Below are 57,301 nucleotides of genomic sequence, written 5' to 3' on the forward strand. Positions count from 1 at the left end.
TTATCCGCCATAGCTCAGTTGGTAGTAGCGCATGACTGTTAATCATGATGTCGTAGGTTCGAGTCCTACTGGCGGAGTATAAATCGAAACGTTCAACTGAGCGTTTTTTTATTTATAAATATAGTGGACTGTTGAAATTTCAAATTTTAATTTTTAAATCTGTAATTACCTCTTTATTTTATTTTTAGTTCGTTTAGCTTTAAATTCTTCTTTTATAGAATTTGAAGCTTTTTTAGTTCCTTTTTTTGTTAGACTAGTGTTACTAATAAGAAAGGGAATTTTTATATGCTTCAGAAATTTTATGATCGAGCATTCGTCTTTTTGAAACTAGTTGAACAAGAATATGCCTCTTTAGGCCAGAGTTGTTCAGAGTGGGAATCACTTCATCTCCGTTTTTTACTATATTACTTAATCCGATTTAAAATTAAAAGTGATAGGGACTTTTCTCTATATCACTTTAGAACAGCTTATCGTCTATATCTAGATAAATTACTGCAAGGTGGTACAACTCTCATCCAATAGGAAGTATCTATATCATAATTACGAACGATTGTTGTAGATATATTTTAAAAAATATAGAATTAGCTTATAATCAAAGGTTTTTATATTTAGAAATGAAAGAATTTCCAAATCTTTTCTACTGTTTCTTCTTGATAAAATAGTGTTTTTTTCTTATAATAAATTGTAAGATATAATTGCAGGTGAAATTCCTGCCATGTATATGAGAAAGGACGAGCTACTAGTAGCTCAGACGAATTTTATTATGACTTCAGTTGTTGTTGTAGGTACCCAGTGGGGTGATGAAGGTAAAGGGAAAATTACAGATTTTCTTTCAGCTAATGCAGAGGTAATTGCTCGTTATCAAGGTGGTGATAATGCTGGTCACACGATTGTGATTGATGGTAAGAAATTTAAGTTGCACTTGATTCCATCTGGAATTTTCTTTCCTGAAAAAATCTCTGTTATTGGGAATGGGATGGTTGTAAACCCTAAATCTCTAGTAAAAGAGTTGACTTATCTTCATGAAGAAGGTGTGACAACAGATAATTTGCGCATTTCGGATCGTGCGCATGTCATTTTACCATATCACATTGAATTAGACCGTTTGCAAGAGGAAGCTAAGGGCGACAATAAAATTGGTACTACAATCAAGGGAATCGGTCCAGCCTATATGGATAAAGCTGCTCGTGTTGGAATTCGTATTGCAGATCTTTTGGATAAAGAAATTTTTCGTGAGCGTTTGGAACGCAATCTTACGGAGAAGAATCGTCTGTTTGAAAAATTATATGACAGTACTCCTATTTCAATTGATGATATTTTTGAAGAGTACTACGAGTATGGCCAACAAATCAAGCAGTATGTGACAGATACATCTGTTATCTTGAACGATGCGCTTGATAATGGCAAACGTGTACTGTTTGAAGGTGCGCAAGGTGTCATGTTGGACATTGATCAAGGGACTTATCCATTTGTTACTTCTTCAAACCCTGTCGCTGGTGGTGTGACGATTGGGTCTGGTGTTGGTCCAAGTAAGATTGACAAGGTTGTAGGTGTCTGTAAAGCCTACACAAGTCGTGTAGGAGATGGACCGTTCCCAACTGAATTATTTGATGAAGTGGGAGATCGCATCCGTGAAGTAGGTCATGAATATGGTACAACAACTGGTCGTCCACGTCGTGTGGGTTGGTTTGACTCAGTTGTGATGCGTCACAGCCGCCGTGTATCTGGGATTACCAATCTTTCATTGAACTCTATAGATGTTTTGAGTGGTTTGGATACTGTGAAAATCTGTGTCGCCTATGATCTTGATGGTCAACGTATTGATTACTATCCTGCTAGTCTTGAGCAGTTGAAACGTTGTAAGCCAATCTACGAGGAATTGCCAGGTTGGTCAGAAGACATCACTGGAGTCCGTAATTTGGAAGACCTTCCTGAGAATGCACGCAACTATGTTCGTCGTGTAAGCGAGTTGGTTGGTGTTCGTATCTCAACTTTCTCAGTAGGACCTGGTCGTGAACAAACTAATATTTTAGAAAGTGTTTGGTCATAGGAGATTTTTAAGATTAGTTTAAGACAGGTTGGGTATACTATAGACAGTTACAGGAAGACCTCCTAACTTGTTGTAACAAATATCCTAAACTTTTCTTTTTCATAATAATCTCCCTATTAAGTCATCGAATTCGGTGGCTTTTTTTGTGTTGAGAATCATGATATAATAATAAAATCGACAAGTAGGAAAAGAGAAAAACGATGAATTATACAGTTGAAGAAAAAGAAGCCTTTATGAGAGAGGCTTTGAGAGAGGCTGAGATTGCCTTAGAACACGATGAAATTCCAATTGGCTGTGTGATTGTCAAGGATGGAGAAATCATTGGTAGGGGGCATAATGCGCGCGAGGAGTTGCAACAGGCGGTTATGCATGCAGAAATCATGGCCATAGAGAATGCTAATCTGAGTGAAGAGAGCTGGCGTTTACTAGATTGCACCCTTTTTGTGACCATAGAGCCCTGTGTGATGTGTAGTGGGGCAATCGGGCTTGCCCGTATTCCAAACGTAGTCTACGGGGCTAAGAATCAGAAATTTGGTGCAGCTGGAAGTTTGTACGATATTTTGACAGATGAGCGTCTCAATCATCGTGTAGAGGTTGAAACGGGAGTTTTGGAGAGTGAGTGTGCAGCGATTATGCAGGATTTTTTCCGAAATCGACGTAAAAAATAATTTCTCTTTAAAAATAGAGGGGAATGTGGTATAATAAATAGTGGAGCAACAGTTCTGCGTGAAGCGGGTCAGGGGAGGAATCCAGCAGCCCTAAGCGATGTGAATTGTGTGCTCTTTTTTCGTGCTTTTTTCGAATAAATAAGATAAAATAGCCTAGAATAAATGATAATAGAAAAGAGAAAAATATGAAAATTCGTGGTTTTGAATTGGTTTCGAGTTTTACAGATGAAAATTTATTGCCCAAGCGTGAGACAGCGCATGCAGCTGGCTACGACTTAAAGGTTGCGGTGCGTACGGTTATCGCTCCAGGAGAGATTGTTCTCGTCCCAACGGGTGTTAAGGCTTATATGCAGCCGACTGAGGTGCTCTATCTTTATGACCGTTCATCAAATCCTCGTAAAAAAGGTTTGGTCTTGATCAACTCTGTTGGCGTTATTGATGGAGACTATTATGGTAATCCTGGGAATGAGGGGCATATCTTTGCTCAGATGAAGAATATCACAGATCAAGAAGTTGTTCTTGAAGTTGGAGAACGTGTAGTTCAGGCTGTCTTTGCACCATTTTTAATCGCGGATGGAGATGAAGCAGCTGGCGTGCGGACTGGTGGATTTGGATCGACTGGACACTAAGATGAAGATTATCTTTGTACGTCACGGGGAACCAGATTATAGTATGCTTGATAAACTTGAAAATTCGCAACTATATAGTGGTTTTGGTCGTGATTTAGCACCATTGACAGGAAAAGGTCGCAGTCTGGCAAAAGAAGTTGCTAAAACTACATGTTTTGGAAAGGCAGAGATTATTATTTCATCGTCTGTGACGAGGGCTTTAGAAACAGCCCATTATATAGCAGTTGAAACAGGATTGGACTTATTTGTGGAGCCGTTTTTTCATGAGTGGCGTCCAGACTTAGATGGCACTAACTCTGATTTAACTAGTGTATTGGTAGCTCATGAATATTATCTAAAACATCAAAGAGGTTTATCTGAAGATTCTCCTTATCGCTATGAAACAGATCTAGAGATGCGTCATCGTTTTTTAAAAGCTTTGGAAAAATATAAAAATTATAAAACTATTATCATTGTAACTCACGGAATGCTCATGCGCCAATTTGTACCAGACGAGAAGATTGATTTTTGCCAAGTGATCGAGTGTGAGATAGAGATATAGAAAGAAGTAAAATGAAATGAGCTATAGAGATTTTCAAGCTTTTACCGCTGAGAATTGTCAAGGGTATAAGAAAGTCTATAATATCAGTATTGGAGGATTTCTTTACTTAGCTTTTCTTCCGGAAGCCTATTATAAAATTCTTTGTATTTCTTCAGAATATATGTCAATAATTGACTGTGAAAATGATCAGGTAACTCCTGTAGATGGGGATTATGATGAGACGGAATTAGTAGCCATGTATGAGGGCTGTGATTCTCCCATTTCTATTGCGGGACAATATGGTGGAAGTCTCCCTTTGGACAATGGGGAAGATATCCGAGTGACAATGGAAAAAGATCAATCTGGGAAGTATCCGATTTTAACCATTTTTTGGGAAAAGGATAAAGAAACTAGGGGACAAATTTATAAAGGTTATTTACCGTATATTTTTGGTTTTAGTCCGGATGGAGAGTATTATGCTTATGCAGATGATGGCGGATTGACTGTTTTAAAGAAAGATAGTTGATAGCGTGAAAAACAAGAAATTTTAAAATGAGAGGATTAGAATTATCGCAAAGAAAAAAGCGACATTTGTATGTCAAAATTGTGGGTATAATTCCCCAAAATATCTAGGGCGCTGTCCAAACTGTGGAGCTTGGTCTTCTTTTGTAGAAGAGGTTGAGGTTGCCGAGGTTAAGAATGCACGAGTGTCCTTGACAGGTGAAAAAACCAAGCCTATGAAACTGGCTGAGGTGACTTCCATCAATGTCAATCGAACCAAGACGGAGATGGAGGAATTCAACCGTGTGCTTGGAGGCGGAGTGGTACCAGGGAGTCTCGTCCTTATCGGTGGGGATCCAGGAATCGGGAAATCAACCCTTCTCCTACAAGTTTCAACGCAGCTGTCTCAAGTGGGTACGGTTCTCTATGTCAGTGGGGAGGAGTCTGCCCAGCAGATTAAGTTACGGGCAGAGCGCTTGGGTGATATTGATAGTGAGTTTTATCTCTATGCAGAGACCAATATGCAGAGTGTTCGATCTGAGGTGGAGCGCATCCAACCAGATTTTCTCATCATCGACTCTATCCAGACGATTATGTCTCCTGAGATTTCAGGGGTGCAGGGGTCTGTGTCTCAGGTGCGTGAGGTGACCGCTGAGCTTATGCAGCTGGCTAAGACCAATAACATTGCCATCTTTATCGTAGGGCATGTGACCAAGGAAGGGACCTTGGCGGGTCCGCGTATGTTGGAGCATATGGTAGATACAGTGCTTTACTTTGAAGGGGAACGTCACCATACCTTTCGTATCTTGAGAGCAGTCAAAAACCGTTTTGGTTCCACTAATGAGATTGGCATCTTTGAGATGCAGTCGGGTGGATTGGTTGAGGTGCTCAATCCGAGTCAAGTTTTCCTAGAGGAGCGTTTGGATGGGGCTACTGGCTCGTCAATCGTTGTGACCATGGAAGGGACCCGTCCGATTTTGGCGGAGGTTCAGGCTTTGGTAACACCAACCATGTTTGGAAATGCTAAACGTACGACGACTGGACTTGATTTCAATCGTGCAAGTCTGATTATGGCTGTTTTGGAAAAACGAGCAGGGCTTCTCTTGCAAAACCAGGATGCCTATCTCAAATCTGCTGGTGGTGTAAAATTGGATGAGCCTGCCATTGACTTGGCTGTTGCAGTGGCTATTGCCTCTAGTTACAAGGACAAGCCTACCAATCCTCAGGAATGTTTTGTGGGTGAACTGGGCTTGACCGGAGAAATTCGGCGCGTGAATCGCATCGAACAACGCATCAATGAAGCGGAAAAATTGGGCTTTACCAAGATTTATGTACCCAAGAATTCCTTGACAGGAATCACTCCACCCAAGGAAATTGAAGTCATTGGTGTGACGACTATTCAGGAAGTTTTGAAAAAGGTCTTTGCATAATCCGTGACAAATCCTCTTAAAAATGATAAGATAGGAGAAATATTTGATTATCAAATTTTTGAGGAGGGAATCGTGTCGTATTTTGAACAGTTTATGCAAGCCAATCAGGCTTATGTTGCCCTACATGGGCAGTTAAATCTGCCACTTAAACCCAAAACCAGAGTAGCTATCGTGACCTGTATGGACTCACGTCTACACGTTGCGCAAGCTCTAGGTTTGGCCCTTGGGGATGCTCATATCTTGCGGAATGCGGGTGGTCGAGTAACTGAGGACATGATTCGTTCACTGGTGATTTCCCAGCAACAAATGGGGACAAGAGAAATCGTGGTGCTTCACCATACAGACTGTGGAGCTCAAACCTTTCAAAATGAAAGTTTTCATGAACATTTGAAACACGAGCTCGGAGTTGATGTGTCTGGTCAAGACTTTTTACCATTTCAGGATGTGGAAGAGAGCGTGAGAGAGGATATGCAATTGCTTCGAGAATCTCCACTGATTCCTGATGATGTGGTTATTTCAGGTGCTGTCTATGATGTGGATACAGGAAGTATGAGAGAAGTATACTAACTTTGTCTCGAAAAAATCTCATCCTAGCATAAAATCGATTGTTAAAATGTAGAATTTTTAGTTTTAATATAGCTAATATAAAATAGCAAAAAACAAGGGTATAAATGTTTACTCTTGTTTTATTTTTGATTGAAAAATAAAGGAAAAAGCGCTACAATGGTAGATGGAAAATGTTGTGTAAAAACAAGTGATACATAAATACCGGAGGAAATCATGTCTTTTTCTGATTTAAAGCTGTTTGCCCTTTCTTCTAATAGAGAATTGGCAGAGCGTGTGGCGCAAGAAATTGGGATAGAGTTGGGGAAATCGACTGTTCGCCAATTTTCAGATGGGGAGATTCAGGTCAACATTGAAGAATCAATCCGTGGAAAACACGTCTTTATCCTACAATCAACGAGTTCACCTGTAAATGATAATTTACTTGAAATTTTAATTATGGTGGATGCATTGAAGCGTGCTAGTGCAGAATCTGTCAATGTTGTTATGCCCTACTATGGCTATGCACGTCAGGATAGAAAAGCGCGCGCGCGTGAGCCAATCACAGCAAAACTCGTTGCAAACATGCTAGAAGTTGCTGGGGTAGATCGTTTGTTGACGATTGATTTGCACGCTGCACAGATTCAGGGATTCTTTGATATTCCTGTAGATCACTTGATGGGTGCTCCATTGATTGCGGACTATTTTGAACGTCGTGGCATGGTCGGCTCTGACTACGTGGTTGTCAGCCCAGACCATGGTGGAGTGACTCGTGCTCGTAAATTGGCAGAGTTTTTGAAAACTCCGATTGCGATTATTGACAAACGCCGTAGTGTAGACAAGATGAATACCAGTGAAGTGATGAACATCATTGGTAAGGTAGAAGGTAAGACTTGTATCTTGATTGACGATATGATCGATACAGCTGGAACTATTTGTCATGCGGCAGATGCTCTTGCTGAAGCAGGTGCTGTTGAAGTATATGCAAGCTGTACGCACCCAGTACTTTCTGGTCCTGCTATGGATAATATCCAAAAATCAGCTATTAAAAAATTGGTTGTTTTGGATACGATCTACCTACCAGAAGAGCGTTTGATTGATAAGATTGAACAAATTTCGATTGCTCATCTTCTGGGCGATGCTATTATCCGTATTCACGAAAAACGTCCTCTTTCTCCCCTATTTTGTATTGAGAAAAAGATTTAATCTTTCACTTGAAGTAGACAGAACTCCTAGCAGGCTTCTTTTCTTGCTAGGAGATTTTTATAGTCAAAATCTGCAAGCCTTTTCAAAATATGCTATACTGAGAAAAAAGGAGGATTTCTATGAGTCAAGAATTTATCAATCCAAGTGTTGGTGTGATTCGTCAGTATCTGGAGACCAGTAAAACGTTAGCGGTAGTGGGCTTGTCTGACCGTGAGGAAACAACTAGTAATCGAGTGACCAAGGAAATGCAAGCTCGAGGCTATAAAATCATTCCAGTTAATCCCAAGGCTGCAGGTGGGGAAATCTTGGGAGAAAAGGCTTATGCGAGTCTAGCTGAGATTCCTTTTCCTGTAGATATCGTCAATGTATATCGTCGCAGTGAATTTTTACCTGATGTAGCACGAGACTTTCTCAAGGCGGATGCCAAGATTTTTTGGGCACAACTGGGACTTGAAAATCTAGAAGCGGAAGAAATCTTGCGTGCTGGAGGATGCGATGACATCGTGATGAATCGCTGTATTAAGAGGGAACATACTCGCTTAATTCTTGAACAATAAAAAGGTAGCCAGTAGGCTACCTTTTTGTATTATAAAGTACCAATCAATGCTTGCATGCCAAGACTGGTGAGGATGATGGCAATCCAGCAAAGGGCTCCAAGAAGAATGGATTTACCGCTGGATTTGACCATAGCTACTAGATTGGTTTTGAGACCGATAGCACTCATGGCCATGATAATGAGGAATTTGGAGAGTTGTTTGAGAGGGGTGAAGAAGCTACTAGACACACCGAGAGAGGTGAGAAGAGTCGTTAGGAGAGAGGCTAAGATGAAATAAAGGATAAAAAGTGGGAAGACTTTTTTTAGTTGGAAATCTTGGCTGTTTTTTTGTTGGCGGCTTTGCCAGTAGGAGAGAAAGAGCGTAATAGGAATGATTGCTAAGGTGCGCGTGAGTTTCACAATAGTTGCAGACTCAAGGGTATTGGTATGGTAAAGGCTGTCCCAGGAGCTGGCGGTAGCCGTTACAGAAGAAGTATCATTGACCGCAGTTCCTGCAAAGAGGGCGAAGCCATCATTGGATAAGTGAAGCCAGGTTCCTAGAGTTGGAAAGATAAGTGCTGCTAAGACATTGAAGAAAAAGATAACGGAGATGGCTTGGGCAACTTCTTTTTCCTTAGCATGGATAACGGGTGCTGTCGCAGCAATGGCAGAGCCACCGCAGATAGAAGAACCCACTCCAATCAAGGTAGCTAGTTTTGTGTCTAGCGCAAAGAAACGCTGGAAGAGGTAGGCAACGATTAAGGAAATCGAAATGGTGGAAAGGATGACAGGGAGTGAAGATTGTCCAACTGCGAAGACTTGCGAGATATTGAGACCAAAACCGAGTAAGATAACGGCATACTGGAGCAATTTTTTGGAACTAAAGGTCAAACCTGCGTCTAGTTGTTTGTAGGGTGAGAGCCAGGGGTGGAGGAGCATTCCTGCAAAAATTGCAAAGACAGGTGCACCCACGACCGGGAAAAATCCTCCCAGGAACCAAGATACGATAGAAATGAGAAGGCAGGCCAAGATTCCTGCTCCATTTTTTGATAAAAATGACATATAAACCTCCGAAAATAAGCACTTATTATTATAGTCCTGTCGAGAAGAAAAGTAAAACAGAAAGTGAAAAATGCGGATTTCAGATGGATTTTGCGGTCAGGAAGCTTTTGTAGTATAATAGTACTATGTTCTGTAAGCAAGGGGGATATCTATGGACTTAACCAAACGCTTTAATAAACAGTTAGACAAGATTCAAGTTTCCTTGATTCGCCAGTTTGACCAGGCAATTTCAGAGATTCCTGGGGTCTTGCGTTTGACCTTGGGGGAACCTGATTTTACAACGCCAGATCATATCAAGGAGGCAGCCAAGCGGGCGATTGACCAGAACCAATCCTACTATACAGGGATGAGCGGTTTACTGACCTTGCGCCAGGCTGCTAGCGACTTTGTAAAAGAAAAATACCAGCTAGATTATAATCCTGAAAATGAAATTTTAGTTACAATTGGGGCGACAGAGGCTTTATCTGCTACTTTGACGGCTATTTTGGAAGAGGGGGACAAGGTGCTCTTGCCAGCTCCTGCCTATCCAGGATATGAGCCGATTGTCAATCTAGTTGGGGCAGAGATTGTGGAGATTGATACAACTGAAAATGGTTTTGTTTTGACCCCTGAGATGTTGGAAAAGGCCATTTTGGAGCAAGGGGACAAGCTCAAAGCAGTTATTCTCAACTATCCAGCCAATCCGACAGGAATTACCTATAGTCGGGAGCAGTTGGAAGCCTTGGCAGACGTTTTACGCAAGTATGAGATTTTTGTTGTCTGTGATGAGGTTTACTCAGAATTAACCTATACAGGGGAAGCTCATGTGTCTCTGGGAACTATGCTGAGAGACCAGGCTATTATTATTAATGGCTTATCTAAATCGCATGCTATGACTGGTTGGCGTTTAGGCTTTATCTTTGCTCCTGCAGCTTTCACAGCTCAGTTAATCAAGAGTCACCAGTACTTGGTAACTGCCGCAAACACTATGGCTCAGCATGCTGCGGTGGAGGCTTTGACCGCTGGTAAAAACGACGCAGAGCCTATGAAGAAGGAATACATCCAGCGTCGTGATTATATCATCAAAAAGATGACTGCTCTTGGTTTTGAAATTATCAAACCAGACGGTGCCTTCTATATCTTTGCTAAGATTCCAGCGGGCTACAATCAAGACTCCTTTGCTTTTCTGAAGGATTTTGCCTATAAGAAGGCCGTTGCCTTTATCCCTGGTGCAGCCTTTGGACGTTACGGAGAAGGCTATGTGCGTCTGTCTTATGCAGCCAGCATGGAAACGATCAGAGAGGCCATGAAACGACTTGAGGAGTACATGAGAGAAGCATGATTCAGTCTATCACGAGTCAAGGCTTGGTGCTCTACAATCGTAACTTTCGTGAGGATGACAAGCTAGTCAAGATTTTTACCGAGCAGGCGGGCAAGCGCATGTTTTTCGTCAAACACGCTGGCCAGTCCAAACTAGCTCCGGTTATTCAGCCCTTGGTGTTGGCACGATTTCTCTTGCGAATCAATGATGACGGGCTTAGCTACATCGAGGACTATCACGAGGTGATGACCTTTCCAAAGATTAATAGCGATCTCTTTATCATGGCCTATGCAACTTATGTGGCGGCCCTTGCAGATGCTAGTTTGCAGGATAATCAGCAGGATGCTCCCTTGTTTGCTTTCTTGAAGAAGACTCTGGAGTTGATGGAAGCGGGCATAGATTATCAGGTTTTGACCAATATTTTTGAAATTCAAATCTTGACTCGATTTGGGATTAGTCTCAATTTTAATGAGTGTGTCTTTTGCCATCGGGTGGGTCAGGCTTTTGACTTTTCTTTCAAATATGGAGCCTGTCTCTGTCCAGAGCATTATCATGAAGATGAGAGACGTTGTCATCTCAATCCCAATATCCCTTATCTGCTCAATCAATTTCAAGCCATTGATTTTGATACCTTGGAGACTATTTCGCTTAAGGCAGAAATCAAGCAGGGCTTGCGCAAGTTTATGGATCAACTCTACGAAGAGTATGTTGGGATTCACCTAAAATCAAAGAAATTTATTGATTCCCTGGCAGACTGGGGACAATTACTAAAAGAGGAAGACAAATGAAAAAAATCGCAGTAGATGCTATGGGGGGCGATTACGCACCTCAAGCCATCGTTGAGGGTGTCAACCAAGCCCTTGCTGACTTTTCAGATATTGAGGTTCAACTCTATGGAGATGAAAGTAAGATCAAGCAATATCTAACAGCGACAGAGCGTGTCAGCATTATCCATACGGATGAGAAAATCAACTCAGACGATGAGCCGACGAAAGCTATCCGTAAGAAGAAAAATGCCAGCATGGTATTGGCAGCTAAGGCTGTTAAAGAGGGAGAAGCAGACGCTGTCCTCTCTGCTGGTAACACAGGTGCCTTGTTGGCTGCAGGATTCTTTATTGTGGGTCGTATCAAAAATATCGATCGTCCAGGACTCATGTCGACCTTGCCGACCATCGATGGAAAAGGCTTTGACATGCTAGACCTTGGTGCCAATGCGGAAAATACAGCCCATCATCTGCACCAATACGCTGTCCTAGGTTCCTTCTATGCGAAAAATGTTCGTGGGATTTCGAAACCACGTGTTGGTTTGCTCAACAATGGGACAGAAAGCAGCAAGGGAGATCCGCTTCGAAAGGAAACATACGACTTGTTAGTAGCTGATGAAAGTTTGAACTTTGTCGGAAATGTGGAAGCGCGTGATCTGATGAATGGCGTTGCGGATGTTGTCGTAACAGATGGTTTCACGGGAAACGCTGTTCTCAAATCCATCGAAGGTACAGCTTTGGGAATCATGGGTTTACTTAAAAATGCTATTACGGGTGGTGGCCTTCGAGCGAAGCTAGGTGCTCTACTTCTTAAGGATAGTCTTAAGGGGTTGAAGACACAGCTCAACTATTCAGATGTTGGAGGAGCAGTCTTGTTTGGTGTCAAGGCGCCAGTTGTAAAAACTCATGGCTCAAGTGATGCCAATGCTGTGTACAGTACGATTCGTCAGATTCGTACCATGCTAGAAACAGACGTAGTTGCTCAGACTGCGCGTGAATTTTCAGGAGAATAAAAAAGATGACAGAAAAAGAAATTTTTGACCGTATTGTAACCATTATCCAAGAGCGACAGGGAGAAGACTTTGCCGTAACAGAGGCCTTAAGTTTGAAAGACGATCTAGATGCGGACTCAGTGGATTTGATGGAGTTTGTCTTGACACTAGAAGATGAATTTGGTATCGAAATCACTGATGAGGAAATCGATCAACTTCAAAGCGTAGCGGATGTAGTAGCGATTATTAAAGATAAAAAATAGCCAAAAGCAACATGCAAGTCATGTTGTTTTTTATTTGCGGAAAAAAGAGAAACTTTTAGTAGAAATTGCGAATAAAGAGATGAGAAAGAAAAAGGAGGAATGTTTATGTATGTGACCGGTTTTTATCCATGGTTCATTAAGTGGTTTTTAAAATAAATATGAATAAATTGTTCATTTTCGAATTGTTTTTCGAATAGATAGGTAAGGAAAAGGGAAGGAGACTATGTGATGTATTTACCAATCTTATTGCCATGGTTAATCAAATGGTATTTAAAATAAATGAAATTTACTTGTTCATTTTAAATTACTTCTCGAATAGATAAGTGAGAAGAAAAGGAAGGAGAGAAGAAAATGATTTCAGTAATTTACCCAATCTGGCTATTTAAGTGGCTTAGAGGTTAAAGATTAGATATATAGAAAAATATAGAGGAGAAGAAAGATGACAAACTTTGACAACATGGAACAGAACTTTGTAGCTCTTACAGAAGAAGAGTTGACGGATGTGAATGGGGGAGCATGGCCGATTGTAGCTTGGGTGATTGCTAATCCTGTGACAGCAGCTAAAATTGCTGGTGGAATTACTGCAGCAGGAATTGCAGGTTATAATTATGTGACGGGTAGATGGTAATAGAAGGAGGAGATGATATGGAAAAATCTATTTTAAAATTTGAAACAATGACTGATACGGACTTGCAGGAAATTCAAGGGGGAGCCTTTCCCCTTCTTATCCCTGTGGCAGTTGGTTTTGTAAAAGGTTTTGTATATACAGGTGGAGCTATTTTAACAACTCGAGCACTCTTTTCAGGTAAATAGGAGTCTGCTATGAAAAAAATCTTATTAGGATTTGCTGAGGGGTATTTTGTCGTATCGATTATTCTTTATATCGCAACGTATTTGATTATGAAAAATCCGATCAATACTCTGTTTTATCCAGAGATCTATCCGATTCTGCTTGGTCTGTTTTATGTAGAATACAAGCAAAAAACAACAGAAAGTAAGATTGAGAATTGATGGAATGTCAGATTGGAGTTGGAGATGAAAGTCGTTCAATTACTACAAAAAGCTTGGCCAGAGTTTATTGTATTGTTTAGCTCTATAACTTATCTAATGATTAGAATTGTGGCTGATGTAAACAAAATAAATTTACCTACGTGGTTTGAATGTTTTGATATACCTACGATTTCATTATTTTTGATGACATTTATCTCACTTTATAGAAGTAAAGAGAATATCATTTCAGAATAGTTTATTTCTGGGCCTTCATTTTTTAACGGTTACTTTAAACAGGCAGAACTTTTGTTCTGCTTTTTACATTTAAATGATAGTTTATGCTTTTTAAAGTGCGTTTTAGGCGTAAAAATAGTTTATTTAGGAATATTTTCCTGTTTTTATCCTTATTTGGTTAAAATAATATTACAAAGTTTTTAAGAGATTGTTAGAAAAAAGGAGATGGATATGAAATTTGGGAAAAGGCACTATCGTCCCCAGGTGGATCAGATGGATTGTGGCGTGGCTTCCTTGGCTATGGTATTTGGCTACTACGGTAGTTATTACTCCTTGGCTCATCTACGAGAGTTAGCCAAGACGACCATGGATGGGACGACCGCTTTGGGACTTGTAAAGGTGGCAGAGGAGATTGGGTTTGAGACGCGGGCTATCAAGGCGGATATGACGCTCTTTGATCTGCCAGATTTGACCTTTCCTTTTGTGGCTCATGTGCTCAAGGAAGGAAAGTTGCTCCACTACTATGTGGTGATAGATCAGGATAAAAAGCACATTCATATCGCTGATCCGGATCCTGGTGTCAAGCTGACCAAGATTTCCCGTGAGCGTTTTGCGCAAGAGTGGACAGGGGTCAGTCTCTTTATGGCGCCATCTCCGGGCTATAAACCTCATAAGGAGAAGAAACAGGGTCTCCTATCCTTCTTGCCGATTTTATTCAAACAGCGTGGCTTAGTTACCAATATCGTCCTAGCGACACTCTTGGTAACCTTGATCAATATCGTGGGCTCCTACTATCTTCAGTCCATCATTGATAGTTACGTGCCAGATCAGATGCGCTCGACGCTGGGTATTATCTCTATTGGGCTGGTCATCGTCTATATCCTCCAGCAGATTTTGTCCTACGCGCAGGAATATCTCCTACTAATCCTTGGGCAGCGCTTGTCCATCGATGTGATTTTGTCCTACATCAAGCATGTTTTTCACCTGCCGATGTCCTTTTTCGCGACACGCAGGACAGGAGAAATCGTATCTCGTTTTACAGATGCCAACAGTATCATCGATGCGTTGGCGTCGACCATTCTGTCGATTTTCCTAGATGTGTCGACGATTTTGATTATCTCGCTGGTCTTGTTTTCACAAAATATGACACTCTTTTTCATTAGTCTGCTTGCGCTTCCCATCTATACAGTGATTATCTTTGCCTTTATGAAGCCTTTTGAAAAGATGAATCGGGATACCATGGAAGCTAATGCGGTTCTGTCTTCTTCTATCATCGAGGACATCAACGGTATTGAGACCATTAAGTCTTTGACCAGTGAAAGTTCACGCTATCAAAAGATTGATAAGGAATTTGTGGCTTATCTGAAAAAATCCTTTACCTACAGTCGGGCAGAAAGCCAGCAAAAGGCTCTGAAAAAAGTTGCCCAGCTCCTGCTCAATGTTGCCGTTCTCTGGCTGGGAGCTATTCTTGTCATGGATGGGAAAATGAGTTTGGGTCAGCTGATTACTTATAACACCCTGCTTGTTTACTTTACCAATCCTTTGGAAAATATCATTAACCTACAAACCAAACTTCAGACAGCGCAGGTTGCCAATAATCGCTTAAATGAGGTTTATCTAGTAGCTTCGGAGTTTGAGGAGAAGAAAACGGTAGAAGATTTGAGCATGATGAAAGGGGATATGACCTTTAAACAGGTTCACTACAAGTATAGCTATGGTCGTGACGTCTTGTCGGATATCAATTTAACCATTCCGCAAGGGTCTAAGATGGCTTTTGTGGGGATTTCGGGGTCAGGAAAGACCACCTTGGCCAAGATGATGGTTAATTTTTACGACCCAAGTCAAGGGGAGATTAGTCTGGGTGGTGTCAATCTCAATCAGATTGATAAAAAAGCTCTGCGACAGTTTATCAACTATCTGCCTCAACAGCCCTATGTCTTTAACGGGACGATTTTGGAGAATCTGCTCCTTGGAGCCAAGGAGGGGACGACTCAGGAGGATATCTTACGGGCAGTTGAATTGGCAGAGATTCGGGAGGATATTGAGCGCATGCCACTGAATTACCAGACAGAATTAACTTCGGATGGGGCAGGGATCTCAGGTGGTCAACGTCAGAGAATTGCTCTGGCGCGTGCTCTCTTGACAGATGCGCCGGTCTTGATCTTGGACGAGGCGACCAGCAGTCTGGATATTTTGACAGAGAAGCGGATTGTTGATAATCTCATGGCTTTGGACAAGACCTTGATTTTCATTGCTCACCGTTTGACCATTGCAGAGCGGACAGAGAAGGTTGTTGTCTTGGATCAGGGCAAGATTGTTGAAGAAGGTACCCATGCAGACTTGCTTGCACAGGATGGCTTTTATGCCCATTTGGTGAATAGCTAGAAAGAGGAGAAGATGAAACCAGAATTTTTAGAAAGTGCGGAGTTTTATAATCGTCGTTATCATAATTTTTCCAGTCAGGTGATTTTACCTATGTCACTTCTGCTCATGTTTTTACTGGGATTTGCAGTTTTTGCAGAGAAGGAGATTAGTTTGTCTACCAGAGCAACTGTCGAACCTAGTCGGATCATTGCCAATATCCAGTCGACTAGCAATCAACGCATTGTGGCCAATTATCTGGAAGAAAACAAGTTGGTCAAGCAAGGAGATCTGCTCGTTCAGTACCAGCAAGGGGCGGAGGCTGTCCAGGTTGAGGCATATGCCAGTCAATTGGAGATGCTAAAGGATCAAAAAAAGCAGTTGGGATATTTGCAATCCAGTTTGAAAGAGGGGAGTGATCAATTCCTAGAGGCGGATAAGTTTGGTTACCAGGAGATGTTTCGAGATTATCTCAGCCAAGCAAATGGTCTAAGAAGCAATGTTTCTCAGCAAAATGCCAGCATCTCCTCGCAGAATGCGGCAGCAAGTCAGAGCCAGGCCGAGATTGGCAATCTTATCAGCCAAACACAAGATAAAATTCGAGATTACAAAACAGCAAAGTCAGCGATTGAAACCGGAGCTCAACTGGATAGTCAGAATCCAGCCTACTCTTTTTACCAGACCTATAAAAATCAAAGTGAAGAAGATCCGCAAGCTAAATCGCAAGTTATTGCGCAAGTGGATGCACAAATTGCCCAGCTAGAGTCTAGTCTAGCTACGTATCGTATACAGTATGCGGGTTCTGGAGCTCAACAGGCCCACGCAACGGGACTGGATAGTCAACTGGAATCGCTCAAGTCTCAGCACTTAGTCAAAGTTGGCCAGGAATTAACTCTTCTAGATCAGAAAATTTTGGAGGCGGAATCGGGTAAGAAGGTACAGGGAGGTCTCCTAGATAAAGGGAAGATTACAGCAAGTGAGGATGGGGTGCTTCACCTCAATCCTGAGACTAGTGAATCTACGATGGTCGCAGAAGGAACCCTGCTAGCCCAACTCTACCCATCCTTGGAAAAAGAAGGAAAAACTAAACTCACAGCCTATCTCAGTTCAAAAGATGTTGCTAGAGTCAAGATTGGGGACTCTGTCCGTTATACTACGACTAATGATGCGAAGAATCAAATTTTCCTGGATTCTACGATTACAAGTATTGATGCGACAGCTACAAAGACCGAACAAGGAAATTTCTTTAAAATCGAGGCGGAGACCCATCTGACTTCTGAACAGGCTGCAACACTTCGTTATGGTTTAGAAGGCCGCCTGCAGATGATTACGGGAAAGAAAAGCTATCTCCGTTATTTTTGGGATCAATTTTTGAATAAAGGGTAATATTCGTGTTTTTCAGAGGATAAATGATTTTAAAACTGTAAGAAGAGTTCATCTTGCAGTTTTTCTTTACGCTTGAAACAGGAAAACGTTATTTATTCGTAAAAAATCTTGAATTTTTCATGCTTTTGTGGTAGAATGTGCTCAAGTAAAACGAAAGGCGAACTTTAAAATGTCAAAACAACTGATCTATTCGGGAAAAGCCAAGGATATCTATACAACTGAGGATGAAAATCTCATTATTTCAACTTACAAGGACCAGGCGACTGCCTTCAACGGTGTCAAGAAGGAGCAGATTGCAGGCAAGGGAGTGTTAAATAATCAGATTTCATCTTTTATTTTTGAGAAATTAAATGCGGCTGGTGTAGCGACTCACTTTGTGGAGAAACTTTCAGACACGGAACAACTCAATAAAAAGGTGGAAATCATTCCTTTGGAAGTCGTGCTTCGCAACTATACAGCTGGTTCTTTTTCAAAACGTTTTGGTGTGGATGAGGGCATCGCCTTGGAGGTCCCAATTGTCGAATTTTACTATAAAAATGATGATTTGGATGATCCCTTTATCAATGACGAGCATGTGAAATTCCTTAAAATTGCGGATGACCAGCAGATTGCTTACTTGAAGGAAGAAACCCGTCGTATCAATGAGCTCTTGAAAGCTTGGTTTGCTGAGATTGGTCTTAAGTTAATCGATTTTAAACTGGAATTTGGTTTTGATAAGGATGGCAAGATTATCTTGGCAGACGAATTTTCACCAGATAACTGCCGTTTGTGGGATGCAGATGGCAATCACATGGACAAGGATGTTTTCCGTAGAGGACTAGGTGAATTGACTGACGTCTACGAGATTGTTTGGGAGAAATTGCAGGCTTTGAAATAAACTGTTATAAACGGAAAACCTTCGTCTTTCAGATGTAAGGACTCAGGCTGAAAAGGTCCCCCAGACCTTTTCACTCCGTCGTGGCTTAGGAGAATTAACCGACGTTTATGAGATTGTCTGGGAAAAGTTGCAGGGTTTGAAATAATCTGTTTGCAAGACTCTCAAGGTCGTTGGGAACATTGCAAGAGCTGAAATAAAGGAATAAGAATTGATGGATAAACGTATTTTTGTTGAGAAAAAAGCTGATTTTCAGGTTAAATCAGAGAGTTTGGTAAGGGAGCTCCAGCACAACTTGGGATTGTCAAGCTTGAAAAGTATTCGCATTGTGCAAGTTTATGATGTCTTTGATTTGGCAGAGGACTTGTTTGCACCTGCAGAGAAGCACATCTTCTCTGAGCAGGTGACGGATCATGTCTTGGACGAAGCGGCCGTGCAAGCGGATCTTGCCAACTATGCTTTCTTTGCCATTGAAAGCCTGCCTGGTCAATTTGACCAGCGTGCAGCTTCTTCACAGGAAGCCTTGCTTTTACTAGGAAGTTCAAGTGATGTAACAGTCAACACAGCCCAGCTTTACTTGGTCAATAAGGATATTGATGCGACTGAGTTGGAAGCAGTCAAGAACTATTTGCTCAACCCAGTTGATTCTCGTTTCAAGGACATCACGACAGGAATTGCCAAGCAGGAATTTTCAGAGTCAGACAAGACTATTCCAAAATTGACTTTCTTTGAAAGCTATACGGCAGAAGACTTTGCCCGCTACAAGGCAGAGCAAGGGATGGCCATGGAAGTGGACGATTTGCTCTTTATCCAAGACTATTTCAGGTCAATCGGGCGCGTGCCAACTGAGACAGAGCTCAAGGTTTTGGACACTTATTGGTCTGACCACTGTCGTCACACGACTTTTGAGACCGAGTTGAAACAGATTGATTTCTCAGCTTCTAAATTCCAAAAGCAATTGCAAGCGACTTATGACAAGTATATTGCTATGCGTGAGGAACTAGGTCGATCTGAAAAGCCACAAACCTTGATGGATATGGCGACTATTTTTGGTCGTTATGAGCGTGCTAATGGTCGTTTGGACGATATGGAAGTGTCTGACGAAATCAATGCCTGCTCGGTCGAAATCGAGGTGGACGTTGATGGTGTCAAGGAACCTTGGCTCCTCATGTTCAAAAACGAAACCCACAACCACCCAACGGAAATTGAACCATTTGGTGGGGCTGCTACCTGTATCGGTGGTGCCATTCGTGACCCGTTGTCAGGGCGTTCCTACGTTTACCAAGCTATGCGTATTTCAGGTGCTGGTGACATTACAGCGCCGATTTCAGAAACGCGCGCTGGGAAATTGCCACAACAAGTCATTTCGAAAACAGCGGCTCATGGTTATTCTTCGTATGGTAACCAAATTGGTCTGGCAACGACTTACGTTCGTGAATACTTCCACCCAGGTTTTGTAGCCAAACGCATGGAGTTAGGTGCTGTTGTTGGTGCGGCTCCTAAGGGCAATGTTGTTCGTGAAAAACCGGAAGCCGGTGACGTGATTATCTTGCTAGGGGGCAAGACTGGTCGTGATGGTGTCGGTGGTGCAACGGGATCTTCTAAGGTTCAAACAGTTGAGTCTGTAGAGACTGCCGGTGCTGAGGTTCAAAAAGGGAATGCCATCGAAGAGCGCAAGATCCAACGCCTTTTCCGTAATGGCGATGTCACTCGTCTCATCAAGAAGTCCAATGACTTTGGAGCAGGTGGTGTCTGTGTGGCTATCGGTGAATTGGCAGATGGTCTTGAAATTGACCTTAACAAGGTTCCTCTTAAATACCAAGGTTTGAACGGTACAGAAATTGCCATTTCTGAATCTCAAGAACGGATGGCAGTTGTGGTGCGTCCTCAAGACGTAGCTGCCTTCGTTGCGGAATGTAATAAAGAAAATATTGATGCTGTTGTTGTGGCAACAGTGACTGAAAAACCAAATCTTGTCATGCACTGGAATGGTGAAACGATTGTCGACTTGGAACGCCGTTTCCTTGATACAAACGGTGTGCGTGTAGTCGTTGATGCCAAGGTTGTGGACAAGGATGTCAAACTCCCAGAAGAACGCACAACAAGTGCTGACACACTTGAAGCAGATACCCTTGCGGTTCTGTCTGATCTCAACCATGCGAGTCAAAAAGGTTTACAAACTATCTTTGACTGCTCGGTCGGTCGTTCAACGGTCAATCACCCACTTGGTGGTCGCTACCAACTCACACCAACTGAGGCATCTGTGCAGAAATTGCCAGTTCAACACGGTGTGACTCACACTGCGTCTGTCATGGCGCAAGGATTCAATCCATACGTGGCAGAATGGTCTCCATATCATGGCGCTGTCTATGCGGTTATCGAAGCGACTGCTCGTCTGGTTGCTGCTGGTGCAAACTGGTCTAAGGCTCGCTTCTCTTACCAAGAGTATTTCGAGCGGATGGACAAACAAGCTGAGCGTTTCGGTCAGCCAGTAGCAGCTCTCCTAGGCTCTATCGAAGCACAAATCCAGCTTGGTTTGCCATCTATCGGTGGTAAGGACTCCATGTCTGGTACTTTTGAAGAATTGACTGTACCGCCAACCTTGGTTGCCTTTGGAGTGACAACAGCAGATAGCCGTAAGGTGCTCTCTCCTGAGTTCAAGACTGCTGGTGAAAATATCTACTACATCCCAGGTCAAGCTCTTTCTGCAGAGATTGATTTTGACTTGATTAAGTCTAATTTTGCCAAGTTTGAAGGCATTCAAAAGGCTCACAAAGTGACATCTGCATCAGCTGTTAAATATGGCGGTGTCCTTGAAAGCTTGGCTCTTGCTACTTTTGGGAACCATATTGGTGCAGAGGTGACCTTGCCTGAACTTGAAACAGCTTTGACAGCTCAATTGGGTGGATTTGTCTTCACATCTCCTGAAGAAATCACTGGAGTAGAGAAAATAGGTCAAACAAAAGCAGACTTTACACTCCTTGTCAACGGTGTGAAGCTAGATGGACACAAACTTGACAGTGCTTTCCAAGGGAAACTGGAAGAAGTTTACCCAACAGAATTTGCCCAATCTAAAGAATTGGAAGAAGTGCCAGCTGTCGCTTCTGACGCAGTCATCAAAGCCAAAGAAACCATTGAAAAACCTGTTGTTTACATCCCAGTCTTCCCAGGAACCAACTCAGAATATGACTCAGCTAAAGCCTTCGAAAAAGAAGGGGCAGAGGTTAACTTGGTGCCATTCGTGACCTTGAATGAAGAAGCCATTGTCAAGTCAGTTGAAACTATGGTTGACAATATCGGCAAGGCAAACATTCTCTTCTTTGCAGGCGGATTCTCCGCTGCAGACGAGCCAGATGGATCAGCTAAGTTTATTGTCAATATCCTTCTTAATGAAAAAGTGCGTGCGGCCATTGATAGCTTTATTGCTCGTGGTGGCTTGATTATCGGTATCTGTAATGGATTCCAGGCCTTGGTCAAATCAGGTCTTCTTCCATATGGAAACTTTGAAGATGCCAGCAGCACGAGTCCAACCCTCTTCTACAATGATGCCAACCAGCACGTGGCCAAGATGGTGGAAACTCGGATTGCCAATACCAACTCACCATGGTTGGCTGGAGTACAAGTGGGCGATATCCATGCCATTCCAGTATCGCACGGTGAAGGGAAATTTGTCGTGACGGCTGAGGAATTTGCAGAGCTCCGTGCCAATGGTCAAATCTTTAGCCAATACGTTGACTTTGACGGCAAACCAAGTATGGATTCTAAGTACAATCCGAATGGTTCGGTAAATGCTATCGAAGGGATTACCAGCAAGAACGGCCAAATCATCGGTAAAATGGGCCACTCAGAACGTTATGAAGACGGTCTCTTCCAAAATATTTCAGGGAATAAAGACCAGCACCTGTTTGCGTCGGCTGTTAAATACTTTACTGGGAAATAAGACTTGCAGATTTTCTAATAGATAGTATCCGTAATGTAAAAGTTATGTAGACTTAGCTTGTGATGATTGCAAATAGTTTGTTTTGCGAGTGAAACGAGTTTCTACAGTATCATTCCGCAGTAGTGCAGTTAGCTAGTATTTGAGACTTTGGCTCAAATACTAGCTAGAAAATTTCTTGATAGACTTTCTGTTTTTTCGTCGGCATTCATGACGACAATGAAAAAATTCGAAAGTCATCACAGAAAGTTGAGAGCGTTCCTACTACTAAAGGAATGATACACAAATAAAAATTAGGTATATAAAATGACATACGAAGTAAAATCTCTTAATGAAGAATGTGGTGTTTTCGGTATCTGGGGGCATCCAGATGCTGCTAAATTGACCTATTTTGGTCTCCACAGTCTTCAGCACCGTGGTCAGGAGGGGGCAGGGATCCTCTCCAATGATCAGGGTCAATTGAAGCGTCATCGTGATATGGGGCTTTTATCAGAAGTGTTCAGAAACCCAGCTAATTTGGATAAACTAACTGGAACGAGCGCGATTGGGCATGTGCGTTACGCGACTGCTGGCGAAGCTTCTGTTGATAACATTCAGCCCTTCCTCTTTCGCTTTCATGATATGCAGTTTGGACTTGCTCACAACGGAAACTTGACTAATGCCGAATCGCTCAAAAAAGAATTGGAACAAAGAGGAGCTATTTTCAGTTCAACTTCGGACTCGGAAATCTTGGCCCACCTCATTCGTCGGAGTCACAATCCTAGTCTAATGGGTAAAATCAAGGAAGCGCTCAGTCTTGTCAAAGGTGGCTTTGCTTATATCTTGCTGTTTGAGGACAAGTTGATTGCTGCGCTTGATCCGAATGGTTTCCGTCCGCTTTCTATCGGGAAAATGGCCAACGGAGCGGTGGTTGTTTCTTCTGAAACTTGTGCCTTTGAAGTCATCGGTGCCGAGTGGATTCGTGATGTAAAACCAGGAGAGATTGTAATCGTGGATGACAATGGCATCCAGTACGATAGTTATACGAATGATACCCAGCTGGCGATTTGCTCTATGGAGTATATCTATTTTGCTCGCCCTGACTCTAACATCCATGGGGTCAATGTCCATACAGCTCGCAAACGTATGGGGGCCCAATTAGCGCGTGAGTTCAAGCATGAGGCAGATATTGTGGTCGGTGTGCCAAATTCATCACTCAGCGCAGCTATGGGATTTGCAGAAGAATCAGGCCTGCCAAATGAAATGGGTCTCATTAAGAATCAATACACCCAACGCACCTTTATCCAACCGACTCAAGAATTGCGGGAGCAAGGGGTGCGGATGAAACTATCTGCTGTTTCGGGCGTTGTCAAAGGTAAACGTGTGGTCATGATTGATGATTCCATTGTTCGTGGGACAACCTCTCGTCGCATCGTTCAGCTCTTGAAAGAAGCGGGGGCTTCTGAGGTTCACGTTGCTATTGGCAGTCCAGCGCTAGCTTATCCATGTTTTTACGGGATTGATATCCAGACGCGTCAGGAGCTGATTGCGGCCAATCATACGGTCGAAGAAACCTGCCAAATCATTGGTGCGGATAGCCTGACCTATCTTTCGATTGATGGCTTGATTAATTCTATCGGGATTGAAACAGATGCGCCGAACGGTGGTCTTTGTGTCGCTTACTTTGACGGCGACTACCCAACACCTCTCTACGACTATGAGGAAGACTATCGTAGAAGTTTGGAAGAAAAGACCAGTTTCTACAAATAGACGGATAAAGACTCTCCATTAAAGAAAAGGAATGAATAAAATGACGAATAAAAATGCTTATGCGCAGTCTGGTGTGGATGTTGAAGCGGGTTATGAAGTTGTTGAGCGGATCAAAAAGCATGTGGCTCGTACGGAGCGTGCAGGTGTTATGGGAGCTCTTGGTGGTTTTGGTGGCATGTTTGACCTCTCAAAAACAGGTATCAAAGAGCCCGTCTTGATTTCAGGAACTGATGGTGTCGGAACCAAGCTCATGCTGGCTATCAAATACGATAAGCATGATACCATCGGTCAGGACTGTGTGGCCATGTGTGTTAATGACATCATCGCTGCAGGTGCGGAACCTCTTTACTTCCTTGACTACGTAGCGACTGGCAAGAATGAACCAGCTAAACTAGAACAAGTGGTTGCTGGTGTGGCAGAAGGTTGTGTGCAGGCAGGCGCCGCCCTCATTGGCGGGGAAACGGCTGAAATGCCTGGTATGTATGGTGAAGATGACTACGATCTGGCTGGTTTTGCAGTCGGTGTGGCTGAAAAATCTCAAATCATAGATGGTTCAAAAGTAGCTGAAGGTGATGTCCTTCTCGGACTTGCTTCGAGCGGGATTCACTCAAATGGTTACTCACTCGTGCGTCGTGTCTTTGCCGACTATACAGGTGAGGAAGTCTTGCCAGAATTGGAAGGCAAGAAACTCAAGGAAGTCCTACTTGAGCCGACTCGTATCTATGTCAAGGCTGTCTTGCCACTCATCAAGGAAGAGTTGGTCAACGGTATTGCCCACATCACAGGTGGTGGTTTTATCGAGAATGTTCCTCGTATGTTTGCGGCTGACTTGTCTGCTGAAATTGAGGAAAGTAAAGTTCCAGTGCTTCCGATTTTCAAAGCTCTTGAAAAATACGGTGAAATCAAGCATGAAGAAATGTTTGAAATCTTCAATATGGGTGTGGGACTCATGCTTGCAGTTAGCCCTGAAAATGTAGATCGCGTCAAGGAATTGTTGGATGAACCAGTCTATGAAATTGGTCGCATCGTTAAGAAAGAAAACGAAAGTGTCATCATCAAATGAAAAAAATAGCGGTTTTTGCCTCTGGTAATGGCTCAAATTTTCAGGTGATTGCTGAAGAGTTTCCGGTGGAGTTTGTCTTTTCAGACCATCGTGACGCCTATGTGCTAGAGCGGGCAGAAAAGATTGGTGTCCTATCCTACGCTTTTGAACTCAAGGAGTTTGAGAACAAGGCAGACTATGAAGCAGCTCTTGTCGAACTCTTGGATGAGCACCAGATTGACTTGGTTTGTTTGGCGGGTTATATGAAAATTGTCGGCCCAACCTTATTGTCGGCTTATGAAGGTCGGATCATTAACATTCATCCAGCCTACCTACCAGAATTTCCAGGCGCTCATGGGATTGAGGACGCTTGGAAAGCTGATGTCGCTGAGAGCGGCGTGACCATTCACTGGGTGGACTCAGGTGTGGACACAGGCAAGGTCATCAAACAAGTCCGTGTTCCACGTCTAGCTGATGATACCATCGAAAGCTTTGAAGCTCGTATTCATGAGGCAGAGTACAAGTTGTATCCAGAAGTTATTAGAGAATTGTTGGATAAGTAAATGAAAGGAAATAACATGACTAAACGCGCCTTAATCAGCGTCTCAGACAAAGCGGGCATTGTTGAATTTGCCCAAGAACTCAAAAAACTTGGTTGGGATATCATCTCGACAGGTGGGACCAAGGTTGTCCTTGACAATGCTGGGGTGGAGACCATTGCTATTGACGATGTGACTGGTTTTCCAGAAATGATGGACGGTCGTGTCAAGACCCTTCACCCAAATATTCATGGTGGGCTCTTGGCTCGTCGTGACTTGGACAGCCATCTTCAAGCAGCTAAGGACAATAATATCGAATTGATTGACCTCGTTGTAGTAAATCTTTACCCATTCAAGGAAACCATCCTCAAACCAGACGTGACATACGCGGATGCGGTTGAAAACATCGATATCGGTGGGCCATCTATGCTTCGTTCAGCAGCTAAAAACCATGCCAGCGTGACGGTTGTGGTAGACCCTGTTGACTATGCTGTGATTTTGGACGAATTGGCAGCAAATGGTGAAACGACTTATGAAACTCGTCAACGTTTGGCAGCCAAGGTTTTCCGTCACACTGCGGCTTATGATGCTTTGATTGCGGAATACTTCACAGCTCAAGTGGGCGAAGCAAAACCAGAAAAACTCACTTTGACCTATGACCTCAAGCAAGCCATGCGCTATGGGGAAAATCCTCAACAGGACGCCGACTTCTACCAAAAAGCTTTGCCGACTGACTACTCGATTGCTTCAGCAAAACAGCTCAACGGTAAGGAATTGTCATTCAACAATATTCGTGACGCTGATGCGGCGATTCGTATCATTCGTGATTTCAAAGACCGTCCAACCGTTGTGGCTCTCAAACACATGAACCCATGTGGAATTGGTCAAGCTGATGACATCGAAATTGCTTGGGATTATGCTTATGAGTCTGACCCAGTGTCTATCTTTGGTGGAATTGTCGTCCTTAACCGTGAGGTGGATGCTGCGACAGCTGAGAAGATGCATGGCGTCTTCCTTGAAATCATCATCGCACCGAGCTATACGGATGAAGCGCTAGCCATTTTGACCAACAAAAAGAAAAACTTGCGTATCCTTGCCTTGCCATTTGATGCTCAAGATGCCAGTGAAGTGGAAGCAGAATACACAGGTGTTGTTGGTGGACTCCTCGTGCAAAACCAAGACGTAGTGAAAGAAAGCCCAGCTGACTGGCAAGTGGTGACCAAGCGCCAACCAACTGAGACAGAAGCGACAGCTCTTGAGTTTGCTTGGAAGGCAATCAAGTATGTGAAATCAAACGGTATCATCGTGACCAACGACCACATGACACTTGGTGTTGGCCCGGGTCAGACTAACCGTGTAGCTTCAGTCCGTATTGCCATTGACCAAGCTAAAGACCGCCTTGATGGCGCTGTGCTTGCTTCGGATGCCTTCTTCCCATTCGCGGATAACGTGGAAGAAATCGCTAAAGCAGGTATCAAAGCCATCATCCAACCAGGTGGATCTGTCCGTGACCAAGAATCTATCGAAGCAGCGGATAAATACGGCTTGACTATGGTCTTCACAGGAGTAAGACATTTTAGACATTGATGGGTATTTAAAAATTAGCTCATTATCAACTATGATGAATGATTTATCGCTAGCAATGAGAGAAGACGTAAGTGTTCTTCTCTTTTTGTATGTCTAAAACAATAAGCATTTTAGTGTTAGAAATTATTAAAATGATTTGTCAGAGCTGTTCATGACTAATCTCGAAAAACTCAGTTTCTCACTTAACTATTTTTCATACGTTTTATGGTGTTTAAGGTTGTTGTGACTAGCTCGTTAACAGGCATTGTGTGGTAATCTGTTTTTAACCATTCATCAAAAATATTGTAGAGACCTCCAACGATGAATCTACTATCATAGGTGATTTGTCTTTGATTACTATTTGTGACATGCCAAGGTGCCATGACAGTGGTATAAGCAGCAGAAAGCTTATCATAAGACCTTTGCAAGATAAGCACGAGCAAGTTTGCGTCTTGCAAAATTTTTAATGGCTCAGTGTACTGGCTCCAATACTGAAAGAAAAGGTTCACTAAATCTTCAAAATTAGTCAGTTTTGCTGTTTGAAGTTCGATAATATAGTCTTGAATTAAGCGGTCTAAATAGTTCGTAAGAACTTCCTCTTTTGAATGGTAATAACGATAAAACGTTCGTCTAGCAATTTGAGCATGTTCGCTGAGTTCAGCAATGCTGATATTTTGGAGAGACTTCTTAGTTGCTAATAAATCGAACAAGGCTTCTTCCAGCCATTGCCGCATTTGATATTCCATGATATTTTTCCTTTCCTGTCACACTTTTGATCAAACTGTGCCAATTTCTCTTAACCTCTTGTTTTTGTAACAGTTTATCTTTATACTAAAAGTGTTGCGCGTGATATATGATTATCATTTATTCTTAACATTGTACAATTGTTAGTTGTTATTAAGGAGGTAAAGATATGAGCATTCTTTTTAATGTTTGGATGCTACCTATTTTATTTATTTTACACGATTTTGAAGAAATGATTTTTATGCCCTTGTGGAAAACACGGCATCATCAAAAATTAGAAACTTTTAAGAAACCGTTCTTTGGTTCCGTTACGCAAGGCTCCGCTTTTGCAGTAGGTGTGTTAGAAGAGTTTGTTATTTTGCTGTTTATTTCTGGACTTTGCCAATTGACTCACAACAACCTACTCTATTTATCTTTTGTAATAGCGTATACAGCTCATTTCATAATCCATTATATCATGTGCCTGCAATTTAGGGGCTATGTTCCTGGAGTCGTCACGGTAACCCTAGAATTGCCGATGGTTCTAATGATTATTTCTCACTATTGGCCTTATGATGTTTCTTTGTTATCAGTCGTTGTCTATCTTTTATTGGCCATGGTAATAGCTTTTACGAATCTTAAAATCATGCATCTTATCATGCCAAAAATTCAAACACATCTCGAAAAATACGCGAAATGAAAAACGATTAAATGAGAGCTACTTTTTAACCTTTCTGATATAACTGGTTAATGAGCAGCCAAGAGTCTATCGAAGTGGCTGACAAATATGGCTTGACCATGGTCTTCACAGGCGTGAGACATTTTAGACATTAAAAACGTAAAGGGAAGAAAACAGTTTCTTTCCTTTTTTTGCTTAAAAAACGGAATATAACAAGATTAAAACGAACGTTTATGATATAATATTAGTAAATAATTCGCAAAAGAGGTTGAGAGATGAAGCTGTTAGTTGTCGGTTCGGGTGGTCGTGAACATGCGATTGCTAAGAAGTTGCTTGAATCAAAAGACGTTGAAAAAGTCTTTGTAGCTCCTGGAAATGATGGAATGACCTTGGATGGGTTGGATTTAGTAAACATTGGAATTTCCGAACATTCCAAACTAATTGAATTTGCCAAGGAGAATGATATTGCTTGGTCTTTTATCGGTCCGGATGATGCTCTTGCCGCTGGGATCGTGGATGATTTTAGCCAAGCTGGGCTCAAGGCTTTTGGTCCGACGAGATTGGCAGCGGAGTTGGAGTGGTCAAAGGATTTTGCTAAGGAAATTATGGTCAAATACGACGTTCCGACAGCAGCCTATGGCACATTTTCTGACTTTGAGGCAGCTAAGGCCTATATCGAAAAGCAGGGGGCTCCTATCGTGGTCAAGGCGGATGGTTTGGCCCTTGGGAAAGGTGTCGTTGTTGCGGAGACGGTTGAGCAAGCGGTCGAAGCTGCTCATGAGATGCTTTTGGACAATAAATTTGGTGACTCGGGTGCGCGTGTGGTTATCGAGGAATTCCTTGACGGAGAAGAGTTCTCTCTCTTTGCCTTTGTCAATGGGGACAAGTTCTACATCATGCCAACGGCTCAGGACCATAAACGTGCTTACGATGGCGACAAGGGCCCTAACACGGGAGGTATGGGAGCTTATGCGCCAGTTCCTCACGTGCTACAGAGCGCGGTTGATGCGGCGGTTGACACCATTGTCAAGCCAGTTCTTGAAGGGATGATTCAGGAAAGTCGTCCGTATCTTGGTGTCCTTTACGCAGGGCTTATCCTGACAGCAGATGGACCTAAAGTTATCGAGTTCAATGCTCGGTTCGGAGATCCCGAAACTCAGATTATCTTGCCTCGTTTGACCTCTGACTTTGCACAAAATATCACGGATATTCTCAATGGCAAGGAGCCAAACATCACGTGGACGGACAAGGGTGTGACTCTGGGTGTGGTTGTCGCATCCAAGGGCTACCCGCTAGACTATGAAAAGGGTGTGGAATTGCCAGCTAAAACCGAAGGCGACATCATCACCTACTATGCAGGGGCTAAGTTTGCGGAAAATAGCAGAGCACTGCTATCAAACGGCGGACGTGTCTATATGCTCGTCACCACAGCCGATACCGTCAAAGAAGCCCAAGAAACCATCTATCAAGAACTCTCCCAACAAAAAACAGAAGGCCTCTTTTACCGAACAGATATCGGAAGCAAGGCTATGAAGTAAAAGTATAAAAATAACGCGACGAAGTCGCCAAATACGTTAATGGTCGCCGTGGTGAAAAGACCAGAACATTCACTGTTCTGGTCGGGGGAAACTTTGAGACCTTAGGCTCAAAGTTTAGGAATGAAACCGAAGGTTTGCTTCCGTCCCCACCACCTAAGACCATTATCAAAAAAGAAAAGGAAAAATTATGACTAAACCAATTATTTCCATCATCATGGGCTCTAAATCTGACTGGGCAACCATGCAAAAAACAGCTGAAGTCTTAGACCGCTTTGGTGTAGCCTATGAAAAGAAAGTCGTCTCTGCCCATCGCACGCCTGACCTCATGTTTCAGCATGCAGAAGAAGCCCGCAGTCGCGGCATAAAGGTCATCATCGCCGGTGCTGGTGGTGCCGCGCATTTGCCAGGTATGGTAGCAGCCAAAACGACTCTACCTGTTATCGGTGTGCCCGTCAAATCACGTGCGCTCAGCGGTCTGGACTCCCTCTATTCGATTGTGCAGATGCCGGGCGGTGTGCCTGTGGCAACTATGGCAATCGGTGAAGCGGGAGCGACAAACGCTGCCCTGACTGCCCTTCGGATCTTGGCCATTGAGGACCAAGACCTAGCAGCAGCGCTAGCAGATTTTGCAGAAGAGCAAGGAAAAATCGCAGAGGAGTCTACAAATGAGCTCATCTAAAACAATCGGAATTATCGGTGGCGGTCAGCTGGGTCAGATGATGGCCATTTCTGCTATCTACATGGGGCACAAGGTCATCGCGCTGGATCCAGCGGCGGATTGTCCAGCCTCTCGCGTGGCAGAGCTTATCGTGGCGCCTTATAACGATGTGGATGCCCTGCGTCAGCTGGCTGAGCGTTGCGATGTCCTGACCTATGAGTTTGAAAATGTCGATGCGGACGGTTTGGATGCCGTTATCAAGGATGGTCAGCTCCCTCAAGGGACGGACCTGCTCCGCATTTCTCAAAATCGGATCCTTGAAAAGGACTTTTTGTCAAACAAGGCTCAAGTCACCGTAGCACCATACAAGGTCGTGACTTCAAGCCAAGACTTGGCAGATATTGACCTGTTGAAAATCTATGTCCTCAAGACTGCGACTGGTGGCTACGACGGGCATGGACAAAAGGTCATTCGTTCAGAAGCAGACTTGGAAGAAGCCTGTGTACTAGCCGATTCAGCAGACTGTGTCTTGGAAGAATTTGTCAACTTTGATCTTGAAATTTCTGTCATCGTATCAGGGAATGGCAAGGAAGTTACGGTTTTCCCAGTTCAGGAAAATATTCACCGAAACAACATTCTTTCAAAAACCATTGTGCCTGCCCGCATTTCTGAAAGTTTAGCTGAGAAAGCCAAAGCTATGGCCGTGAGAATCGCTGAGCAACTGAACTTGTCTGGAACTCTCTGCGTGGAAATGTTTGCGACGGCTAATAACATCATCGTCAATGAGATTGCTCCACGCCCACACAACTCAGGACACTACTCAATCGAAGCCTGTGACTTCTCCCAGTTTGATACTCATATCTTGGGTGTTCTGGGAGCACCATTGCCAGCTATCAAATTGTATGCGCCAGCCGTCATGCTCAACGTACTCGGCCAACACGTTGAGGTCGCTGAAAAATATGTCACAGAAAATCCAAGCGCCCACCTTCATATGTATGGTAAAATAGAAGCGAAGCACAATCGTAAGATGGGACATGTGACTTTGTTTAGTGATGTGCCGGATGAGGTGGAGGAGTTTGGAGAAGGGATTAATTTTTAGGTGAGAATAGCAATTTTAGGTCTTGGGGTTATCGGGACCATTTATGCCTATGCTTTTCAAAAAGCAGGTCATCGGGTAGAGCACGTGCTGAGAGAAAGTAAGAAAAGTACAGCACCAAACGTTTTGACAGTTGATTTGCTAGATGGCCGTTATGTTTCCAAAGGTGAAAATAAACAGGATACCTATGCGGTTCATGTGGCGGAAGCTCATGCGGAATATGATTTTATTTTTATCAGTGTGCGTCATGGTTTTGTAAAAGAAGCCGTGGAAACTTTGCGAGAAAATCAGATTAAAGGAACTCTCGTTTTCTTCTGTAATTTCTGGAATACGCGAGAGGAAGTAGAGAAATGGGCAGGGGAGTATAACTATATTCTCGCATTTCCTACAGCTGGTGGTCATATGAATAAGGATCATTTAGATGGCGTCTTGTTCGACCATTTAATGTTAGAAGGGGAGAAAAAAGCACACATCCCCAATTATGCTGATTTGACGGATTTGCTGACTTCAGCAGATTTGAAGTGGGAGGTTCCCCATGATATGGTCGAGTGGATTTGGATTCACATGGCGATTAATGCGGGTGTCACCTCGACAGCTGCACGATCGGGAAATCTAGAAAATCCAGAAAAATTGGCTTTGAACTTGATGAACAGTTCTTCGGAATTATCATTAGCCATCAAGGCCATTCGAGAGGCTTTGAAAGTCGTAGAAGCGCGTGGTGTGAATTTGAAGCTTTACAAAGCAGAACTCTTGCCTTATAAAATTCCCGCTTGGATTGCAGGAAAGGCCATGAAAGCCATGTTTGCGAAAAATGAGTTGACTCGAAAAATCATGACCTTGCATAATGATAAACAGGACATCTTTTATTGTTGCCAAAGTGTTTATCAGACTGGTCTGGAGTTGGGTGTTGAGATGCCTATTCTAGAAGCAAATATGAAGGGGATTTCTGTTTAGAGTATTCTGGTTGTACAATGGTTTTATTAAACAAGATAAGGCTGTGGAGCAGTCGTCTAGGCCTTGTATGCTAGTGGGAATCACGAAAAGGTGAAAGACAAGTATGAAGAGCTAGTAGCACAATATCCTGAAAACTACTTAGCCATCTATGATCTACCGTTAGATACGGATTTGAATACACTAGATTACTATCCATCAGTGTGGATTGGAAAAGAGGAGTTTGAGGAATTTTAAGTGGGAGATACAAAATGGGAGAGTTAGCTTTAAAGAACGATAAACTCATTGAAGAAGAGAAAAATAGTAGTCAACTTGATATTAGACTTTTTCAAAATAAAAGTAAGATGTTTGAAAAAGTTGGAAATTACTTTACTACCATCGTTAACTCCTATAATGAAGTAAAACAGAATATTGATCCTAAAGGAATATATGTTGTTAAATTTACTCAAGAACAGCTAGATAAATTTAATAGGGGAGATATTGATTTTCAAAAAACGGCAGATATGAAGTCTTTATTGCCAAATTTTGTATCAAAAGGGACTAATAATAATATTGTTTCAATGGCTAGACTTGAAAAAATTGTATTAGACAACCCAGAAGCTTTACAAAATGTTGTGTCAAATGTAAATCGGTTGGTTGAGGCTCAAAAAGTAAGTGAACTGGAGTTATTGCTGTCAGAAGTAAAACAGATTTCTTTAGATATTAAACAAGGTCAAAAAGATGATAGGCGGTCCAAAATATTGGGGGCAGAAAGTACAATAGAGCAAGCATTATTAATGAGTGATGAAAATCCTCAAAAAGAGCATCTCTTATTGAATGCAATTAATCAGTTAAATGAAGGACGAGCATCTATTATAAAAGAATTTGAAGGAGTTGTGGCTAAAAATTTATCCATACCAAAAACTAATTTATTTTTATTTCTAAAATCAATCGTTGATGATAAATTTAATGAGGATGTTTCAAATAGCTTTGTAGAATTAAATGACCAATTTTCATATATTGTAAAGGCAAGTGATTTACTAGCTAAAATATACACAGTGACAGGTAACAATGGCTTGATTGACACTGTTTATGCACCTGTTAAGAATTTGATTGAAAATAACCATGAGTATATATCAAAACTGGTAGAATTACAGGAAATAAGTGCTGAGGAGCAAAGACGGTTAAAATGGTGTATTGAGCCAAATGATTTTATTGGGAAGATTGGAGCAACTGAATTGTCGGATGATTATATTATTACAATTGAATTTTCAGGTCAGGAATTATTAAAGGGAGTAAAAAATGGATAGAAACCAAGTACATAAGATTGGAAAAATTATGAATAAGCCTGTTAAATTTGTAAAGGAAAATGCAGGGGAAATGGCAACAGTGCTTACTGCAGTTGTTTCAGTAGTTGCATTAATTGACGGCAAAAAAAATAGATTTACTGTCATACATAGAATTAAATTTGGATAAAAGACTACGTTTTAAATTGAAAGGTAGGAGAATAATTTTAACATGTTAGAAAATCTAAAAGACTTAAAAAAAGATATGGTAGCAAAGAAATGGACCATCTGTAGTTTTATCTTTGTCTATAAAAGAGTAGAGTATATCGTCCTTGTAAAAAGATTTGTTGGTAAGGAGCAAAGGATAGAAAAGTACTCTTTAATAAAGCTACACTTTATAGAGGCTGCTGACCTACATAATGAGTTAGAAGTTGAGGCGAACAGTCAGAGATTGCTTGTGGATGCTAAAACTTTAAGAGAATTTTTTGGAATTGAGTATGGTGATAACTTAGGTGATATATTACAGCAATTCACAAATCAATTAGGTAAATCAATACCTGCAAATGTTCCTGAACAAAGAACAGCTGCTGAACAAGCAGCCTTAGTAAATTCTCTAAGTCGGAGTGAAGCAGAGGATCCAAATAAAATTTATTGTTATGGCGTTAAAAGAAATCCAAACGGGGGACAACGAAGTGAGTTTAATTCAGATAAAACCAAATTGTTGCGACCAGATTTGTTTAGATATTTTGAAAATGACACTAGTATCAGTTTCTGCTATAGTGATGATATCGATAAAGAAAATAAGGATTCTGAAATTTTAAGAAAATTTGGTGAGACTAAATAGACATAGTTTTGTATTGACTGGTATTTTGTGATAAACATAGTAGAAAACAACAATTATATTTTTGAAACTAACTATGATTACCTGATTATTCAACATTTAGAAAGTTATCTTGCAACTCTGGATTTGAAATTTAGTTATGAGATTCCGAAGGAATCTGCTGACGTCCGTCCCACTTAAGTGAAACATCAAAAGAAAGGAAAATAAAACAATGATCGAACGTTACTCTCGCCCTGAAATGGCGAACATTTGGAGTGAAGAAAATAAATACCGTGCTTGGCTTGAGGTGGAAATCTTGGCTGATGAGGCATGGGCTGAGTTGGGGGAAATCCCTAAGGAAGATGTGGCTTTGATTCGCGAGAAGGCGGACTTTGACATCGACCGTATTTTGGAGATTGAGCAAGAGACTCGCCACGATGTGGTTGCTTTCACGCGTGCGGTTTCTGAAACGCTTGGCGAAGAGCGCAAGTGGGTTCACTATGGCTTGACTTCTACCGACGTGGTGGATACGGCCTACGGGTACCTTTACAAGCAGGCCAACGACATCATCCGTCGTGATCTTGAAAACTTCACCAACATCATCGCTGACAAGGCTAAGGAGCATAAGTTCACCATCATGATGGGTCGTACCCACGGTGTGCATGCTGAGCCGACAACTTTTGGTCTTAAATTGGCGACTTGGTACAGTGAAATGAAGCGCAATATCGAGCGTTTCGAGCATGCGGCTGCTGGTGTGGAAGCTGGTAAGATCTCTGGTGCGGTTGGGAACTTTGCCAACATCCCACCATTTGTAGAGCAATACGTCTGCGACAAGTTGGGTATCCGTGCTCAAGAAATCTCGACACAGGTCCTTCCTCGTGACCTTCACGCTGAGTACTTTGCAGTTCTTGCTAGCATTGCGACTTCAATCGAACGTATGGCGACTGAGATTCGTGGTTTGCAAAAATCTGAGCAGCGCGAAGTGGAAGAATTCTTTGCTAAAGGGCAAAAAGGCTCATCTGCGATGCCTCACAAGCGCAATCCTATCGGTTCTGAGAACATGACAGGTCTTGCGCGTGTTATCCGTGGTCACATGGTGACAGCTTATGAAAACGTTGCTCTCTGGCACGAACGCGACATTTCTCACTCATCAGCTGAGCGAATCATCACACCGGACACGACCATTTTGATTGACTACATGCTTAACCGTTTTGGAAATATCGTCAAGAACTTGACGGTCTTCCCAGAAAACATGATCCGCAACATGAATTCTACGTTTGGTCTTATCTTTAGCCAACGTGCCATGTTGACCTTGATTGAAAAAGGCATGACCCGTGAGCAAGCCTATGACTTGGTGCAACCAAAAACAGCCTACTCTTGGGATAATCAAGTAGACTTTAAACCACTTCTAGAAGCAGATCCAGAAGTGACATCACGCCTGACTCAAGAGGAAATCGACGAAATCTTCAACCCTGCATACTACACCAAACGAGTGGATGATATCTTTGAACGTATCGGACTTGGTGACTAATCATAACAAAAAGCGAGATTCAATCTCGCTTTTTTGTATGCTTATCGAAGGGGGTTAATCTTCTTTTCTCTTAGTGAGTCCGTAGGCTGCTAGTGTGGCCATGAGTCCTGCTGCGACCAAGCCTGCAGAGTCTTGACTTCCTGTTGCAGGGAGTTGTTTTTCATCTGCTTTGCTAGTAGTCGGTTCAGCTTGCTCAGCTTTCTCAACGGCAGTTCCGACTTCGACCACCTGAGCGACTGCTTCCTGCGATACCGCGCTATTGACAAGGGATCTTTCTTCCTTGCCGTCAGCAGTGGTGCTGACAGAGTAGAAAATCGTACGGCGACCATTTACACCAGTAACGACGATTTGCGTTTGTCCGAGTGGTAATTGCGGATTTTCACGTGTTACGGTAGTGAATGGAATCTCTTCCTCTTGGATGTCCAGTCTTGGTTTTGCCTCTGCGGCTGGAGCAAGACCGTATTCATCTCCTTTGTGCGTAATAGGAGTGCCGATTTCAACCACTTGGGTCACAGGTTCTTTGGTTACTTGGCTATCTAGGACAGTTTCTGTTTGTTTCCCATTTTCAGTAAGGACAGAGATGTAATGAGTGCGTTCGCCATCTACACCTGGTGTGATGATCTTTTCCTGACCAGCTGGGAGGTTCGGATTTTCCTTCTTGATAACCTCAAATGGAATCTTTTCTGCTCTTGTGATGAGTTCAGGTTTGATTTCAACATTGGCAGCTAGTTCGTTTTCATCGAGGCTTCCTGAGTGGGTTGCTGCTGGTTTAAGGCCTAGGCGGGCTGCCTTGAGTTTGGCTACGAGAGCGTCTAACTCGGCTTGTTTGTTACGGTTGAGGTTGTAGTTGAGAGCTTCTTTAGCTACATTTAGAGCATCGAGACTTTCTTTGCTGTATCCATCCAAGTTTGCAGGGATTTGAGCAAGCTCCTCACGGAGTGCATTGTAGTTAGCGCGGAAGTAGTCTTTGTTATTGTCTGCAAAGGCAGTCATGAGTTCAAAGATTTCTTCTTCCTTGTACTCAGCGCTTGGTCTATCTGCCCAGATGGCAAGCATACTTCCAACTGTTGGAAGGTCTACCTCAGGATACTTGGTAGAAGCAAGCTGGTTAAATGGTGTTTTTTTAGTGTTTTCAATTGCTTTTTTGAGGAAACCACCACCATCTTCAGGTTTTTGACCGAGAATGTAGTACCAGTCTCCGTTGGTGTTAAGGAATTTGTAGCCTTTACTTGCCAGGTACTGAGGAGATGCAAGGTTGTAACCCCACCATCCCTTAGACCAGTAAGAGATGATGACATCCTTGTCAAACTCGACATCATCCTTGTCTTCATAGTAGAAACCATCGTTGAAGGCCATTGGTTGAAGGCTTCTTTCTTTGGCCATGGCAGCAAGGGTGTTAGAGTACTCAGCAAACTTGCCATAGAGTCCATACCATTTGAGGTAGTACCAGCCTTGCGCGTTGGTAGCATCATTGGCATATTCGTCTGTACCGTAGTTGAAGATCTTAGTCTTGCCTGCAAAGAAGTCCATGTACTTGCCGATGAGGGCTTTGACAAAGTTCATCGCCTCTTCGTTTTCGAGGTCCATGGTTGTTTTGGAGACCTTGTCAAAGTTGGCTTGAGGATTCTTGATTCCAAGTTTTTCCATAGCGACGAGCATGGCATCCATGTGGCCTGGGCTGTTGATCGCTGGAATGAGTCCGAGGCCTTTTGATTTTGCGTACTCGATCAATTCAGTGATTTCAGCTTGACTAAGAGTGGTTCCGTTTGGATCATCGTAGTAAGCTTTTGTCCCTTCGATGATGGCTTTTTTGACATCATCACTTGTATAGGTTTTGCCGTTAGCTGTGATGGTCATGTCATCAAGTAGGAAGCGAAGTCCGTCATTTCCTAGGAGGAGATGCGCATCAGAGTAGCCGAGCTCGCTCGCCTTGTCTACGATGCGTTTGAGTTGGTCAAGCGTGAAGTACTTACGGCCAGCATCGATGGAGATTACCTTGTTTTTGGCAAGTTTTTCAACTTCACGTTTCGCGTCTTCTTCTTTTTGAGCTTCTGGTGTGAAGGTCAAATTGCTGACAGCTTCTTGGAGTTTTGCGATTGCTTGGTCAATGGTGTCTTGTTGGGCACGGCTGAGGTTGCTATCGAGTGAGCGAATGGCTTTTTCAGCTTCTTTGACAGCTGCGACACTTTCCGCAGTATAGCGGTTAAGGTCTGTTGGGACTTCTTTCAGAGCTTGCTCAGCAGACTCATAGTCAGCTACGAAGTATTCAGCATTGGCATTTGCGAAGCTACGCATGAGTTTGAAGAGGCGTGATGGTGAATAGCGTGCAGATGGGGTGTCCGCCCAAGCAGCTACCATACCACCGATGAACGGGATAGTAGCCCCATCAGATTTTGGTACAGAAGTGATTGGAGTATTCTTGATACCATTGAGTCCTTGGTCGAGGTTGTACCAGCCTTGACCATCTGCATTCCGTCCTAGAACATAGTACCAAGCATCGTTGGTGTTAAGGATTTGGTGGCCTTTTTCAACTAGAAGTTTAGAAGAAGCGACGTCGTATCCGCCCCATCCACCAGTCCACATTGAAACGATGATGTCTTTGTCAAAGGTTCCAAAGCTAATGTCGCTATTGTAGTAGATACCGTCGTTAAAGGCCATTGGTTTGAGTCCGTGAGATTTGACGATACGAGCAAGGTCATTAGCGTAGGCGATAAATTTATCATAACCCTTGTCTGGGAAACCATCTTCTGGATACCATTTATAGGCTTGAAGAACGCTCCAGCCTTTAGCGTCTGTAGCATCATTGGCGTACTCGTCTAGTCCGATATTGAAGATGTCAGATTTGCCAGCGAAGTAAGCAGCATACTTGTCGATCAGAGCTTTGGTAAATGCAACCGCTTCTTTGTTATCAAGGTCAACAGTACGAGCAGATTCCTTACCAAAGTAGTTGAAGTTCGGTTTTTGGATACCTAATTCTTTCATGGCATGCAAAATCGCATCCATGTGCCCAGGGCTGTTTACAGTTGGGATGAGACCAATACCTTTATTTTTAGCATAGTTGATCAAGTCCGTCATCTGACTCTCTGTCAAATGGTTGCCGTTTGGATCCTTGTAGTAGGCATCAGTTCCGTTTTCGAGTGCACGTTTGACATCGTCACTTGCATAGGTTTTGCCATTGGCTTTGATGGTCATGTCGTCCAACATGAAACGCATGCCATCGTTTCCAACTAGTAAATGAAGATCCGTGTAGCCGTAGTGTTTGGCTTTGTCGATGATTTCTTTGAGTTGGTCTGGAGAGAAGTACTTGCGTCCAGCGTCGATTGAGATCATTTTTCGTTTTGCCAGTTTTTCATTTACCTGAGCTGCTCGTTCTGTGCTAGGAGCGGCTACTACAGGTGTGACGACTTCATTTTTCTTTTCGGAAGGAGTGCTTTCGGCAGGAGTTTCAGCTGGGGCAGGGTTTTTTTTCTCGGCGCTAGGAGTTGGAGCAGCATTTTCTGTCACAACTGGTGCGCTTGACTCTTCGGTTGTTGGAGCAACTGTTTGAGGAGCCTCCTGGTCTTCTTTGACCTCCTCTTTTACAGGTTTGTCAGCCTTTTCTTCCAGTTTTTCTGGAACCTTGGAGTCTACAGCTTCTTCGGTTGCTTGTGGACTCTCCTGAATCGTTTGAACAGTTTCTACAGCTGTTGGAGCTGGAGTAATCTCGTCGGCAGATACGACTTGTGCGCTAAAAGCAAATCCTATAAGTACAGAAGCTGCCCCAACCGCGTATTTACGGATGGAGAAGCGCTGTTTCTTTTCTAGTTTCATGACAAAACCTCCTTGTTATTATCATATATGATAGCGTTTACATAAAACCAATTTTATTTTATTATCTGCGGAGTAAAATGTCAAGTGGGTTTATATAAGAACTATAATAAATAGAGGAAATCATAAGATTTAGGAGAAATTTGCTAATAAGGGATAAAACCGAGGAAAAACCAAACGAAATTTTACCTTGTTTTTAGTAAAAATGCTACTAATTAAATAAGAGCCCTTCATAGCGTTTTCACAACTTCTTTCTCGTGCTATAATGAATAGAGAAAAAGCCTGAGCTAGGCTCAGGCTTTTTCTTAATGACCTCGGTTACATGAGATGAATTTGATTTTGTAGTAGTCTGCTCGCTTATAAGTTTCACTATAGGCAAGGACTTGGCCAGTGGCCTCAAGTTTTGTAGTCTTCGTTTGGAAGACAGTTGGGAATTGTGTATCGATTCCGAGTACAGAAGCAGCATGCTCTGGTGTTGGGAATGCGATTTCGTTGATTTCCTCAAAATGTTCATCACTCATGTGAATGCGGTAATCCAATTTGAAACGTGTATAGATAGAGCTATAATAGTCAAGATTTGGATAGTTGGCATTGATGTATTGCTCAGGAATATAAGATGTGTGGTAGATGTATGTCACGTCGTTTGTCTGACGAATACGTTCAATCTTATAGTAGAATTGATCTCCACGTAGTCCAAGTTTATCTAAATATTCAAGTTTGTTTCCGCGCTCGATAGAAAGGACAGTAACTTTATCGTCTTTTGTTTCAAAGATTTCGACATCTGAAAACTCAACGAGTTTGTGCTTACGGGCACGTGAAACGAAAGTACCTTTACCTTGTTGGCGGACAATGTAGCCGTCTTTAGCAAGGTCATTCAAAGCACGTACAACTGTGATTGAACTCACATCGTACATCGCGATCAATTCGGCTTCTGTATAAAATTTATCTCCACTTGCAAATTGACCAGAGATGATTTTGTTTTTTAATTCATCTTTAATATATTGGTATTTAGGAATAGCCATAAATTTCACCTCGATTCTCTTTCTCCAATTTTGATTTTACCACAAATATAAAGAAAAGAGTAGTATTAAGGTCAAAAAATTAAAATAATAGACTAAAAATGTTATTTTACATGTAAAAAAATTCATTTGATGTTCTTGTGAATTATCATACATAAAAAGATCGTTTTCATGCTATTTTTAGATAATTTCGGTAAACAGTAAGTAAAAAAATAGAAAAATTTTAAATAATTTTCTAAAACCTATTGACAAATGCAAAAGATTTGATTATAGTTAATATTATAATAAATGAAAGCGCAAACTTAATTCGTCAGAGGTAATAACATGACAAGATTTAAAATTGAGGACGATTTCTATTTAGACGAAAAACCGTTCAAGATTTTGTCCGGCGCCATTCATTATTTTAGGATTCCAGCAGAGGATTGGTATCATTCTCTCTATAACTTAAAGGCGCTTGGCTTTAATACAGTCGAGACCTATGTGGCTTGGAATTTACACGAACCTGTTGAAGGGGAGTTTGATTTTGAAGGTGCCAGAAATTTGGAGAGATTTCTTCAAATAGCACAAGATCTGGGTCTCTATGCCATTGTACGCCCGTCTCCATTTATCTGTGCAGAATGGGAATTTGGTGGCTTGCCGGCTTGGCTCTTGACCAAGGACATGCGAATTCGCTCGTCCGACCCAGCCTACATCGAGGCTGTTGCTCGCTATTATGACCAATTATTGCCAAGGCTTGTGCCTCGCTTGTTGGATAATGGCGGAAACATTCTTATGATGCAAGTCGAAAATGAATATGGCTCTTATGGAGAAGATAAGTCTTATCTACGAGCGATTCGGAAATTGATGGAAGACCGAGGGATTGATTGCCCACTCTTTACTTCAGATGGTCCTTGGAGGGCTACTCTGAAAGCCGGAACCTTGATCGAAGATGACCTCTTTGTGACAGGGAACTTCGGTTCTAAAGCTCCGTACAACTTTTCACAGATGCAGGAATTCTTTGATGAGCATGGCAAAAAATGGCCCCTCATGTGTATGGAATTCTGGGATGGTTGGTTCAACCGTTGGAAAGAACCCATCATCACTCGTGATCCAAAAGAATTGGCAGAGGCTGTTCGAGAGGTATTGGAGCAAGGCTCTATCAACCTTTACATGTTCCATGGTGGAACAAACTTTGGTTTCATGAATGGTTGCTCAGCTCGAGGAACTCTGGATTTGCCACAAGTCACATCTTACGACTATGATGCCCTTCTCGATGAAGAAGGAAATCCAACTGCTAAATACCTAGCAGTCAAGAAGATGATGGCAACACACTTCCCAGAGTATCCACAGTTGGAACCGCTCTATAAGGAAAGCATGGAGATAGGGTCTATTCCACTAGTCGAAAAAGTTTCCTTGTTTGAAACCCTGGATAATCTCTCTAGTCCTACTGAAAGCCTCTATCCAAAAGCGATGGAAGAACTTGGTCAAAGTTGTGGCTACCTTCTCTACCGCACTGAGGCAAGTTGGGATGCAGAAGAGGAACGTCTCCGTATCATCGATGGACGTGACCGAGCTCAACTCTTTGTAGATGGTCAATGGATTGCTACTCAATACCAGACAGAGATTGGTGAAGATATCTACTGTCAGGGCAACCGAGAAGGCTTTTCGGAGATTGACATCTTGATTGAAAATATGGGGCGTGTCAACTACGGACATAAGTTCTTGGCAGATACGCAACGTAAAGGAATTCGTACAGGTGTCTGCAAGGATCTACATTTCTTACTGAATTGGAAACAATACCCACTACCACTGGATAATCCTGAGAAGATTGATTTTTCAAAAGGATGGACAGAAGGACAACCAGCCTTTTACGCTTTCGACTTTACGGTCGAAGAGCCAAAAGATACCTACTTAGACTTGTCTGAGTTTGGTAAGGGAGTTGCCTTTGTCAACGGGCGTCACCTAGGGCGTTTCTGGAACGTCGGCCCGACCCTCTCGCTTTATATCCCTCATAGCTATCTCAAGGAAGGTGCTAATCGCATCATCATCTTTGAAACTGAGGGCGAATACAAAGAAGAGATTCATTTAACTCGTAAACCTACACTAAAACACATAAAGGGGGAAAACTTATGACAATTGTAGGATGCCGTATCGATGGACGTTTGATCCACGGTCAAGTAGCCAATCTTTGGGCAGGGAAACTAAATGTTTCGCGCATTATGGTTGTAGACGATGAAGTCGTTAACAACGATATTGAAAAGAGCGGCTTGAAACTTGCTACACCACCAGGTGTGAAGCTTAGTATCTTGCCAATTGAGAAAGCAGCAGCAAATATCCTTGCTGGTAAATACGATAGCCAACGTCTCTTTATCGTTGCACGTAAACCAGACCGTTTCCTTGGTTTGGTTGAAGCAGGTGTTCCGCTTGAAACACTCAATGTAGGCAATATGTCTCAAACACCAGAAACTCGCCCTATCACACGTTCTATCAACGTGGTAGACAAGGATGTGGAAGACTTCCACAAACTAGCAGACAAAGGTGTGAAACTCACTGCTCAAATGGTTCCAAACGATCCCGTATCAGACTTTTTGAGTTTATTAAAATAGGAAAAAATTTTTAGGAGGTCATTGTTATGATACAATGGTGGCAAATTTTACTTCTCACTTTGTACTCAGCTTATCAAATCTGTGATGAGTTGACAATCGTTTCATCTGCAGGTTCCCCTGTATTTGCTGGTTTTATTACTGGTTTGATTATGGGAGATTTGACAACCGGTTTGTTTATCGGTGGTAGCTTGCAGTTGTTCGTTCTCGGGGTTGGTACCTTCGGTGGTGCTTCTCGTATCGACGCAACTTCTGGTGCGGTTCTTGCAACAGCATTCTCTATCTCTCAAGGTATTGATACAGATCTTGCGATTACAACAATCGCTGTACCAGTAGCAGCACTTTTGACATACTTCGACGTTCTTGGACGTATGACAACTACTTTCTTTGCACACCGTATTGATGCTGCGATCGAACGCTTTGACTACAAAGGTATCGAACGCAACTACCTACTTGGTGCGCTTCCATGGGCTCTTTCACGTGCCCTTCCAGTATTCTTCGCTCTTGCTTTTGGTGGTGCTTTCGTACAATCAGTAGTAGACCTTGTTAAAGAATACCAATGGGTTGCAGACGGTTTGACACTTGCAGGTCGTATGCTTCCAGGTCTTGGATTTGCAATCTTGCTTCGTTACCTTCCAGTTAAACGTAACCTTCACTACCTTGCAATGGGATTCGGTTTGACAGCTATGTTGACTGTTCTTTACTCATATGTAACAGGTCTTGGTGGCGCTGTTGCGGGTATCCTTGGTACTCTTCCTGCTGATGTTGCTGAAAAGATTGGCTTTGCTAACAACTTCAAAGGATTGTCTATGATTGGTATCTCTATCGTAGGTATCTTCCTAGCAGTGCTTCACTTCAAAAATAGCCAAAAAGTAGCTGTAGCAGCACCTTCTACACCATCAGAAAGTGGGGAAATCGAAGATGACGAATTCTAATTACAAACTTACAAAAGAAGATTTTAATCAAATCAACAAACGTAGCTTGTTTACTTTCCAATTAGGTTGGAACTACGAACGTATGCAAGCTTCTGGTTACCTTTACATGATCTTGCCTCAGTTGCGTAAAATGTATGGGGATGGCACTCCTGAATTGAAAGAAATGATGAAAGTTCATACTCAATTCTTCAATACTTCACCATTCTTCCATACCATTATCGCTGGTTTTGACCTTGCCATGGAAGAAAAAGATGGTGTGGGTGCAAAAGACGCCGTTAACGGTATCAAGACAGGTTTGATGGGACCATTCGCTCCTCTTGGAGATACAATCTTTGGTTCACTTGTACCTGCTATCATGGGGTCAGTCGCAGCAACTATGGCTATCGCTGGCCAACCTTGGGGTATCTTCCTTTGGATCGCAGTTGCAGTTGCTTATGACATCTTCCGTTGGAAACAATTGGAATTTGCTTACAAAGAAGGGGTTAGCCTTATCAACAACATGCAAAGTACCTTGACAGCTTTGATTGACGCTGCATCTGTACTTGGTGTCTTCATGATGGGTGCTCTTGTAGCAACATTGATCAACTTTGAAGTTTCTTATAAATTGCCAATCGGTGAAAAAATGATTGACTTCCAGGACATCTTGAACTCAATCTTCCCACGCTTGCTTCCAGCAATCTTTACTGCCTTTATCTTCTGGTTGCTTGGTAAGAAAGGTATGAACTCTACTAAAGCGATCGGTATCATTATCGTTCTTGCAGTAGGTCTTTCTGCTCTTGGTAAATTTGTACTTGGAATGGGCGCATAATTTATGAGTAAATCATTAATTTTGGTGAGTCATGGTCGTTTCTGTGAAGAACTTAAAGGTAGCACAGAAATGATCATGGGTCCACAGGACAACATTCATGCAGTGGCTCTTCTTCCAGAAGATGGTCCAGAAGAATTTACTGCAAAATTTGAAGCTGCTATCGAAGGATTGGATGATTTCCTAGTCTTTGCGGACCTTCTCGGTGGTACACCTTGTAACGTGGTAAGCCGTTTGATCATGGAAGGTCGCGACATTGAACTCTACGCAGGGATGAATCTTCCAATGGTGATTGAATTTATCAATGCGAGTCTTACAGGTGCAGATGCGGACTACAAGAGCCGTGCTGCAGAAAGCATCGTAAAAGTCAACGATTTGTTAGCAGGCTTCGATGATGACGAAGATGAATAAGATGTGACAACGTGAAAATCACAGGGAAAATAGGCGATAGGAGGACGGAGCGATGCTCCGACGATAATCGGTCTTTTTCCCCAAGATTTTAGTTGGAACTCAATTCAATAAGATGTGACAACGGCTAAACCGTTAGAACAGCTTGTATAGAATATACATGGGAATGGGAGTCACTCCCATTCCCATATTTTCAATAGGAATGAAACAACAATAGATTAGAGGAACTCTATGCTAAATTACACAAAAGAAGAATTACTTGAACTGGGTGCAGAAATCACGACTCGTGAAATCTACCAACAGCCTGATGTATGGAAAGAAGCTTTTGAAGCCTATCAAGCAAAACGAGAAGAAATTGCAGCCTTTTTGCAAGGAATCGCTGATAAACATGACTATATCAAGGTTATCTTGACGGGTGCTGGTACTTCTGCTTATGTGGGAGATACCTTGGTACCACACTTTAAGGAAGTCTATGACGAACGCAAATGGAATTTCAATGCCATTGCGACAACTGATATCGTAGCCAATCCAGAAACCTATCTAAAAAAAGATGTGGCAACTGTCCTTGTATCCTTTGCTCGTAGTGGAAATTCGCCTGAAAGTGTGGCAACTGTTGATTTGGCTAAAGCCTTGGTTGATGACCTCTATCAAGTGACCATTACATGTGCTGCAGATGGTAAATTGGCTCTTCAAGCTCATGGCGATGACCGCAATCTTTTGCTCTTGCAACCAGCTGCTTCCAATGACGCTGGATTTGCCATGACTTCTAGCTTTACGTCCATGATGCTAACAGCTCTCTTGGTTTTTGATCCTACAGAATTTGCTGTGAAAGCTGAACGTTTTGAAGTTGTGTCTAGCCTTGCCCGCAAAGTTCTAGACAATGCAGCAGATGTTAAAGAGCTGGTAGACCTTGACTTTAACCGTGTTATCTACCTGGGTGCTGGTCCTTTCTTTGGACTTGCTCATGAAGCTCAGTTGAAGATTTTGGAATTAACAGCTGGTCAGGTGGCGACTATGTATGAAAGCCCAGTCGGCTTCCGTCACGGTCCAAAATCATTGATCAACGAAGATACAGTTGTTTTGGTATTTGGTACAACGACAGACTACACTCGCAAGTACGACTTGGACTTGGTTCGTGAAGTGGCTGGTGACCAGATTGCTCGTCGTGTCGTTCTTTTGAGTGATCAAGCCTTTGGTCTTGAAAATGTCAAAGAAGTGGCCCTTGGTTGTGGCGGTGTCTTGAACGATATTTACCGTGTCTTCCCTTACATCGTATATGCTCAACTCTTTGCCCTTTTGACTTCGCTTAAGGTCGAAAATAAACCAGATACGCCGTCTCCTACTGGTACCGTAAACCGTGTGGTGCAAGGTGTGATCATTCATGAATATCAAAAATAAGGAAGTGTCTATGAGTAAATTACAATTAAGTCCCAATAAAGTAGCTTGCTTGCAAAAACTCTCTGACGAGAACGGCATTATCTCAGCTCTTGCCTTTGACCAACGTGGTGCTTTGAAACGCCTCATGGCTCAATACCAAGCAGAAGAGCCAACAGTGGCTCAAATGGAAGAACTCAAAGTATTGGTAGCAGATGAATTGACTAAATACGCATCCTCTATGCTTCTTGACCCAGAGTATGGTCTTCCAGCTACAAAAGCGCTTGATGCCAATGCTGGTCTTCTCCTTGCTTATGAGAAAACGGGTTATGACACAACTAGCACTAAACGCTTGCCTGACTGCTTGGATGTTTGGTCTGCCAAACGTATCAAAGAACAAGGTGCAGATGCAGTCAAATTCTTGCTTTACTATGACGTAGATAGCTCTGATGAACTCAACCAACAAAAACAAGCCTATATCGAACGCATTGGTTCAGAGTGTGTGGCAGAAGACATTCCTTTCTTCCTTGAAATTCTTGCCTATGATGAAAAAATCTCTGACGCAGGTTCTGCAGAATATGCCAAAGTGAAACCACACAAGGTTATCGGTGCTATGAAAGTCTTCTCAGACCCACGCTTCAACATCGATGTTTTGAAAGTGGAAGTTCCAGTCAATGTGAAATACGTTGAAGGCTTTGGTGATGGAGAAGTCGTTCATACACGCGAAGAAGCAGCAGCCTTCTTCAAAGCTCAAGACGAAGCAACAAATCTTCCTTACATCTACTTGAGTGCGGGTGTATCAGCTAAACTCTTCCAAGAAACGCTTGTCTTTGCCCACGAATCAGGCGCAAACTTCAACGGTGTTCTTTGTGGACGTGCAACATGGGCTGGATCAGTTGAAGCCTACATCAAAGACGGTGAGGCAGCAGCTCGTGAATGGCTACGCACAACTGGATTTGAGAACATTGACGAACTCAACAAGGTTCTTCAAACAACAGCGACTTCATGGACTGAACGTGTGGAAGCATAAAACAGGTATAGAAGAAACCCCTTTTGTTAAGAAAATACTTAAGGTTTTCTGACAAAGGATTTTGAAAATAAAAACTACAACCATAGATGGTGAGACACTCTCTATGGTTTGTTTACTTAAGAGAAATGGATCAAAGGAGAGAAGAATGAAAGCATACACAGAGCGTGTATTTGGAAATCATGAGGGCAAGGATGTCTTGGCTTATCGCTTTGAGACTGATGGTGGTTACCAGCTTGAAGTTATGACTTATGGTGCGACTATCTTGCGCTATGTTACACCTGACAAGGCTGGGAATTTTGCCAATGTGATTTTGAGCTTTGATGATTTTGATAGCTATGTAGGCAATAGTCCCAAGCATGGAGCAAGTGTAGGTCCTGTAGCGGGCCGTATTGCAGGTGCGACATTTGAGCTCAATGGCCAGACCTATAATCTTGAAGTCAACAATGCCAGCAACTGTAACCACAGTGGTTCAACAGGTTGGGATGCGAGCTTGTTTGAATTGGTAGAAGTGAGCGACCATGGCTTAACCCTCTACACAGAGCGTACAGACGGAACAGGAGGATTCCCTGGTAATCTCAAGATCTGGATCAGCTACCACTTGGAAGAAACTGGCGCCTACGAAGTCAGCTATAAGGTGACGACAGATCAGGATACGCTGGTCAATCCAACCAACCACAGCTATTTCAACTTATCTGGTGATTTCACGCAGACAATTGACCGCCATGTCTTCCAACTAAATACGGAGGGCATTTACCCAATCGCTCCAGACGGAGTTCCGGCTAAGACTCCAGATGCTACTCGTGATGTGGTTAAACACATCTACAATGGAGCTTTGTTGAAGGACATCTTTGCAGAGGAAGATGAGCAAATCCAGTTGGTATCTGGTTTGGATCACCCATTTGCTCTTCCTGCAGGCCATGACAATGCTGGTTTCCTTTATGACCAAAACTCAGGTCGTTTCCTGCTGTTCAAGACAGAGGCCCCTTGCTTTGTGGTCTACACAGCAAACTTTGTGGATGAGAGTGTCATCATCGGAGGCCAGCCAATGGTGCAACACAATGGGATTGCCCTTGAAGCGCAAGCTTTACCAGATGCCATTCACAGTGATCTCAAAGACCAAGTTATTCTCAAAGCAGGGGAAACTTTCACCAGCAAAACTCGCTACGAGCTTGTTGTCAAATAAAAAGAAGAGCTGGTTTCCAGCTCTTTTGAGTTGTCTTCGTTGACATTTTATCTCAATAGTGTATAATTGATGTAATACATAAAGTTACAACAAATAAAAGGAGACACCCTATGACTTATGCATACCAAAGCCACATTTATCTAGCAGAGGCGGTTTTAAATGTCAAGGATTTGACGAGTCAAACGGCTTTTTATCACCAGATTATTGGCTTGGAGATTTTATCCCAAACAGAGACAGAAGCGATTTTGGGACTTGGTCGAAAAGCCTTGGTTCACTTGATTCAGGCAGAAAAGTCTGGCGAAGTAAGGGAGCATTATGGGCTCTACCATCTGGCGATTTTGTTGCCGACGCGAAAAGCCTTGGCAGATGTCTTGAAACACCTAAGTGACTTGCGGATTCCTCTGGTCGGGGGTGCAGATCATGGATACAGTGAGGCTATTTATCTAGAGGATTTGGAAGGAAATGGCATTGAACTCTACCGTGATAAGCCAGTGTCTTCATGGGATATTCGAGAAGACGGTCGCATTATCGGTGTGACCGAAGCCCTTGCGGCACAGGACATCTATGAGTTAGGGGAAAAGGTGGATCCCTTTATCCTAGCTGAAGGGACTAGAATGGGGCATATCCATCTATCGGTGAAGGATAGCCACGCGGCGAGCCAGTTTTATCAAAAGGTGTTAGGATTAGAAGATAAATTTAGCATTCCTAGTGCCAGTTGGATAGCGGCTGGTCAGTACCATCACCACCTGGCTGTCAACGAATGGGCTGGAAAAGGGCTGGCTCCGCGTGAGCAAGGCTTGCCAGGCTTGGCCTACTATGTCCTTGAGGTCGAAAGCAAGGAAGAACTCTTGGACATCGTTCAGCAAGCACAAGAGCTAGAAGCACCAATCAAGTGGCTAAATTCGAGTGAGTTGGATCTTGTAGACCCAGATGGGATTGTGACTCGCATTCGCTTGGCACGATGAAACGAGGAAAACACGTTATTTATTTTAGAGACATAGGAAAAGGCGGATAAGCTCGTATTCTGTTTTTAGAATGCGGACTTGTTCGCTTTTTTATGAAATGACGAAACCTTTCTTGGATCTAGCAAAGGTATCTGCCGGGGATATTTTCCCTTTTCTGGGGGTTCATGCTATAATACTAATAAACTTTTCTTTCTCTAGGAAGGCAAATGCTAAAAATCAGCTAGAATGCTGGCAATCGTTGTCACGATGCTTTTAAGAGAAAGTAGAACTTTGTTTGAACATCCGTATTGAGTTTAGGAGACGGGAAATAAGATGGACACAAGTGTAAAAAATTTAATCAGTATGGGCCCTCTGGAGGACTCTTTTATCTATTATGATTTGGGGAATCAAGTATTCTACAGTGCAAAACAAGGCATGAATTATTCAGCCATTGCAGCCCCTATTGCAATCTATTCCTTGCAACGGCTGTCGAAGTTGCTCAACCAAACCTTTGGAGATGTCTCCTCCCTTTTCAATCTGATTTTCTTTATCTTGATGTCTTTGTTTTTGGTTTTCGGGACCATTATCCTTGCCAAAACTAACCGACGCAACATGAAGACAGATAGATTTAGAAAAGTTCGGCTGACAAAAGCCAATATCAAAACACTTAGGAGAAAATCTAGGGCGTTGACAGTAGTTGGCTACATTTTTGTTTTAATAACGATTTTTTCAGCCTATCGTTATCTGGCTGTTTCTGATTTTCAGTTTTTACTTATGTACATGTTAGGGATTGGTATTCTTACATATATAGTCTATGATTTTCGGATGAAAACGCGCAAACGACTGTTCAAGGAGCTGATGGAGACATTACAGGACGGTAGTCGAGGGAAGGAGGGAGACATGTAAGATGAGAAAAATCATTTATATAGGCCAAGGATGCCAGCAATCCATCTACTATAACACAAAGACGAGCGAGGCTTTAGCGACAGAATCTAGCGCCTCGTCAGAAACCGACGGTGCCATCAGTTCAAAGAAATCCAAGTGGCCTTGGGTTGTCTTCTTTATTTTCTTGCTAGTTGCTATTATCGGTATTTGGATTCGTTCCTTGCTAGCGCCCTTTAGATTGAGTGAGTGGATGGCACCTATCCATCTAGCCGCTATCCTTTTCGTTTTTATCGGAAGTGTTTATGGATTTGAAAAACTTTTTTACAGTGGGGCTAAGTCGCTTGTCCCAGCAAGTGAAGAACAGTTTAAAGATGCGGTTGAAAGTAGTACTTTTTGGAGGAAGTCACCAGATAAGGAACCAACAGTCGATAAAATCATCTTGTATCTATTTGTTATCCTCGTTCTTCTATTTGTTTTTGTTATTGTTGTGTTCTTTGCCATACCTGGGACCTTCATTCCCTACTATGAACATGAATGGTTTGAACCGTCGATGTTCATGGTGCCAATCGGAGCAACGATCGTCCCAATTAGCGTGGTTCTTCTACTATTTCAAAACAATCCAATCCGCTGGCTCTTAGCCGTACGAAAATACAAGCAGGGGAAAGTGCTATTTAAGGAAGAGAAGTAAGAAGAGGATAGTATGAAAGAAAAGTATATTGAATTTTTAAATATGGTAGTTGTGGATACTAGAGCTATAAAGCGTTTTGATATTATATAAATCACTGATGAGGGAAGATAATGAAAAAAATAATGAAATCAAAATTAGTTCAAGTCATACTTTTACACTCACTATCATGGGACTATACTTTGCTTATCAGACATATCGTAGGCATGAACTTACTCAGTTTGTCATGTGGAGTCCAAGAGCTAAAATTGCAAGTTATGAATTTATGGATGATAACAAGGCAGTAGCGATTGAGTGGGATAATGAGTCGGAGTTAAAAGATGCGGAAGAGGCTAAGAAATATGATTCGCGTGTCAATGTAGAAAAAATGACGAGAGTTAATGGAGAACGCTATATTATTCAGCAAAGTTATAAGTTAAAATCGGCTACGTATAAGTATTGGATTCTTGAAGAAGATGCGGTTCCATATTTGAAAAGTAATATTCCAGAGCAGGGAGAGTACTGGTTGTTAGACGTCTATGATACGAAAGATGAGACAATCAAACAAAAGACGTATGATGTATTTCAGATGGTGAGGGAATATAATAAGGATTATATTCCAAGAAGGGTTCGTGACGTTAATTATTTCTTGTATACGGAACAAGGAAAAACTTACTTACCAATTAGTATGGCTATTGGTCAACAGCCAGAAATGAAAATGGAAAATGGGCTTATTGATATAGAGGATGGAAAGATAGTAGCAACTACTCCATCTGGTAAAACTTCCAAAGATCTTTATAACGATAAGAAAGAATCATACAAACCGAAGTTAGATGATATTCTTATTTCGAATAATAAATTTTCAAGCGAAAAGTTTGCCTTTGTCTTTTCTAACTTTGGTTTTAAAGAACCAGTAGAAAAATCCCAATACCTGTCCTTGTCAAGCAAATATCCAAAGGTGTTTGATATATTGAGTAAAGGGTTGTTATCGGAATTATATTTCCTCGGAAAAGAAGATGTTCACTTTAAAATCTCTCTCTTAAAGCTAGTCCTTCCAGAGGATACCAATATTTTTAAGGATCTCACCATTCCAGCAGCTAGTTCGAAAGATGGACAGGAGCATCTGATTCAAAGCGAAGAAGAGTTCTTACAATATTATAAATCCAGTACGGAGGAAGAATAATGGGACAAAAGCATTTTTCTTATATTACTGTAGATATTGATATTTGACATTGAATTTCAAATAGGGAGGAAAAATGAAGAAGTTAGTTGTCGTCGTCTTGTTATTGGTTCTTGGAGCTTGCTCTAATGGAAAGGAAGCAGGGGGGGACAGAGAAAAGTACGCGCGAGACAGTTGTAAACAAAGAGAAAGAATTGAAATTTGTAGTAGCGCCACAATATGAAGGCCAAACGTCAGATTTAATTGAACTTGGTAAAAAAATGACCAAAGAACATCCAGAAATTGGAAGTAAGGGAAGTATGGCTATCTACTTTACAGGAGCCGTCTCAGATGGTAGGGCAGCACTAATGCTCGTCAATAAAACTGACGTAGATATCAAAAAAGATTTGGAGTTTTCACTGAGTTGGTCCTATGATGGCAAGACCATTTTTGATAATCAAAAGATTAGCTATACTATCAAGGATAGTGGTGAGCTACCTTCTTACACAACCACATTAATTTTGTTACCACTTAACTCAGAACAATTGGAGCTTGTTGACTCGATGTCAGATCCATCTAAGATGACACTTTCAATGTCCAATGTGAAGAGCGTAGAATAAGATAGGAGTTGAATATGACAACAGACATCATTTTATTTTTATTTGCTACCATCGTCATTCTTTTATCCTTGATCTTTTTATCTGGTACATATCTCTACCTTTATTTTCGGGATAAAAAGATGGTACGTCTTGCCAAATCGTCTGTTAAGGGAACGGTTGTGGGCTATAGTAATTTTCAGGCTGGGAATCCTCCGATTGTTGAATATACGGTTGACGGAACTACTTATAGCAAGCCATTACGGTATTTTATAATCAGAACGATTTCGCTTCCATGGGGGCCTATAAGTACAGCTGATAACTTTACAAGAGAGGACATGTTGGCAAATTCCCTAACCTTTTATCGTAATTCTTTTCTATCGTTTAATAACTTAATGCGAACGCATTTCCCAGTCTATTCGAAGATGACGGTATGGTATGATCCTGAAAAACCAAACAGGGCTTATGTGGAACGATACTGTGGAATCAACAAACTTTATAGATTGTTGGGCATCGGTAGTGCTATATTGTTAATCATGACCTACGCCGTTGTAGTGCTTGCTTATTTGTTAAAGAGGTGAGGTAATCCACATAATGTCACAAGAGAGATATTTGCAGATCAAAAAAGAGCATCAAGTTCGTAAGTTTGTGGGGCGTTTCCTCTTCATTCTTCTCGCTATACTCGATGTTCTACTGGTATCAAGTCATTCCAATTATGTCCCGCTTGTAACGGTGGCTATGGTAACGATTGTACCTTTTAATCATTTTCTACTTGCTCCTCTTAGGAGACAGAAAAAAGCCATAGAAAAAGAGCATCCAGAATGGAAAATACTCAGTACAAAGGGAGTAAAGGTTCCTTCGACTGAAGCCAATAAAAGAACCTTGGCTGGTATTGGGATTTTGATGGCCTTGTTGTTGTCTTTTGGGCTATTCTATAAACCTGTGAAACAGCCGAACGACCAAGTAAACAAGCCGCCTAAGGTTGATTCTAAAACGCCTGAAACGTCCAAGCCTTCTGAGTCTGAGTCGTCCAGCTCTTCTAAGACCAAAGAATCCAGTTCCCCAGAGTCGAAATCCTCGTCTTCGACTGAACAAAGTTCTAAAACCGAAAGTTCAGGAACAAAACCCTCAAAAAGCGAATCCAATAATCCTTATTACCAGATTCCAGGACTTACTGACGAACAGGTGAGAGATATCATATCAAAATCGGTGAAAGATTTGAGAGAAAAACAGTCAAAAGAAAAATCCGAAGAGTAGACTCGAGGACATCGATGTCCTTTCTGGATGAGTTAGTTTTAAGATTTTACTGTATAGAATAACAGGAGGAGTTCATATGAATAAAGAAGTGATTGGTTTGATAGTTGGGACAATCGTCATCTTCCTATCTTTTGTATTTGTGTGTGGGACCTTTCTTTTCCTCTATCTTCGAGATCAGAAGTTGGTCCGCCTTGCCAAGTCATCCGTACAGGGAACGGTTATCGGCTATAGCCGTTTTCGTGAGGGGTATCCACCTATCGTCGAATACACGGTGGATGGGATTTCTTATAAGAAAACTTTGCAGTATTTTATGTTCAAAACGGTCACAATTCCGTGGGGGACTACTAAATTTTTAAAGGACTATACAAGAGAAGATATGCTGGCACCTTCGATCACTCGCTACAGCAACTCCTTTGTTTCCTTCAAACGCTTGATGCAGACCCATTTCCCCCTTCATTCGGAGCTGACAGTCTGGTATGATCCAGACAAGCCGACCAGGGCCTATGTCGAACGTTACAGCGGAATGGACAAGTTTTACAAGTGGTTTGGTATCGGATTTGGGCTGGCTCTAGTTATAGTCTATGGGATAGTGATCCTAGCCTTTTTGTCCAATTTGTCCAAGATATACGCATAAAGGTCAGTTGGTTGAAAGGAAACGTGACTTCCCATCGAGCTTCAAGGAGAACAGAGTTTCTTTTCCATTTCCATGCTCACCTATCTTTTTTGTCTGATACAGAGAAAAGGTTGCCTCCCACAAATACAGACAGGAAGTGAATTTTGACAAAGCCCCTTATTCGAGATATAATGAAGAAAAAGTGACCAAGGATAAATTAATGACAAACTCAAAGTATATAACACGCCTGAAACGTTCAGAGGGCCAGTTGCGTGGGATTCAAAAGATGATTGAAGAAGATCGTGACTGCGCAGATATTGTTACGCAGTTGACAGCAGTGAAATCAAGCGTTGAGCGCGTGATTGAGATGATCATTACTGAAAATCTCACAGGCTGTATCAACCAACCACTAGACGACCCCGAGGCTCAAAAGGAACGCCTAGAAAAGGCCATCCGATACCTGATTAAACGGAAATAAACTAATTTGCTATTGATAAACAATGCAGACAAAGGCATTTAAGTCTATTTCGATAAAGAAATCATGTCGGACAAACGGATGAGTTCCCCTAATACCAATGAGAAAACCTCTTTTTAGATACCATCAATGTGCTTCGTTTTTAGAAGCGACGGGTTACGAACCCTATATCATTGGGTTGCAGAAATGAAAAAACCGATTAAGAAACTTAATCGGTTTTTTGCTTATTCTACTTGACCGGGCCAAGCATTCATACCACCTTCTACATTGATAACGGTGAGGCTTTGGGCGCTTAGAAATTCACAAGCAGATGCGGAGCGTACTCCACCTTGACAGATGACATGGTATTTCTGGTCAGGTTTGAGTTCTTTGTAACCTTGCTCCAAGGTACTTAACGGAAGATTTTTGGCTCCTGGTGCATGTCCTGCTTGGAATTCATGCACTTCACGTACATCGATAAGATTTAGATTTTCATTTAGGTATTTTTCATAAAAGTCAGCCATGCTGATACTAGTTTCCATATTTGACTCCTTCTGGATTAGCCATTTTATATTGTGAATAAGCGCCATCAAGGTTTTGGACGGTAAATCCTGCCGCTAGAGGATACGCTCTGTGATATAGCTGCGCAAAACACTGTGGCAGCTAAGGATGTAGGCTTGGTTCTTGTCTAGTTCATCCAAGCGTTCCCGTAGTTCGTTTAGGGGGATGTGAATGGTGTCGACTTTGAGTCGACCACTCTGGAATTCGCTACTTATCCGTGCATCTAGGGATTTTTTGCCCTTAGTCAGATTGTCTTTGAGCTGACACCATTGGATATTATCGCTCAGACCTTCGATAAGGTTCAAGGCTGCGCAGCTAATTATTTTATGCTTCTAGATGACCTTGCCTGTCCAAGCGCTCATACCGCCTCGTACATTGATGACATCATATCCTTTTTTCTTAAGCTTTTTCGCAGCTAGTTTGCTTCGCACACCAGAATGACAAATGACATAGAGTGTTTCTTTTGTCGCTGGTGTATAAGATCCGATTTCGGATAGAGGGACATTCTTGGCATTTTTGATATGACCTCTATGGAATTCCGTAGGCGTCCGAACATCCAGTAGCTGAATCGGTTCTCTGAGTTTAGCTTCTAACTCGCTGGTCGAAATACTGTCAATTTTTGT

58 protein-coding genes, 1 tRNA gene, 1 other RNA gene and 3 pseudogenes (1 of these 63 cut by a window edge) are annotated in these 57,301 nt (G+C 42.3%); 56 read left to right on the plus strand and 7 right to left on the minus strand.

Annotated elements, in window-relative coordinates:
• Positions 1 to 3: 3 nt before the first annotated feature.
• The 12 genes from NML69_RS07780 to NML69_RS07835 all read left to right on the plus strand — a co-directional run bounded on the left by NML69_RS07780 (position 4) and on the right by NML69_RS07835 (position 8,104).
• Positions 4 to 77: transfer RNA gene (locus NML69_RS07780), tRNA-Asn, on the plus strand.
• 208 nt (positions 78 to 285) lie between these two features.
• Positions 286 to 522, plus strand: a complete 237-nt coding sequence (gene comW / locus NML69_RS07785; RefSeq protein WP_000939512.1) for a sigma(X)-activator ComW — start codon at positions 286 to 288, stop codon at positions 520 to 522.
• Between the two features lie 241 nt (positions 523 to 763).
• Positions 764 to 2,050, plus strand: coding sequence for an adenylosuccinate synthase (locus tag NML69_RS07790; RefSeq protein ID WP_000205048.1), 1,287 nt, complete (start codon positions 764 to 766; stop codon positions 2,048 to 2,050).
• A gap of 200 nt (positions 2,051 to 2,250) precedes the next feature.
• Positions 2,251 to 2,718, plus strand: coding sequence for a tRNA adenosine(34) deaminase TadA (gene tadA, locus NML69_RS07795; RefSeq protein WP_254726164.1), 468 nt, complete (start codon positions 2,251 to 2,253; stop codon positions 2,716 to 2,718).
• Positions 2,719 to 2,750: 32 nt separating this feature from the next.
• Positions 2,751 to 2,844: signal recognition particle sRNA small type (gene ffs / locus NML69_RS07800), an RNA gene on the plus strand.
• 59 nt (positions 2,845 to 2,903) lie between these two features.
• On the plus strand, positions 2,904 to 3,347 hold the full coding sequence (locus tag NML69_RS07805; RefSeq protein WP_254726168.1) for a dUTP diphosphatase: 444 nt from the start codon (positions 2,904 to 2,906) through the stop codon (positions 3,345 to 3,347).
• Between the two features lies 1 nt (position 3,348).
• Positions 3,349 to 3,888: a histidine phosphatase family protein gene (locus NML69_RS07810; RefSeq protein WP_254726170.1), complete on the plus strand. Its 540-nt coding sequence runs from the start codon at positions 3,349 to 3,351 to the stop codon at positions 3,886 to 3,888.
• 16 nt (positions 3,889 to 3,904) lie between these two features.
• The gene (locus NML69_RS07815; RefSeq protein ID WP_254726172.1) at positions 3,905 to 4,393 is read left to right on the plus strand and encodes a hypothetical protein; all 489 of its coding nucleotides are present in this window, start codon (positions 3,905 to 3,907) and stop codon (positions 4,391 to 4,393) included.
• 40 nt (positions 4,394 to 4,433) lie between these two features.
• On the plus strand, positions 4,434 to 5,798 hold the full coding sequence (radA, locus tag NML69_RS07820; protein ID WP_180830322.1) for a DNA repair protein RadA: 1,365 nt from the start codon (positions 4,434 to 4,436) through the stop codon (positions 5,796 to 5,798).
• A gap of 72 nt (positions 5,799 to 5,870) precedes the next feature.
• Positions 5,871 to 6,365, plus strand: a complete 495-nt coding sequence (locus NML69_RS07825) for a carbonic anhydrase (protein ID WP_009013771.1) — start codon at positions 5,871 to 5,873, stop codon at positions 6,363 to 6,365.
• Between the two features lie 213 nt (positions 6,366 to 6,578).
• Entirely contained in the window at positions 6,579 to 7,547 is a 969-nt protein-coding gene (locus tag NML69_RS07830) for a ribose-phosphate diphosphokinase (protein WP_000010174.1), read from the plus strand.
• Between the two features lie 119 nt (positions 7,548 to 7,666).
• Positions 7,667 to 8,104 (plus strand): CoA-binding protein, encoded by a 438-nt coding sequence (locus NML69_RS07835; protein WP_049478105.1) that lies wholly within the window; start codon positions 7,667 to 7,669, stop codon positions 8,102 to 8,104.
• A gap of 29 nt (positions 8,105 to 8,133) precedes the next feature.
• Here the strand turns inward: NML69_RS07835 and NML69_RS07840 are convergent, their stop codons facing one another.
• Positions 8,134 to 9,144: a YeiH family protein gene (locus tag NML69_RS07840; protein WP_254726174.1), complete on the minus strand. Its 1,011-nt coding sequence runs from the start codon at positions 9,142 to 9,144 to the stop codon at positions 8,134 to 8,136.
• Between the two features lie 151 nt (positions 9,145 to 9,295).
• On the opposite strand from NML69_RS07840, the gene NML69_RS07845 reads away from it, so the two are divergent.
• The 17 genes and pseudogenes from NML69_RS07845 (at position 9,296) to purH (ending at position 27,162) form a co-directional block, all read left to right on the plus strand.
• The gene (locus NML69_RS07845; protein ID WP_254726177.1) at positions 9,296 to 10,465 is read left to right on the plus strand and encodes a pyridoxal phosphate-dependent aminotransferase; all 1,170 of its coding nucleotides are present in this window, start codon (positions 9,296 to 9,298) and stop codon (positions 10,463 to 10,465) included.
• Entirely contained in the window at positions 10,462 to 11,232 is a 771-nt protein-coding gene (gene recO / locus NML69_RS07850) for a DNA repair protein RecO (protein ID WP_254726180.1), read from the plus strand. The genes NML69_RS07845 and recO overlap by 4 nt, the downstream gene beginning before the upstream one ends.
• On the plus strand, positions 11,229 to 12,221 hold the full coding sequence (gene plsX / locus NML69_RS07855) for a phosphate acyltransferase PlsX (protein WP_254726183.1): 993 nt from the start codon (positions 11,229 to 11,231) through the stop codon (positions 12,219 to 12,221). Before recO ends, plsX begins: the two co-directional genes overlap by 4 nt.
• A 5-nt stretch (positions 12,222 to 12,226) precedes the next feature.
• Positions 12,227 to 12,463, plus strand: coding sequence for an acyl carrier protein (locus NML69_RS07860; protein ID WP_000136435.1), 237 nt, complete (start codon positions 12,227 to 12,229; stop codon positions 12,461 to 12,463).
• A 439-nt stretch (positions 12,464 to 12,902) separates the two neighbouring features.
• On the plus strand, positions 12,903 to 13,091 hold the full coding sequence (locus NML69_RS07865; RefSeq protein ID WP_049501355.1) for a class IIb bacteriocin, lactobin A/cerein 7B family: 189 nt from the start codon (positions 12,903 to 12,905) through the stop codon (positions 13,089 to 13,091).
• A gap of 17 nt (positions 13,092 to 13,108) precedes the next feature.
• Positions 13,109 to 13,276, plus strand: coding sequence for a bacteriocin (locus NML69_RS07870; protein WP_000415691.1), 168 nt, complete (start codon positions 13,109 to 13,111; stop codon positions 13,274 to 13,276).
• A 9-nt stretch (positions 13,277 to 13,285) separates the two neighbouring features.
• Positions 13,286 to 13,474 carry a hypothetical protein gene (locus tag NML69_RS07875; protein WP_254726186.1) on the plus strand — a complete coding sequence of 63 codons (189 nt, stop codon included), beginning with the start codon at positions 13,286 to 13,288 and terminating at the stop codon, positions 13,472 to 13,474.
• Between the two features lie 24 nt (positions 13,475 to 13,498).
• Entirely contained in the window at positions 13,499 to 13,708 is a 210-nt protein-coding gene (locus NML69_RS07880) for a bacteriocin immunity protein (RefSeq protein ID WP_125414669.1), read from the plus strand.
• A gap of 210 nt (positions 13,709 to 13,918) precedes the next feature.
• Entirely contained in the window at positions 13,919 to 16,072 is a 2,154-nt protein-coding gene (gene comA, locus NML69_RS07885; protein ID WP_254726188.1) for a peptide cleavage/export ABC transporter ComA, read from the plus strand.
• A gap of 12 nt (positions 16,073 to 16,084) precedes the next feature.
• The gene (comB, locus tag NML69_RS07890; RefSeq protein ID WP_254726190.1) at positions 16,085 to 17,434 is read left to right on the plus strand and encodes a competence pheromone export protein ComB; all 1,350 of its coding nucleotides are present in this window, start codon (positions 16,085 to 16,087) and stop codon (positions 17,432 to 17,434) included.
• Positions 17,435 to 17,603: 169 nt separating this feature from the next.
• On the plus strand, positions 17,604 to 18,311 hold the full coding sequence (purC, locus tag NML69_RS07895; protein ID WP_254726193.1) for a phosphoribosylaminoimidazolesuccinocarboxamide synthase: 708 nt from the start codon (positions 17,604 to 17,606) through the stop codon (positions 18,309 to 18,311).
• Positions 18,312 to 18,387: 76 nt separating this feature from the next.
• Positions 18,388 to 18,456: pseudogene (locus NML69_RS09915) on the plus strand (phosphoribosylaminoimidazolesuccinocarboxamide synthase); the annotation flags it as partial.
• 66 nt (positions 18,457 to 18,522) lie between these two features.
• Positions 18,523 to 22,248, plus strand: a complete 3,726-nt coding sequence (locus NML69_RS07900) for a phosphoribosylformylglycinamidine synthase (protein ID WP_254726196.1) — start codon at positions 18,523 to 18,525, stop codon at positions 22,246 to 22,248.
• A gap of 303 nt (positions 22,249 to 22,551) precedes the next feature.
• Entirely contained in the window at positions 22,552 to 23,994 is a 1,443-nt protein-coding gene (gene purF / locus NML69_RS07905; RefSeq protein ID WP_254726197.1) for an amidophosphoribosyltransferase, read from the plus strand.
• A gap of 40 nt (positions 23,995 to 24,034) precedes the next feature.
• Positions 24,035 to 25,057 carry a phosphoribosylformylglycinamidine cyclo-ligase gene (gene purM, locus NML69_RS07910; RefSeq protein ID WP_254726200.1) on the plus strand — a complete coding sequence of 341 codons (1,023 nt, stop codon included), beginning with the start codon at positions 24,035 to 24,037 and terminating at the stop codon, positions 25,055 to 25,057.
• Positions 25,054 to 25,599 (plus strand): phosphoribosylglycinamide formyltransferase, encoded by a 546-nt coding sequence (gene purN / locus NML69_RS07915; RefSeq protein WP_198459004.1) that lies wholly within the window; start codon positions 25,054 to 25,056, stop codon positions 25,597 to 25,599. The genes purM and purN overlap by 4 nt, the downstream gene beginning before the upstream one ends.
• Positions 25,600 to 25,614: 15 nt before the next feature.
• Entirely contained in the window at positions 25,615 to 27,162 is a 1,548-nt protein-coding gene (purH, locus tag NML69_RS07920; protein WP_198459003.1) for a bifunctional phosphoribosylaminoimidazolecarboxamide formyltransferase/IMP cyclohydrolase, read from the plus strand.
• Positions 27,163 to 27,344: 182 nt separating this feature from the next.
• On the opposite strand, the gene NML69_RS07925 is transcribed toward purH, so the two are convergent.
• On the minus strand, positions 27,345 to 27,887 hold the full coding sequence (locus NML69_RS07925) for a TetR/AcrR family transcriptional regulator (protein ID WP_198459002.1): 543 nt from the start codon (positions 27,885 to 27,887) through the stop codon (positions 27,345 to 27,347).
• Positions 27,888 to 28,054: 167 nt separating this feature from the next.
• On the opposite strand from NML69_RS07925, the gene NML69_RS07930 reads away from it, so the two are divergent.
• The 10 genes and pseudogenes from NML69_RS07930 to purB all read left to right on the plus strand — a co-directional run bounded on the left by NML69_RS07930 (position 28,055) and on the right by purB (position 36,402).
• Positions 28,055 to 28,564 (plus strand): HXXEE domain-containing protein, encoded by a 510-nt coding sequence (locus NML69_RS07930; RefSeq protein WP_254726202.1) that lies wholly within the window; start codon positions 28,055 to 28,057, stop codon positions 28,562 to 28,564.
• 254 nt (positions 28,565 to 28,818) lie between these two features.
• Entirely contained in the window at positions 28,819 to 30,081 is a 1,263-nt protein-coding gene (gene purD, locus NML69_RS07935; protein WP_254726205.1) for a phosphoribosylamine--glycine ligase, read from the plus strand.
• 187 nt (positions 30,082 to 30,268) lie between these two features.
• The gene (purE, locus tag NML69_RS07940) at positions 30,269 to 30,760 is read left to right on the plus strand and encodes a 5-(carboxyamino)imidazole ribonucleotide mutase (RefSeq protein WP_254726206.1); all 492 of its coding nucleotides are present in this window, start codon (positions 30,269 to 30,271) and stop codon (positions 30,758 to 30,760) included.
• Positions 30,747 to 31,838, plus strand: coding sequence for a 5-(carboxyamino)imidazole ribonucleotide synthase (gene purK, locus NML69_RS07945; protein ID WP_254726209.1), 1,092 nt, complete (start codon positions 30,747 to 30,749; stop codon positions 31,836 to 31,838). Before purE ends, purK begins: the two co-directional genes overlap by 14 nt.
• Positions 31,839 to 32,789 carry a 2-dehydropantoate 2-reductase N-terminal domain-containing protein gene (locus tag NML69_RS07950; protein WP_254726212.1) on the plus strand — a complete coding sequence of 317 codons (951 nt, stop codon included), beginning with the start codon at positions 31,839 to 31,841 and terminating at the stop codon, positions 32,787 to 32,789.
• A 10-nt stretch (positions 32,790 to 32,799) separates the two neighbouring features.
• Positions 32,800 to 33,023 (plus strand): annotated as a pseudogene (locus tag NML69_RS07955) (phosphoribosylaminoimidazole carboxylase).
• A gap of 14 nt (positions 33,024 to 33,037) precedes the next feature.
• Complete coding sequence (locus NML69_RS07960; protein WP_254726214.1) at positions 33,038 to 34,075, plus strand: hypothetical protein; 1,038 nt, start codon at positions 33,038 to 33,040, stop codon at positions 34,073 to 34,075.
• Positions 34,068 to 34,241: a hypothetical protein gene (locus NML69_RS07965; RefSeq protein ID WP_254726216.1), complete on the plus strand. Its 174-nt coding sequence runs from the start codon at positions 34,068 to 34,070 to the stop codon at positions 34,239 to 34,241. The genes NML69_RS07960 and NML69_RS07965 overlap by 8 nt, the downstream gene beginning before the upstream one ends.
• Before the next feature lie 42 nt (positions 34,242 to 34,283).
• Positions 34,284 to 34,895 carry a DUF6037 family protein gene (locus NML69_RS07970; RefSeq protein ID WP_254726219.1) on the plus strand — a complete coding sequence of 204 codons (612 nt, stop codon included), beginning with the start codon at positions 34,284 to 34,286 and terminating at the stop codon, positions 34,893 to 34,895.
• A gap of 208 nt (positions 34,896 to 35,103) precedes the next feature.
• Positions 35,104 to 36,402 (plus strand): adenylosuccinate lyase, encoded by a 1,299-nt coding sequence (gene purB, locus NML69_RS07975; RefSeq protein ID WP_000572898.1) that lies wholly within the window; start codon positions 35,104 to 35,106, stop codon positions 36,400 to 36,402.
• A gap of 54 nt (positions 36,403 to 36,456) precedes the next feature.
• Here purB and strH read toward each other — a convergent pair whose 3' ends face one another.
• Positions 36,457 to 40,212 (minus strand): LPXTG-anchored beta-N-acetylhexosaminidase StrH, encoded by a 3,756-nt coding sequence (strH, locus tag NML69_RS07980; protein WP_254726222.1) that lies wholly within the window; start codon positions 40,210 to 40,212, stop codon positions 36,457 to 36,459.
• Between the two features lie 302 nt (positions 40,213 to 40,514).
• A complete protein-coding gene (locus NML69_RS07985; protein WP_001007181.1) occupies positions 40,515 to 41,231 on the minus strand; it encodes a GntR family transcriptional regulator in 717 nt (238 codons plus the stop codon).
• A gap of 321 nt (positions 41,232 to 41,552) precedes the next feature.
• Between NML69_RS07985 and NML69_RS07990 the strand changes: the two genes are divergently transcribed.
• From NML69_RS07990 to NML69_RS08070, 17 genes are all read left to right on the plus strand, one after another.
• Positions 41,553 to 43,340, plus strand: coding sequence for a beta-galactosidase family protein (locus tag NML69_RS07990; RefSeq protein WP_254726225.1), 1,788 nt, complete (start codon positions 41,553 to 41,555; stop codon positions 43,338 to 43,340).
• Positions 43,337 to 43,813, plus strand: coding sequence for a PTS system mannose/fructose/N-acetylgalactosamine-transporter subunit IIB (locus NML69_RS07995; protein ID WP_254726228.1), 477 nt, complete (start codon positions 43,337 to 43,339; stop codon positions 43,811 to 43,813). Before NML69_RS07990 ends, NML69_RS07995 begins: the two co-directional genes overlap by 4 nt.
• A 26-nt stretch (positions 43,814 to 43,839) precedes the next feature.
• Entirely contained in the window at positions 43,840 to 44,745 is a 906-nt protein-coding gene (locus NML69_RS08000) for a PTS mannose/fructose/sorbose/N-acetylgalactosamine transporter subunit IIC (protein ID WP_254726231.1), read from the plus strand.
• A complete protein-coding gene (locus tag NML69_RS08005; RefSeq protein WP_254726234.1) occupies positions 44,732 to 45,553 on the plus strand; it encodes a PTS system mannose/fructose/sorbose family transporter subunit IID in 822 nt (273 codons plus the stop codon). The genes NML69_RS08000 and NML69_RS08005 overlap by 14 nt, the downstream gene beginning before the upstream one ends.
• A 3-nt stretch (positions 45,554 to 45,556) precedes the next feature.
• A complete protein-coding gene (locus tag NML69_RS08010) occupies positions 45,557 to 45,961 on the plus strand; it encodes a PTS sugar transporter subunit IIA (protein ID WP_000045700.1) in 405 nt (134 codons plus the stop codon).
• Positions 45,962 to 46,189: 228 nt separating this feature from the next.
• Positions 46,190 to 47,356, plus strand: coding sequence for an SIS domain-containing protein (locus NML69_RS08015; protein ID WP_254726239.1), 1,167 nt, complete (start codon positions 46,190 to 46,192; stop codon positions 47,354 to 47,356).
• 10 nt (positions 47,357 to 47,366) lie between these two features.
• Positions 47,367 to 48,362: a tagatose-bisphosphate aldolase gene (lacD, locus tag NML69_RS08020; RefSeq protein WP_254726244.1), complete on the plus strand. Its 996-nt coding sequence runs from the start codon at positions 47,367 to 47,369 to the stop codon at positions 48,360 to 48,362.
• Positions 48,363 to 48,507: 145 nt separating this feature from the next.
• Positions 48,508 to 49,545 (plus strand): aldose epimerase family protein, encoded by a 1,038-nt coding sequence (locus NML69_RS08025; protein ID WP_254726246.1) that lies wholly within the window; start codon positions 48,508 to 48,510, stop codon positions 49,543 to 49,545.
• Positions 49,546 to 49,655: 110 nt separating this feature from the next.
• A complete protein-coding gene (locus tag NML69_RS08030; RefSeq protein WP_215805120.1) occupies positions 49,656 to 50,510 on the plus strand; it encodes a VOC family protein in 855 nt (284 codons plus the stop codon).
• Positions 50,511 to 50,822: 312 nt separating this feature from the next.
• The gene (locus NML69_RS08035; RefSeq protein WP_254726248.1) at positions 50,823 to 51,395 is read left to right on the plus strand and encodes a hypothetical protein; all 573 of its coding nucleotides are present in this window, start codon (positions 50,823 to 50,825) and stop codon (positions 51,393 to 51,395) included.
• A 1-nt stretch (position 51,396) separates the two neighbouring features.
• Positions 51,397 to 52,062: a hypothetical protein gene (locus tag NML69_RS08040; protein ID WP_254726251.1), complete on the plus strand. Its 666-nt coding sequence runs from the start codon at positions 51,397 to 51,399 to the stop codon at positions 52,060 to 52,062.
• Between the two features lie 97 nt (positions 52,063 to 52,159).
• Positions 52,160 to 53,221 (plus strand): hypothetical protein, encoded by a 1,062-nt coding sequence (locus NML69_RS08045; RefSeq protein WP_254726253.1) that lies wholly within the window; start codon positions 52,160 to 52,162, stop codon positions 53,219 to 53,221.
• 125 nt (positions 53,222 to 53,346) lie between these two features.
• A complete protein-coding gene (locus NML69_RS08050) occupies positions 53,347 to 53,817 on the plus strand; it encodes a hypothetical protein (protein ID WP_254726255.1) in 471 nt (156 codons plus the stop codon).
• Between the two features lie 14 nt (positions 53,818 to 53,831).
• Complete coding sequence (locus NML69_RS08055) at positions 53,832 to 54,374, plus strand: hypothetical protein (protein WP_254726257.1); 543 nt, start codon at positions 53,832 to 53,834, stop codon at positions 54,372 to 54,374.
• A gap of 13 nt (positions 54,375 to 54,387) precedes the next feature.
• Positions 54,388 to 55,050, plus strand: coding sequence for a hypothetical protein (locus NML69_RS08060; RefSeq protein ID WP_254726259.1), 663 nt, complete (start codon positions 54,388 to 54,390; stop codon positions 55,048 to 55,050).
• A 76-nt stretch (positions 55,051 to 55,126) separates the two neighbouring features.
• Positions 55,127 to 55,684, plus strand: a complete 558-nt coding sequence (locus NML69_RS08065) for a DUF3592 domain-containing protein (RefSeq protein ID WP_001031650.1) — start codon at positions 55,127 to 55,129, stop codon at positions 55,682 to 55,684.
• A gap of 199 nt (positions 55,685 to 55,883) precedes the next feature.
• Complete coding sequence (locus tag NML69_RS08070) at positions 55,884 to 56,141, plus strand: metal-sensitive transcriptional regulator (RefSeq protein WP_000185160.1); 258 nt, start codon at positions 55,884 to 55,886, stop codon at positions 56,139 to 56,141.
• Positions 56,142 to 56,362: 221 nt separating this feature from the next.
• Here NML69_RS08070 and NML69_RS08075 read toward each other — a convergent pair whose 3' ends face one another.
• The 3 genes and pseudogenes from NML69_RS08075 to NML69_RS08085 form a co-directional block, all read right to left on the minus strand.
• On the minus strand, positions 56,363 to 56,659 hold the full coding sequence (locus NML69_RS08075; protein ID WP_254726261.1) for a rhodanese-like domain-containing protein: 297 nt from the start codon (positions 56,657 to 56,659) through the stop codon (positions 56,363 to 56,365).
• A pseudogene (locus NML69_RS08080) lies at positions 56,649 to 57,001 on the minus strand (rhodanese-like domain-containing protein); the annotation flags it as partial. The pseudogene NML69_RS08080 and the gene NML69_RS08075, both read right to left, overlap by 11 nt.
• Positions 57,002 to 57,010: 9 nt before the next feature.
• A protein-coding gene (locus NML69_RS08085) for a rhodanese-like domain-containing protein (RefSeq protein WP_000468875.1) crosses the window boundary here: on the minus strand, positions 57,011 to 57,301 show its 3' portion. The gene runs 18 nt beyond the window's last position; 291 of the gene's 309 nt are visible here — the last part of the coding sequence; its start codon lies beyond the right edge, outside the window; the stop codon is at positions 57,011 to 57,013.

Origin of the sequence: Streptococcus sp. CF8-6 (assembly GCF_024295845.1) — a bacterium.
Classification (GTDB): domain Bacteria; phylum Bacillota; class Bacilli; order Lactobacillales; family Streptococcaceae; genus Streptococcus; species Streptococcus oralis_BO.

Excerpts from the sequence above, each read along its gene's own strand:
- comW (WP_000939512.1), top strand. The coding sequence starts at position 286 with ATGCTTCAGAAATTTTATGATCGAGCATTCGTCTTTTTGAAACTAGTT.
- NML69_RS07790 (WP_000205048.1), top strand. The coding sequence starts at position 764 with ATGACTTCAGTTGTTGTTGTAGGTACCCAGTGGGGTGATGAAGGTAAA.
- tadA (WP_254726164.1), top strand. The coding sequence starts at position 2,251 with ATGAATTATACAGTTGAAGAAAAAGAAGCCTTTATGAGAGAGGCTTTG.
- NML69_RS07805 (WP_254726168.1), top strand. The coding sequence starts at position 2,904 with ATGAAAATTCGTGGTTTTGAATTGGTTTCGAGTTTTACAGATGAAAAT.
- NML69_RS07810 (WP_254726170.1), top strand. The coding sequence starts at position 3,349 with ATGAAGATTATCTTTGTACGTCACGGGGAACCAGATTATAGTATGCTT.
- NML69_RS07815 (WP_254726172.1), top strand. The coding sequence starts at position 3,905 with ATGAGCTATAGAGATTTTCAAGCTTTTACCGCTGAGAATTGTCAAGGG.
- NML69_RS07830 (WP_000010174.1), top strand. The coding sequence starts at position 6,579 with ATGTCTTTTTCTGATTTAAAGCTGTTTGCCCTTTCTTCTAATAGAGAA.
- NML69_RS07835 (WP_049478105.1), top strand. The coding sequence starts at position 7,667 with ATGAGTCAAGAATTTATCAATCCAAGTGTTGGTGTGATTCGTCAGTAT.
- NML69_RS07840 (WP_254726174.1), bottom strand. The coding sequence starts at position 9,144 with ATGTCATTTTTATCAAAAAATGGAGCAGGAATCTTGGCCTGCCTTCTC.
- NML69_RS07845 (WP_254726177.1), top strand. The coding sequence starts at position 9,296 with ATGGACTTAACCAAACGCTTTAATAAACAGTTAGACAAGATTCAAGTT.
- recO (WP_254726180.1), top strand. The coding sequence starts at position 10,462 with ATGATTCAGTCTATCACGAGTCAAGGCTTGGTGCTCTACAATCGTAAC.
- plsX (WP_254726183.1), top strand. The coding sequence starts at position 11,229 with ATGAAAAAAATCGCAGTAGATGCTATGGGGGGCGATTACGCACCTCAA.
- NML69_RS07860 (WP_000136435.1), top strand. The coding sequence starts at position 12,227 with ATGACAGAAAAAGAAATTTTTGACCGTATTGTAACCATTATCCAAGAG.
- NML69_RS07865 (WP_049501355.1), top strand. The coding sequence starts at position 12,903 with ATGACAAACTTTGACAACATGGAACAGAACTTTGTAGCTCTTACAGAA.
- NML69_RS07870 (WP_000415691.1), top strand. The coding sequence starts at position 13,109 with ATGGAAAAATCTATTTTAAAATTTGAAACAATGACTGATACGGACTTG.
- NML69_RS07875 (WP_254726186.1), top strand. The coding sequence starts at position 13,286 with ATGAAAAAAATCTTATTAGGATTTGCTGAGGGGTATTTTGTCGTATCG.
- NML69_RS07880 (WP_125414669.1), top strand. The coding sequence starts at position 13,499 with ATGAAAGTCGTTCAATTACTACAAAAAGCTTGGCCAGAGTTTATTGTA.
- comA (WP_254726188.1), top strand. The coding sequence starts at position 13,919 with ATGAAATTTGGGAAAAGGCACTATCGTCCCCAGGTGGATCAGATGGAT.
- comB (WP_254726190.1), top strand. The coding sequence starts at position 16,085 with ATGAAACCAGAATTTTTAGAAAGTGCGGAGTTTTATAATCGTCGTTAT.
- purC (WP_254726193.1), top strand. The coding sequence starts at position 17,604 with ATGTCAAAACAACTGATCTATTCGGGAAAAGCCAAGGATATCTATACA.
- NML69_RS07900 (WP_254726196.1), top strand. The coding sequence starts at position 18,523 with ATGGATAAACGTATTTTTGTTGAGAAAAAAGCTGATTTTCAGGTTAAA.
- purF (WP_254726197.1), top strand. The coding sequence starts at position 22,552 with ATGACATACGAAGTAAAATCTCTTAATGAAGAATGTGGTGTTTTCGGT.
- purM (WP_254726200.1), top strand. The coding sequence starts at position 24,035 with ATGACGAATAAAAATGCTTATGCGCAGTCTGGTGTGGATGTTGAAGCG.
- purN (WP_198459004.1), top strand. The coding sequence starts at position 25,054 with ATGAAAAAAATAGCGGTTTTTGCCTCTGGTAATGGCTCAAATTTTCAG.
- purH (WP_198459003.1), top strand. The coding sequence starts at position 25,615 with ATGACTAAACGCGCCTTAATCAGCGTCTCAGACAAAGCGGGCATTGTT.
- NML69_RS07925 (WP_198459002.1), bottom strand. The coding sequence starts at position 27,887 with ATGGAATATCAAATGCGGCAATGGCTGGAAGAAGCCTTGTTCGATTTA.
- NML69_RS07930 (WP_254726202.1), top strand. The coding sequence starts at position 28,055 with ATGAGCATTCTTTTTAATGTTTGGATGCTACCTATTTTATTTATTTTA.
- purD (WP_254726205.1), top strand. The coding sequence starts at position 28,819 with ATGAAGCTGTTAGTTGTCGGTTCGGGTGGTCGTGAACATGCGATTGCT.
- purE (WP_254726206.1), top strand. The coding sequence starts at position 30,269 with ATGACTAAACCAATTATTTCCATCATCATGGGCTCTAAATCTGACTGG.
- purK (WP_254726209.1), top strand. The coding sequence starts at position 30,747 with ATGAGCTCATCTAAAACAATCGGAATTATCGGTGGCGGTCAGCTGGGT.
- NML69_RS07960 (WP_254726214.1), top strand. The coding sequence starts at position 33,038 with ATGGGAGAGTTAGCTTTAAAGAACGATAAACTCATTGAAGAAGAGAAA.
- NML69_RS07965 (WP_254726216.1), top strand. The coding sequence starts at position 34,068 with ATGGATAGAAACCAAGTACATAAGATTGGAAAAATTATGAATAAGCCT.
- NML69_RS07970 (WP_254726219.1), top strand. The coding sequence starts at position 34,284 with ATGTTAGAAAATCTAAAAGACTTAAAAAAAGATATGGTAGCAAAGAAA.
- purB (WP_000572898.1), top strand. The coding sequence starts at position 35,104 with ATGATCGAACGTTACTCTCGCCCTGAAATGGCGAACATTTGGAGTGAA.
- strH (WP_254726222.1), bottom strand. The coding sequence starts at position 40,212 with ATGAAACTAGAAAAGAAACAGCGCTTCTCCATCCGTAAATACGCGGTT.
- NML69_RS07985 (WP_001007181.1), bottom strand. The coding sequence starts at position 41,231 with ATGGCTATTCCTAAATACCAATATATTAAAGATGAATTAAAAAACAAA.
- NML69_RS07990 (WP_254726225.1), top strand. The coding sequence starts at position 41,553 with ATGACAAGATTTAAAATTGAGGACGATTTCTATTTAGACGAAAAACCG.
- NML69_RS07995 (WP_254726228.1), top strand. The coding sequence starts at position 43,337 with ATGACAATTGTAGGATGCCGTATCGATGGACGTTTGATCCACGGTCAA.
- NML69_RS08000 (WP_254726231.1), top strand. The coding sequence starts at position 43,840 with ATGATACAATGGTGGCAAATTTTACTTCTCACTTTGTACTCAGCTTAT.
- NML69_RS08005 (WP_254726234.1), top strand. The coding sequence starts at position 44,732 with ATGACGAATTCTAATTACAAACTTACAAAAGAAGATTTTAATCAAATC.
- NML69_RS08010 (WP_000045700.1), top strand. The coding sequence starts at position 45,557 with ATGAGTAAATCATTAATTTTGGTGAGTCATGGTCGTTTCTGTGAAGAA.
- NML69_RS08015 (WP_254726239.1), top strand. The coding sequence starts at position 46,190 with ATGCTAAATTACACAAAAGAAGAATTACTTGAACTGGGTGCAGAAATC.
- lacD (WP_254726244.1), top strand. The coding sequence starts at position 47,367 with ATGAGTAAATTACAATTAAGTCCCAATAAAGTAGCTTGCTTGCAAAAA.
- NML69_RS08025 (WP_254726246.1), top strand. The coding sequence starts at position 48,508 with ATGAAAGCATACACAGAGCGTGTATTTGGAAATCATGAGGGCAAGGAT.
- NML69_RS08030 (WP_215805120.1), top strand. The coding sequence starts at position 49,656 with ATGACTTATGCATACCAAAGCCACATTTATCTAGCAGAGGCGGTTTTA.
- NML69_RS08035 (WP_254726248.1), top strand. The coding sequence starts at position 50,823 with ATGGACACAAGTGTAAAAAATTTAATCAGTATGGGCCCTCTGGAGGAC.
- NML69_RS08040 (WP_254726251.1), top strand. The coding sequence starts at position 51,397 with ATGAGAAAAATCATTTATATAGGCCAAGGATGCCAGCAATCCATCTAC.
- NML69_RS08045 (WP_254726253.1), top strand. The coding sequence starts at position 52,160 with ATGAGGGAAGATAATGAAAAAAATAATGAAATCAAAATTAGTTCAAGT.
- NML69_RS08050 (WP_254726255.1), top strand. The coding sequence starts at position 53,347 with ATGGAAAGGAAGCAGGGGGGGACAGAGAAAAGTACGCGCGAGACAGTT.
- NML69_RS08055 (WP_254726257.1), top strand. The coding sequence starts at position 53,832 with ATGACAACAGACATCATTTTATTTTTATTTGCTACCATCGTCATTCTT.
- NML69_RS08060 (WP_254726259.1), top strand. The coding sequence starts at position 54,388 with ATGTCACAAGAGAGATATTTGCAGATCAAAAAAGAGCATCAAGTTCGT.
- NML69_RS08065 (WP_001031650.1), top strand. The coding sequence starts at position 55,127 with ATGAATAAAGAAGTGATTGGTTTGATAGTTGGGACAATCGTCATCTTC.
- NML69_RS08070 (WP_000185160.1), top strand. The coding sequence starts at position 55,884 with ATGACAAACTCAAAGTATATAACACGCCTGAAACGTTCAGAGGGCCAG.
- NML69_RS08075 (WP_254726261.1), bottom strand. The coding sequence starts at position 56,659 with ATGGAAACTAGTATCAGCATGGCTGACTTTTATGAAAAATACCTAAAT.